The organism is Flavobacterium ardleyense (assembly GCF_033547075.1).
Lineage (GTDB): Bacteria > Bacteroidota > Bacteroidia > Flavobacteriales > Flavobacteriaceae > Flavobacterium > Flavobacterium ardleyense_A.
Genome location: NZ_CP137891.1, coordinates 922,743 through 980,413 on the forward strand (window position 1 = coordinate 922,743; position 57,671 = coordinate 980,413).

Here is a 57,671-nt window from a genome sequence, read left to right on the forward strand (position 1 = left end):
ACATTTACACCGGCGTCAATCATATCTTTAATAACCTCGATGCTACTGCAAGCGGGTCCTAGAGTTGCGACTATTTTTGTTTTTTTATTTGTTGACATTATTTAAAAAATTAAATTATTTTTAGATTTAATCTGATGTTCGTGTATCTGATAAATCGTTTCAATTCGTAGTATATTATTTAGACTGCTAATGATAGAATCTACGGATTCTTCAAAATTTTGGACTCTCAAGAAATAGTCTACTTTCTTATATTCACTTAGTAAATAAGTGGTTGTAGAAACTTCAAATAGGTCGGAAGTTATACTTAGACTATCATCAATTATGCCTAAGTCAGTGGAAGATTTATTCCGAAACAAGTCCCAAACTATATCATACTCTAAATTTTCATAGAAAAATCGCGAAAAACACAAAGAACCATTTCTAGAAGGGAGTTCAATGTCTTCTTTTTTACTTAGAAGAATTGGCAACTGTTGATTGATTAAATAAGCAAGATGGTAGTCTTCAAGTGAAGTATGAATTGCGATTAAGCTAAAGGGTATGTCGGTAGAAAAGTCTAAACTTAATTTATGAACAACCATTTGATCCAAAATTAGAGGCAAAGGTAAGGAATTTGTGAGTTAAAACGATCGAAGTGTGTGGGACTTAACTTAAACTTAATTTTATTTAGGTCCTGATGAGGTCTTCTAACTTAAGTCTTTTTCGTCATTTTTTCTTGCAAGGCGAAGTAAGCTCTCTGAGAAGCTTTTTCCTCTGCCTTCTTCTTTGACGATGCTCTCGCTTTTGCGACCACCTTATTATCGATGCTTAATTTAACGCCATAAAGTCGCTCGCCATTTATGCCGTTGTCTTCAAATACATCATAGAAAAAAGTTTTCTTTTCTTTCTGACACCATTCGATGACCAAGCTTTTATAAGAAGTTATCTTTCCTTCGAGTTTGCTAATATCTACATAGGGCTTGATCACGCGGCTTTGAATAAATTTTTCGCAATAGCTGTACCCTAGGTCAAGGTATATGGCACCTACGACTGCTTCGAAAATATTTCCGTGAATATTATCACCAAATTGGTTAAGAGCTACTTTGCTTTGTACAAAGTCTTTAAGTTTCAGATCTTTACCAAGGGTATTAAGATGTTCACGACTAACAATTTTGGATCGCATTTTCGTCAGATAACCTTCGTCTCCACTGGGAGCTTTTTCGTATAAATGTGCCGCAATTATGGCGCTCAACATTGCGTCACCTAAAAACTCCAAACGTTCGTAATTTACAGCATTTCCATTTGCATCGGTTCCGCTGGCAGACCTATGTGTAAAAGCTGCTTTGTAAAACGCCAAATTCTTTGGTTCAAAGCCAATTATTTTGGTAATAGCAGTAAAAAAAATCCCGTCTTCTTGAGAACGGGATTTTTTAAATATGTTTTTAAGTATTCTCATTCAAAAATTAGTCGATCAGTTTCTTAAATAAAACACATGCGTTATGACCACCAAACCCGAAGGTATTACTCATAGCAACATTCACTTCACGGTGTTGTGCTTTGTTTAGAGTCAAATTTAAAGAAGGATCAATATTTGGATCAACTACCTCATGATTAATTGTTGGCGGCACAATTGAATGCTTCATTGCGAGAATAGAAGCGATTGCCTCTATAGCTCCCGCTGCACCTAGTAGGTGGCCGGTCATTGATTTCGTCGAATTGATATTAATTTTCTTTGCATGATCACCAAATACAGCCGTGATAGCTTTTAATTCAGCAACATCGCCAAGTGGCGTTGATGTTCCGTGAGTATTGATATGATCTACCTGCTCGGGACTCATTCCTGCATCCTTCAGAGTATTTTTCATTACCGCAATTACACCAATTCCTTCCGGATGTGGTGCAGTAAGATGGTATGCGTCAGATGACATTCCGCCTCCGCCCATTTCGCAATAAATTTTTGCGCCGCGGGCTTTTGCATGTTCATATTCTTCAAGAACTAATGCACCAGCTCCTTCTCCAAGAACAAATCCATCTCTGGTTGCATCAAAAGGACGCGAAGCAGTTTGTGGAGAATCGTTACGCGTAGAAAGTGCATGCATAGAATTAAAACCACCCATTCCAGAAATAGTTACCGCTGCTTCAGAACCACCTGAAATAATTACATCGCACATCCCTAATCTAATGTAATTGTAAGCGTCTATTAAAGCATTTGCAGAAGAAGCACATGCTGACACTGTAGTATAGTTTGGTCCCATATACCCATTGCGCATTGAGATATGTGCCGGAGCAATATCTGCAATCATCTTGGGAATAAAGAAAGGGTTAAATTTGGGAGTACCATCACCTTTTGCGTAGTACATCACCTCATCTTGAAAAGTCTGAAGACCTCCAATACCAGCTCCCCAAATAACTCCAACCCGGTACTTGTCAATATTTTCACTCGTAATTCCAGCATCCTTAATCGCCTCGTCGCTAGCTGCTACTGCGTATTGTGCAAACTTATCGAGTCTACGGGATTCTTTGCGATCCATATAGTCTTCGATGTTGAAGTTTTTTACCTCACAAGCAAATTTTGTCTTATGCTTTTCGGTGTCGTAATATGTAATTGGAGCTGCTCCACTTTCTCCATTGATCAATGCATTCCAATATTCTTGAACTGAATTTCCAATCGGAGTTAGAGCACCTAAACCCGTTACAACAACTCGCTTTAATTCCATAAGTACCTTGTTTATTTCTGTTTTAAAGTAATAAAACCCATACAGTCTTTATGCATAAATCGACAAAAAGAATGATGGGAGTCACTTTATATATATATTGTTGCCCTAAAATTAGAGTCAATAATGTTTTTCAAAAAACAATAAAACACCTGCAGCACTAATGTTGCAGGTGTATTTATTATTATTTTTTAGCTTCTTCTATGTAAGAAATCGCTTGACCTACAGTAGCAATGTTTTCAGCTTGGTCATCTGGAATTTGGATATCAAATTCTTTTTCAAATTCCATGATAAGTTCAACTGTGTCCAAAGAGTCAGCTCCCAAATCATTTGTGAAGCTTGCTTCTGTTACAACTTCGTTTTCGTCAACGCCTAATTTATCTACGATAATCGCTTTAACTCTTGATGCAATGTCTGACATAATCTTTAATTTTAAAATTTAATTTGTTGGCAAAAATAAAAAACTTTATTTGATTAACTACCTTTCGTTAACAAATGTGTCGACTAAATTAAAAAATTATTTTCAGATTATGTCCGAAAATAATTAATTGTGATAAATATTGTTTTTTTTTGCAGGTTAAACTTAACACCTAGATGAAAAAAATTGTGATTTTTGCTTCGGGATCAGGCTCTAATGCTGAGAAAATTATGCAATACTTTGAAGGTCATCCCACTAGTGCTGTTGCGGCAGTTTTGTCCAATAAAAGTAGTGCAGGAGTGCTTGCGATCGCCCAGCAATTCCAAATTCCGACGCTAGTATTTTCTCGAGAGGATTTAAATAATGATACCGTTTTAAATTTCCTTCAAACGAACAAACCTGATTTGATTGTGTTAGCTGGCTTTTTATGGATGTTTCCGAAATCAATAATTAACGAATTCCCAGGCAAGATCGTAAATATACATCCCGCATTACTACCTGCTTATGGAGGGAAAGGGATGTATGGATTAAATGTGCACCGTGCTGTAGTTGCCGATGGTGCAAAGCAAACGGGAATTACCATTCACTACGTTGATGAACATTACGATGAAGGAGCCACGATCTTTCAAGATGCAATAACGCTTCTAGGAGATGAAACCCCAGAAGAAGTAGCGGCCAAAGTTTTAAAATTAGAGCACGCGCATTTTGCCCGGGTTATTGATGAGATTCTAAACAACTAAAATTTAAAATTTTGCACGACGTACATATTTATACTGATGGAGCCGCCAAAGGAAATCCCGGTCCGGGAGGTTATGGTGTAGTAATGGAATGGGTAGGAAAACCTTACAAAAAGGAATTTTATGAAGGGTTCAGATATACGACCAATAATAGGATGGAATTGCTTGGCGTAATTGTAGGTTTAGAAAAACTTAAAAATGTAGGGACAAAGGTTTTAGTTATTTCAGATTCGAAGTACGTAGTAGACTCAGTTATAAAAAAGTGGGTTTTTGGCTGGGAAAAGAAAAATTATGTAGGAAAAAAGAATGCTGATTTATGGCAGCGTTTTCTAAAAACTTATCGCCTTCACCAGGTTGACTTTAAATGGATAAAAGGACATAACAATCACCCACAAAATGAGCGCTGTGATGAGCTGGCTGTTTATGCTGCTTCTCAAAAAAATTTGGCAATAGATGCCTTTTATGAAAATGAAGAAAAGAAACTTTTATGAAAATATTGGTTTTATAATGCTTTGCAGTTTTGTAACTTATAAAGTATCTTTGCATCTAATTTTAAAATGATAAAATGAACAAATTACTCATTGTTGGGACAGTTGCTTTTGATGCTATCGAAACTCCATTTGGCAAGACTGATAAAATTCTTGGTGGCGCTGCAACTTACATAGGTCTGTCAGCTTCATTCTTCGATGTAGAATCTGCAATAGTTTCGGTGGTTGGAGAAGACTTTCCTGAAGAGTATGTTCAAGTTTTAAAAAATAAAAATATTGATCTTTCTGGTTTGGAGGTTGTTAAAGGAGGGAAAACCTTCTTCTGGAGTGGACGTTATCATAATGATCTGAACTCTCGCGACACTCTAGATACACAACTTAATACATTGGCAGATTTTCAGCCGAAAGTTCCTGAGAATTTCAAAAATGCCGATGTTGTTATGTTAGGAAATTTGCACCCGCTTGTGCAAAGTAGTGTATTAGATCAGATGACTGAAACGCCAAAACTTGTAGTGCTCGATACAATGAACTTCTGGATGGATTGTGCATTACCAGAATTGATGGAGGTAATTAAGAGAATAGATGTAATTACAATCAACGATGAAGAAGCACGTCAGCTTTCGGGCGAATATTCTCTAGTTAAAGCTGCTGCGAAGATTCAAGCAATGGGTCCTAAATATGTAGTAATTAAAAAAGGAGAGCACGGTGCCTTATTGTTTCATGATAAAGAGGTGTTTTTTGCACCAGCATTGCCATTAGAAGAAGTCTTTGATCCAACAGGAGCAGGAGATACATTTGCAGGAGGTTTCTCAGGATTTATAGCCCAAAGTAAAAATGTGTCTTTCGACAACCTAAAAAATGCGGTCATCTTTGGGTCTAATATGGCATCTTTCTGTGTGGAGAAATTTGGAACACAACGAATGGAAGAACTTACTAAAGATGAAGTCAGTAATAGATTACAACAATTTCGGGCATTAACGCAATTTGATATTTCTCTTCAATCATAAATATAGGTATGACCTACAGCCTCGGAAACGGGGCTTTTTTAATTCCTATTAACTAAATAATTATAAATACAAGAATACTCTTATGAGCGACGCAATAAAACATGAATGTGGAATAGCTTTTCTAAGATTGTTAAAACCATTAGAATATTATAAAGAAAAATACGGAACTGCATTTTACGGAATTCAGAAGATGTATCTTTTGATGGAGAAGCAACACAACCGCGGTCAAGATGGCGCAGGCTTAGCTAGCATTAAATTAGACGTAAATCCTGGCGAGCGATATATTAGTAGAATACGATCAAACGATGGACAAGCGATTCAAGATATTTTTAAACAGATAAATGAACGCGTTAGTGGAGAAATGGAAGCCCATCCTGAATACGCTGATGATGTAGCGCTACAGAAGAAAAACATTCCCTACGTTGCGGAAGTTTATTTAGGCCACGTGCGATATGGAACATTTGGTAAGAATAATGTAGAAAGTGTTCATCCTTTTCTTCGTCAGAATAATTGGATGCACAGAAATCTTATTGTTGCTGGAAACTTTAATATGACTAATGTTGCTGAACTTTTTAGCAGCTTAATTGAACTTGGACAACATCCAAAGGAAATGGTGGATACTGTGACAATCATGGAAAAGATTGGTCATTTCCTAGATGATGAAGTGACAGATTTATATCAAGAATGCAAAGTGAGAGGCTTATCAAAGAGGGAAGCTTCTCCGGTAATAGCCGAAAAGCTAGACGTCGCCAAAATTTTAAAACGCGCTTCCAAAGGTTGGGACGGTGGCTATGCTATGGCTGGAATGTTTGGACATGGTGATGCATTTGTTTTTCGTGACCCTGCGGGAATAAGACCAGCATATTTCTACAAAGACGATGAGATTGTCGTTGTAGCTTCGGAGAGATCGGTTATCCAAACGGTATTTAATTTAGAATTTGAGCAAATCGAAGAATTAAAGCCGGGTAATGCAATAATAGTGAAGAAAAATGGAGATGTTTCTGAGCAAGAGATTATCACTCCAACTGTCAAAAAAGCGTGTTCATTTGAAAGAATTTATTTCTCGCGCGGTAGTGATGCCGAAATATATAGAGAAAGAAAAATGTTGGGAAGATTAATTTTACCTGCTATTCTCGAAGCAATTGATAACGATACAGATAATACAGTTTTCTCTTATATTCCAAACACTGCCGAAACTTCATTTTATGGAATGGCAGAGGCTGCGCAGGATTTCTTGAATCAACGTAAGAACAAGTACATTCTCGAAAATCGTCGTAAATTAACCACCGAAAGTCTTCAGGAATTACTAGCAGTGAAAATTAGAACTGAGAAAATTGCTATCAAGGATGCTAAGTTACGAACCTTTATCACAGAAGATAAAAGTAGAGATGATTTAGTGGCTCACGTATACGATATTACTTATGGTGTGATTAAGCCAACTGACAATTTAGTTATTATTGATGATAGTATCGTTAGAGGGACCACCTTAAAGATGAGTATCATCAAAATGATGGATCGATTAAAACCTAAACGTATTGTTGTAGTTTCTTCTGCGCCTCAAATTAGATATCCAGATTGTTACGGTATTGATATGGCAAAATTGGAAGGTCTAGTAGCTTTTAGAGCTGCATTAGAACTTCTAAAAGAAAGAAATTTATATCATATCGTTGATGAGGTTTATGCCAAATGCAAAGCCCAAGAAAATTTGCCAGATATTGAAATGGTGAATCATGTTACAGAAATTTACGCAAACTTTACTGATCAAGAAGTCTCTGATAAAATTGCAGAAATGCTAAGTTCGCCAGAAGTAAATGCTGAGGTAAAAATAATTTTTCAAACTGTCGATAACCTCCATATTGCATGTCCTAAGAATTTGGGAGATTGGTATTTTACTGGCGATTACCCTACTGCGGGTGGAAATAGAGTAGTAGGTCGTGCGTTTATGAATTTCTATGAAGGAAAAGATGCTAGAGCATACTAGAGACCACTTTAATTGCCAAATGTCACTCTTAAACGATTATAATAGTAGTTTGTCTATTTTAATTGTTCTATCAATAGTGCTTTTCTATATTTGGTGAACCATAAAATTAGTAGGTTAAGTTTATGGTAGATTTGGGGCAAAAAGACGAAAGCAATTTCGTCTTTTTTTTTTGGCTTAAGCCCAAAAAAAATACCGTAACAAGTAGCTACGGTATTCTCTAGGGGTATTATATAACGCTGGATTATTTTGCAGCAGCATATCTTTTAGAAACTTCGTCCCAATTTACTACATTAAAAAATGCTTGTATATAATCTGGCCTTCTGTTTTGATAGTGTAAGTAGTAAGCATGCTCCCAAACATCCATTCCTAAGATTGGAGTTCCTTTGCAATCCATTCCTGGCATTAGAGGATTGTCTTGATTAGGAGTTCCGCAAACAGAAAGTTTTCCTCCGTTAACGCATAGCCAAGCCCATCCGCTTCCAAATTGTGTCGCACCCGCTGCAGAAAATTTCTTTTTGAATTCTTCAAATGAGCCAAATTCTGAATCGATGGCTGATTTCAATTCTCCCGTTGGCTCTCCGCCACCATTTGGTGACATGATTTCCCAAAAAAGATTGTGATTATAAAAACCACCACCATTGTTGCGGACTGCTTTATTATTCATGTCTAAGTTGGAAAGGATATCCTCGATAGATTTTCCTTCTAGATCTGTACCTTCAATGGCCGCATTGAGGTTGTTTGTATATGCTGCATGGTGCTTAGAGTGGTGGATTTCCATTGTTTTAGCATCAATATTCGGCTCTAGAGCATCGTATGCGTACGGTAATTGTGGTAATTCAAATGCCATAATATGTTTTTTTAATAGTTATAAAATATTTTATTCAAATTTAAACATTTAACTTTGGAAAGAGAAGCTATAATAGTTATTGTTTTACCAAAATTGATGTTTTATATGCATTATTCTTGCAAATAATAGCTATATCAAATTATTCTATAGTCACTTCAGTTTTGGTGTTTTACCTTCTATCAAATTATCTTAAACCCATTATTGCATTATGCAAAGACCTTCATTTTCAATATATGATGCTTCGGCTGGCTCTGGAAAGACGTACACATTAGTTAAAGAATATCTCAAAATTCTTTTCTCATCTAATAAGAATGACGCTTACAAAAATATCCTTGCAATTACATTTACAAACAAAGCTGTTCACGAGATGAAGAGCAGAATTGTTAGCAGTCTTTCTGATTTGGCTAAAGAGGAGGTCGGGCCAAAGACAAGGTCTATAATGAATGACTTGATGTGTGATGTAGGTATGACGGAACAAGAAGTTCGCGAAAAAGCAAGAGCCATTATCAAGCATATTATTCATAATTATGCTGCCTTTGATATTTCGACTATTGATAAATTTACTCATAAAGTAATTCGAACTTTTGCGTTGGATCTTGACCTGCCTGTAAATTTTGAAGTTTCGCTAGACACAAGCGGCTTGCTTACCGAAGCGGTAGATGCATTGATTGCCCAAGCAGGAGAAGATCCGGAACTTACGAGATTGTTGGTCGATTTTACCATGGAAAAAACTGACGATGATAAAAGTTGGGATGTTTCTCAAGAAATTTTTAATACTGGGAGGCTTTTGTTAAATGAAACTGATCGGAAGGAGATTTTGAATTTTGATCATGTATCGCTCTCTGATTTTTCTATAATTAAAAAAAATCTTCAGTTAGAGGTTAAGGAAATCAATGAGTATTGCTCAAAATCTGCCTCGACATTATTAAAGTTAATAGATGACAAAGGGATTGATAGAGCATCTTTTTCAGGTCAATTTTTTATAAAACATTGTGGATATATTGAAACGGATACGTTAAAATCAACTCATAAAAGATTTTACGAGCCGATTGATATTAAAGTACTAAAAAATTCTAAAGATACTGATGCGATCGAAAGTATCAAATCTGATTTGCTCGCTGGACTGTTAGATATTTATAAAAAATATCAAGAACGAGATTTTCTTAAAGCTTATCTCAAGAATATTATTCCCCTCTCACTATTGTCTACAATTAAAGTTGAATTAGACAAAGTTCAAAAAGAGCAGAATGTACTCTCAATAGCGGAATTTAATAAGTTAATTAACGACGAAATTCAGAATCAACCTGCACCATTTATTTACGAGAGAATGGGGGAGCGCTACAAGCATTTTTTTATTGATGAGTTTCAGGATACTTCCGAAATGCAGTGGCTCAACTTAATTCCGTTAATTGACAATGCTACTTCAAGCGAAGATTTGTCAGGAGAAAGAGGTTCATTAATGATTGTAGGCGATCCAAAACAATCAATTTATCGTTTTCGCGGCGGAAAAGCGGAACAATTTATAAAATTAGTAAAGAAAGAAAATCCTTTTAGCAATCCTGAAGTTGAGGTTATTGCATTAGGAAAAAATTATCGAAGTCACGAACAGGTAATAAACTTCAATAATGAGTTTTTTGCGTTTATGGCGAATCAATTTGAAAATCTCGAATACAAGGATTTGTACGAAAACCATTCGGCACAAGCTTGCAATGACAAAAATGGAGGTTTTGTAGAAATTTCGTTTATTCCAGAAATAGAGGAGGAAGAAACTGATGAAGATACCACAACAAAAACCGATTTGTACCTTGTATTAGTTTTAGAAAAAATTGATTCTTGTAAAAATCAGGGTTTTGAATATAAAGATATTGTAATTCTTACCCGAAGACGCAAAGAAGGAATTTGGCTCGCAAATTTTCTAACTGAAAAAAGTATTCCGATTCTGTCTTCAGAAACTCTAATGATTGCTAATTCTAGTGAAGTTCAGCTTTTAATTTTGGTTTTGCGATACCTTCAAAATAAAGATGATCGAGATTCCAAAGCGCGCATGCTTTATCATATTAGCGAAAGCTTCGAAACGAATTTAAAAAAACATGACTTTATAGCTGCAGGACTTTCAAGAGAGGACGAAAGTGAATTGCAGAAATGGCTGCTTGATTTTGGGATAAATCTTTCATTTGCTGACTTGCGTCAACAATCGTTGTATGATATCGTTGAGATTCTTGTTTCAAAATTAATCCAGGGAAATGAAAGCAATGCCTATATCCAATATTTTCAAGATTTAGTGTTGGAAAAAGATATTATCAGACAAACTGGAATTTCAGATTTTTTGATTTATTGGGATACCAACAGCCATACTTTGAGTATTCCTTCGCCAGAAGGCAACAATGCGGTGCGAATAATGACTATTCATAAAGCCAAAGGTTTAGAGTTTCCTGTAGTAATTTATCCATTTGCCGAAGAGGATTTTAATAAACGACCAAAAGGAAAATTTTGGATTGATGCGGATGAGGAGATTTTTGGCGCTTCAAAGGTATTATTGGACGAAAATAAAGCTCTGATGGATATGGGCGATGTTGCGGCAGAAGTGTACAATACAAAAATTCAGGAGCAAACATTAGACATTGTAAATGTGCTATATGTTGCTTTGACCAGAGCAGCGGAGCAATTGTATGTTATTTCGAACATGAACAAAAAGAGAGACGGAGCGATTTCTGAGACAAATCTTTCTGCCTATTTTGTCAACTATTTAGATAATATAGCTTTATTTAATCCCGAAGTGTATTCATATAGCTTTGGTAAACAAGAAAAAATATCGGAGCCAAGTCCAGAAACGGAGAGGAATAAAAGTATAAAACTTGTTCAATTTCCTTTGCAATCGTCGGCCATTAAGATTGCCCAACGAGAAGCGCTTATGTGGGGAAGTCTACAGCAAGACGCAATAGAGTATGGAAATACCATCCATGAAATTCTCGCATTGATCAAGATTAAAGATGATATGCCGCTCGCAATAGAAAAAAGTCTAGAAAGTGGTTTGATCACCATCGCTCAAAAAGCAACGGTGCAGCAAACCATCGAAGAAATTCTAGAAAATCAAGAACTATTGGAATTCTTTAATGCAGAACATAAAATTCTTAATGAGCATGCGATTATTCAGAAAGAGGGGACCACGGTTAAGCCAGATAGAGTTGTTTTGAAAAGGGGAAAAGAAGCAATGATATTGGATTATAAAACTGGCGTTTTTCAAGAGAGTCACCGCAGACAAGTAGAACAATATGAACAAGCTTTAGAAAAGATGGGATACACCGTTTCTAAAAAAACCTTGCTATACATTGGAAAAGATCTAAAAGTCTTAGATTTGTAAGAGTTTTAAAAAGCATTAATTAATTTAAAATAAATACTATGTACGGAGATATTAAAAATCACCTCGAAAAAGAGTTGCAGACAATAAAGGATAATGGGATTTTTAAAAAGGAACGTGTTATTGTTTCGCCACAAGGACCAGAAATCACAATTTCGACCGGTGAGAAAGTGTTAAATTTTTGTGCTAACAATTACTTAGGGTTATCATCTCATCCAGAAGTGGTGCAAGCGGCAAAGGACACTTTGGATTCTCACGGATTTGGTATGTCTTCTGTTCGTTTCATTTGTGGAACTCAAGATATTCATAAAGATTTAGAGAAAGCAATAGCAGAATTTTATGGAACCGAAGATACTATTCTTTATGCGGCAGCATTTGATGCAAATGGAGGTGTTTTTGAACCTTTGTTTACAGAAGAAGATGCTATTATTTCAGATTCTTTAAACCATGCATCTATTATTGATGGTGTGCGATTGTGTAAAGCAAAAAGATTCCGTTACGCAAATAGCGACATGGAAGATTTAGAAAAGCAATTAATTGCCGCTAATGAAGCTGGTGCACGTTTTAAAATAATCGTTACAGACGGAGTGTTTTCAATGGATGGACTAGTTGCGCCACTTGATAAAATCTGTGATTTAGCAGATAAGTATGATGCTTTGGTCATGGTTGACGAATGCCATGCGACTGGATTTATCGGTGCTACTGGAAAAGGTACTATGGAGGCGAAAGGAGTTATGGGCAGAGTAGACATAATAACAGGAACTTTAGGTAAAGCTCTTGGGGGTGCAATGGGAGGATATACTACTGCAAATAAGGAAGTAATTGAAATTCTTCGTCAAAAGTCGAGACCTTATTTGTTTTCAAATTCATTAGCTCCAGCCATCGTTGGCGCTTCTCTTAAAGTTTTTGAACTTCTAAAAAAAGATACAAAACTTAGAGATCAGCTCGAATGGAACACAAATTACTTTAAAAAAGGAATGTTAGATGCAGGATTTGATATCATTGATGGCGATTCGGCAATCGTACCTGTGATGCTTTATGATGCTCAATTGTCACAGACAATGGCGGATGCGCTACTTGAGAAAGGAATTTATGTAATTGGGTTCTTTTTTCCAGTTGTACCAAAAGACATGGCTAGAATTCGAGTACAGTTGTCTGCCGCTCATACCAAAGAACATTTGGACAAGGCAATTCAGGCATTTATTGAGGTTGGACAGGATTTAAACATCATAAAAACAGCAAAGTAATCTAAAATTTATGTTATTTTTTAACATATGACTTTGTTGTTATTATTTAAGACATTACTTTTGTCGCATAACTTTGTAACTAAAAAATAAAACCAAGTATGAAACACTTAAACAAATTTGTTGCTGCTGCATTCATTTTTGCTGGTTTGAGCTCACAAGCTCAAGACGACAATAATAAATGGGCAATAACATTCGGAGCGAATGCTGTCGACACTAGATTTAGTGCAGCATCAAGTATTGAAGATCAGTTTTCTCAGTATTTTAATGCAAAAGACAACTGGAATATTCTTCCATCTGTAACTTACCTTAACGTATCTAGATACATTGGTAGTGGTTTCTCTTTTGGAGTAACTGGATCTGTAAATAAAATTGACAAGTTCGTTAACGAACGTGTATCTCCTTCTTTGGACTACGAAGTAACAAATCCTGGTGATTTGAATTACTACGCAGTTGATGGAGTTATTAAATATAGCTTTATGGAGCTTATTGGTTCAAAATGGTTTGATCCATCTATCCATGTTGGTGGTGGTCATACTTGGTTTGGCGATGCAGCACAAGGTACTGTAAATGGAGGTTTAGGTCTTGCTTTCTGGTTCACAGAAAATGTAGGAGTTTCTTTCCAATCTACATATAAACACGGATTTGAAGATGATAGAGCTAATTTCCCTAATCATATGCAGCACTTTGCTGGTCTTACTTTCAAATTTGGTGGTAAAGATACAGACGGAGACGGAATTTATGACAAAGATGATGCTTGTCCAGATGTTCCAGGTTTAAAAGAATTTAATGGTTGTCCTGACACTGATGGAGATGGAATCCAAGATTCAGAAGATGATTGTCCACTAGAAGCAGGTACTGTAGAAATGGGTGGATGTCCTGATACTGACGGAGATGGTGTTCGTGATATTGACGATGCTTGTCCTGATGTTGCTGGATTGAAATCACTTCAAGGTTGTCCTGATGCTGATGGAGATGGAATTGCTGACAAAGATGACAAATGTCCAACTGTTGCAGGTCCTAAAGAAAACGGTGGATGTCCATGGCCAGATACTGACGGAGATGGTGTACTTGACAAAGATGACAAATGTCCAGAAGTTAAAGGTACTGTTGCAAACAACGGTTGTCCAGAAATGACTGAAGAAGCTGTAATGAAATTGAACGCTTACGCTAAAACTATCTTGTTTAACAGTGGTAAAGCAACTTTCAAAGAAGCTACTATTCCAGTAATGAAAAATATTACTGCAATCCTTAAAGAATACCCAGAATCTAGATTTATGATTAATGGTCATACTGATAGCGATGGATCTAATGCGCTTAACCAAACGCTTTCTGAAAACAGAGCAGCAGCAGTTAAAAATTACTTAATTGAAAATGGAATCGATGCTAGCAGATTAAATTCTACTGGTTACGGTGAAACTAAACCAATTGATTCTAATAAAACTGCAAAAGGTAAAGCTAACAACAGACGTGTTGAGGTATTGCTAATCAAAGAATAATTCTCTTTGTAAATAATTATAGAAACGCCCCATTTATGGGGCGTTTTTTTTTTATATTTATAATATGATATCCACTCCTTTTCTTGAGCAACTTGCTGCAAAATTATTAGTAGACAATTCTCAATATTTTGATAATCTTACAATAGTTCTTCCTAATAAAAGAGCTAGAGTTTTCTTAATTGAAGCTTTTAAAAAGCAGATAGACACAAATATTTTTGCTCCTAATATTATTAGTATTGAGGATTTTATTCAAGACATTGCTGGGATTAGATCTATTGATACTATCGAAATTCTCTTTGAATTTTTTGAAGTTTATTCGAAAATCGTACCCATTGATAAAAAGGAAAGCTTTGAACAATTTGCAAATTGGGCAAAAATTATTCTTCAAGATTTTAATGAAATCGATAGGTATTTGCTCGATCCAAATCATGTACTGTCATATCTTAAAGACATAGAAGATATCAAACATTGGTCAGTAGATGCCGATAAGCGCACGAAACTTATTGAGAGATACCTAAAGTTTTACAATCTTTTAATCGAATATTATCGAGGTTTATATTCGCATCTCAAGGAAAAAAAAGTAGGGTACCAAGGACTTATTTATAGAGAAGCTGTCGCTAATATTCCTCAGTTTTTAGAATTATCTGATAAAGATGTGAATTACGTCTTCGCAGGCTTTAATGCACTAAATGCTGCCGAAGAAGTTATAATTCAAAATTTGATCGCTGCAAATAGAGCAACGATCTTTTGGGATATTGATAAAGCTTTTGTTAACGACCGACAACACGATGCTGGACTTTTTGTCCGCCGGTTCAAAGATTCGTGGACACACTATAAATCAAATCCTTTTGAATGGATTTTTGATGATTTTTCTCAAGAGAAGAATATCAAAGTTATAGGTACTTCCAAATCTATTGGTCAAGCCAAAATCGTCGGAAGTATTTTAGAAGATATAACAGCGCAAGATATAACCACGCTTAATAGAGTTGCCGTTGTTTTAGGTGACGAAAATCTTTTGCTACCAGTTTTACATGCATTACCTGCAAAAGTAGATAGGCTCAATATCACAATGGGATACTCTGGAAAGAATAATCCAGTTCAGATATTGATATCAAAATTATTCAAAATGCACAGCAATGCGCTTTCGCGAAATGCCAAATCATACGTGTTCTACTACAAAGATGTCATTGACGTATTAACGCATCCACTAATTTCGGCTAATGCAGAAGCTGAAAGTCTGGTAAAAGATATTCGCCGTAACAACTTTACTTTTATAGCTCATCAGACAATAATCTCTATTCACGGAGAGGGAAATGACCTTTTTAAAGTGCTGTTTTCAAAATGGGATAAGGGTGCTTTAGATGTTTTGGACAATCTTTCATCGCTATTGCTTTCGCTAAAAGAGACACTGGTCGCTGATACCAATCAAGAAAAGTTGACCAAAGCTTTTATCTATTCTATTTACAAAGTTCTAAATAAAATTAGCAACTACTTTAGTGGTTACAGCAGTAGCAATACTATCGAAACTCTGACGTCTATTTATAAACAAGTTATTGATCTTGCCGAAGTTTCATTTGAAGGTGAACCATTAGAAGGATTGCAGTTGATGGGTGTGCTTGAAACGCGCGTGTTGGATTTTGATACAGTTATTATAACTTCGATGAATGAAGGTAAATTTCCAGCGGGAAAAAGTCAAAATTCTTTTATACCGTACGATGTCAAGAGAGAATTAGGTCTGCCAACATTTAAAGAGAAAGATGCCATTTATACCTACCACTTCTATCATCTATTGCAACGAGCAAAGAATGTTTATCTTATCTACAATACTGAAAGTGAAGGAATGGACGGCGGCGAAAAAAGTCGTTTTATCACGCAATTGCAGGTAGAAAAAAAGCCGTTGCATACGCTTAGTACTGAAATTTATAGTCCATATGTTCCAGAAGTAGCGGCCAAAGATTTTGTTATAGAAAAGACTGAAAGTGTAATGGAACGTTTGGCAGAAATTGCAAGTAAGGGATTTTCTCCATCGGCTTTGACAAGTTATATTCGAAACCCTATGCAATTTTACTTTCAGAAAATTCTATCTATTCGAGATTTGGAAGATGTCGAAGAAAATATTGCATTAAACACTCTAGGGACAATCATTCATGAAACTCTAGCAAATCTCTACAATCCTTTAATTGGGAAAGTCCAAACTGAAGAAGATATTCAAATATGTATTTCTAAAATTGATGATGAAGTGGCAGCACAATTTCAAGAGATTTATAAAAAAGGGGAGATTAAAAAAGGTCGTAATCTTTTAGCTTTTGAGGTGGCAAAAAGGCATATTCTAAATTTTCTAAAGTTAGAGTTAAAAGCAGTAAATGACGGCGACTCAATTAAGATCTTATTTTTGGAAAAACGATTTGAACGTGTATTAGAATCAGATTTATTGCCATGTCCAATAGTTATTGGAGGATCTGTGGACCGAATAGAACTGAGAAATGGAGTGGTTCGAATCATTGATTATAAAACCGGGAAAGTTCTCGGCACCAATTTAAGTCTCAAGAATTGGGATAATTTGGTTTTAGAAATTAAGAACGACAAAATTATCCAAGTTTTAGCTTACGCTTTTACTTTTGAACCATTTCTGCAAGGTCGGACGATGGAAGCCGGCGTTATTTCTTTCAAAAACATGAAAAGCGGATTTTTGCCCTTTAAAATAAAGGAAGATAAGATAGAGACTCAGATTGTGACTTCAACAATTTTAGAAAAATACAAAGAACAACTTGTACATTTATTGCTAGAAATTTTAAATAAAGATATTCCCTTTACCGAAAAAGAAGTTAAATCTTTTTAAAGTACTGGAGAAGTAGCTCGCATAATTCGTCGCGATTTTCTATTGGACTCATATGTCCGTCAGGAAAGCTAAAGAGCGTGGCGCTTGTTCCTTCAACCTGAGCAGCAGTATCATTAAATTTGAGTACGGTGTCTTGAATACCTAAGATTAATGAGATTGGATAAGGCGCGAAGTGCAAAAGAACCTCGCGGTCTTTCCTGATTTTCATACCTTCGAGAGTTGCAACAATTCCTTGCACAGATGTTTTTAGAGCTTGTTCTTTAACGTGTTCTATTTCTTTTTTAAGCTTCTGCCGATTATCTTCACTAAAAAGATTTGCAACCGCCATTCTAATAAAGCCTTCGTGGTTGTATTTCACTGCTTGTATCGCACGGTCGCGATTTAATTTTCGCTCATCTGTATCTGCCGAAGCCGTTGAGTTGACTAAAATCAGGGAGCGAACATTGTCTGGAAACAATTCGGCGAAAGCCAAACAAACGTAACCACCCATAGAATGTCCCAGCAATATAGATTTTCTAATTCGTAGATGTGACAAAACAGCCTGCACTACTTTTGCATTTTCTTCCATAGAATGCACATAACCTAAACTCTCTGATTCGCCGTGACCCAGCAAATCAATCGTAACTATTCTGTATTTCTTTTCGTATTGATTGACAAAATAATTCCACATTTTCTTATTTTCAAGAAATCCATGCAGGAAAACTACCGCAGTACCTTTGCCGGAATCTGTGTAGCTAATTCGGGTGTTTTTATATAAAATTGTTTCCAAAGAGATATTTTTACTATTAAAAAAGGTTTGAAAAGCGTCTAGATTATACACTCTTCAAACCTTTAATTATATTTATAGAAAATTTAGCTGTTCATCAAGTCTTCGATTTCTTCAAGCAATATCGGGATATTAGCCATAAGATTTAATGGAGCGCCACTTTCTTGAATGACTAGATTATCTTCGAGTCTAATACCAAAACCTTCGGCAGGAATATAGATTCCTGGTTCAACAGTGAAGACCATGTTTGCCTGCATTGGTTCCGTCAGAATTCCATAATCATGAGTGTCTAGGCCCATATGGTGCGAAGTTCCATGCATAAAGTACTTCTTGTAAGCTGGCCAAGCTGGATCTTCATTTTGTACATCTGCTTTGTCAAGCAATCCTAATCCTAATAATTCTGAAGTCATAATTTTCCCAACTTCTTCATGATACTGTTTCCAATCTGTACCAGGAATAAGCATTTTTTGAGCTTCTTCTTTTACACGGTTTACGGCATTGTACACATTTTTCTGACGCTCGGTATATCGTCCAGATACTGGAATGGTGCGAGACATATCGCTAGAATAATTTGCATATTCTGCAGCAACATCAAATAAGATTAAATCGCCAGCTTTACATTCTTGATTGTTCTCAATATAATGCAAAACGTTTGCATTATTTCCAGATGCTATAATAGGAGTGTACGCAAAACCTTTTGAGCGATTTCTCAAAAACTCGTGCATGAATTCAGCCTCGATTTCATACTCTGTAACTCCTGGCTTTACAAAGGGTAAAATTCTTCTGAATCCTTTTTCAGTAATATTACAAGCATGTTGAATAAGGTCTAATTCCACTTGTTCTTTTACAGAACGAAGTCGTTGCAATATTGGATTGCTTTTGGCAACTTGATGAGCTGGATATTGCTCTTTCCACCATTTTACAAATCTAGCTTCGCGTGTTTCAGTTTCGATAGTAGCTCGGTAGTGTTCATTTGTATTAATGTAAATGGTGTCGGCAAATGACATTAGTTCTTTAAGTGTTTTTGGAAAATCCTGAAGCCAAATAACAGTTTTGATTCCCGATGTTTCAAACGCTTTTTCTTTGGTTAATTTCTCACCTTCCCATATTGCAATTAATTCACTTGTCTCCTTCAAGAAAAGAATTTCGCGCTGATGTTCATAAGGTGCATCTGGAAATAATAAAAGAATACTTTCCTCCTGATCTACTCCCGAAAGGTAAAAAATGTCTCTATGTTGCGCAAATGGTAATGTACTATCGGCCGAAATTGGATAAATATCATTAGAATTAAATACCGCAATGCTATTTTTTTTCATCTCAGCGACGAACTTTTTGCGGTTTTTGATAAATAAATTTCGGTCTATTGGAGTGTATTTCATAATAATAGAATTTGTTTATGTCTATGGTAAATTTAAAGACTTTAGAGCAGACTGCCACAAGGATTAAGGTAAAATTGCATTTTGCATTAAATTACTTTTTAAATTCATTATAAATTACTGCTTTTGTTGTCCTGAACGGAGTTTATACCTTATTTTTGTATGATTTTTAAAAACTTTTTAACTTATGGCGAAATCCGCAATATTGAAGTCTTCCATTACAAAGAAGTATTGGATGGCTTTTACAGGTTTATTTCTTTGTATCTTTCTTCTAGGACACTTAGCAGGAAATTTGCAATTAATTTTTGGTGATGCATTACAATTCAATCAGTATGCACTATTTATGACTACAAATCCTGCAGTCAAAATTCTTTCTTATCTAACTTATGCTTCGCTTTTATTTCACGCGATTGATGGTATCTTATTAACAATCCAAAACAAAAAAGCTAGGCCTATAGATTATGCTCACAATAAACCGGAAGCAAATTCTCGTTGGGCGTCACGTAATATGGCAATCCTGGGAAGTTTAATCCTTATTTTTATTGTATTGCACATGAAAACATTTTGGGCAGTAATGCACTTTGATGAAAAGATTCCATTGCAAACAACAATGATTGATGTTCAGCCGGGGATGCCTGCGCAAGAATTTTACATGACCACAACAGGAAGTTATTTGCCAGTTGGTAATGTTGAAGTGCGTAATGTAACTGAATTTTATGATCCTGCTGCAAAAGTAAAAATTGCTGAGGGTTACAAAGATTTGTACAAGATTACTGTAGACTTCTTTAAGGATCCTGAGTACGGATTGCTATACACAATTCTTTATGTTTTGGCTATGGCTGTCTTAGCTTTTCACTTATTGCACGGTTTTGCAAGTGCATTCCAATCAATAGGAATCAATAGTGCAAAATACAAACCTACCATTAGAGTTGTAGGTAAACTCTTCGCGGTGATTGTGCCGTTATTATTCGCAATCATTCCTCTTTACATTCATTTCTTTCTAAAAGCATAAATATATATGGCATTAGATTCTAAAGTACCAAATACAAACGGTCCATTATCTGAGATGTGGACTAACTATAAAGATCATATCAACTTAGTGAATCCTGCAAACAAACGTAATATAGACGTGATTGTAGTAGGAACAGGATTGGCTGGAGGTTCTGCCGCAGCTACTCTTGCTGAACTAGGTTACAACGTAAAAGCATTTTGTTTCCAAGATTCGCCACGTCGTGCACACTCAATCGCTGCACAAGGTGGTATTAATGCTGCCAAAAATTATCAAGGTGATGGTGACTCAACTTACAGATTGTTTTACGATACTGTAAAAGGTGGTGATTACCGCTCAAGAGAGGCAAACGTTTACCGTCTAGCAGAAGTTTCTACTAATATTATTGACCAATGTGTGGCTCAAGGAGTTCCATTGGCTAGAGAGTATGGTGGACTTTTGGATAACCGTTCTTTTGGAGGTGCTCTTGTTTCAAGAACATTCTACGCAAAAGGTCAAACTGGACAGCAATTACTCCTAGGTGCCTATTCTGCGATGAACAGACAGATAGGTCGTGGAAAAATAAAAATGTACAACCGTCACGAGATGCTAGACTTAGTAATCGTTGATGGAAAAGCTCGCGGAATTATCGCCCGTAACCTAGTTACTGGTGAAATTGAGAGACATTCTGCTCATGCAGTTGTTGTAGGATCTGGTGGATACGGAAACGTATTTTTCCTTTCTACCAACGCAATGGGAAGTAATGCTACTGCCGCTTGGAAAATTCATAAAAAAGGTGCTTTCTTCGCAAACCCTTGTTACACACAAATTCACCCAACTTGTATTCCTGTTTCGGGAGACCATCAGTCAAAATTAACTTTGATGTCTGAATCTCTTCGTAATGATGGAAGAATTTGGGTACCTAAAAACATTGAAGATGCTATTGCTATTAGAGAAGGTCGCAAAACGGCTATCGATCTTAGCGAAGATGAAAGAGATTACTACCTAGAAAGAAGGTATCCTGCTTTTGGTAACCTTGTACCTCGTGATGTTGCATCTCGTGCAGCAAAAGAGCGTTGCGACGCTGGCTACGGAGTAAACAAAACAGGTCAAGCAGTTTTTCTTGATTTTGCAGCAGCAATTCAGAGATACGGAAAAGAGAAAGCATACGTAAAGGGAATCGAACATACTGCTACTCCAGAGCAAATTATTGAAATGGGTACTGCAGTGGTTGCTGACAAGTATGGTAACCTTTTCCAAATGTATGAGAAAATCGTTGATGAGAATCCATACAAAATGCCAATGAAAATTTTCCCAGCAGTGCACTATACAATGGGTGGAACATGGGTAGATTATAATTTGATGACTACAATTCCTGGTTGCTTCTCTATTGGAGAATCAAACTTTTCAGATCACGGAGCTAACAGATTAGGTGCTTCTGCATTAATGCAAGGTCTTGCTGATGGATATTTTGTACTTCCTTACACTATTGGAGCTTACTTAGCGCCAGATATTAAAACAGGGCCAATTCCAACAAATACTCCGGAGTTTGAAGCTGCCGAAAATAATGTAAGAACTCAATTAGAGCGTTTTGTTAATAATAAAGGATCGCACTCTGTAGATTACTTCCATAAGATTTTAGGTAAAATCATGTGGGACAAAGTAGGAATGGCGAGAAATGCGCAGGGACTAACCGAAGCAATTCAAGAAATTTCAGAACTTCGCGAACGTTTCTATAAGGAAGTTCTTGTTCCTGGTACCATGGATAGCTTTAACCAAGAGTTAGAAAAAGCAATGAGAGTTGCCGATTTCTTGGAGTTGGGTGAGCTTTTCGCAAAAGATGCTTTACACAGAAAAGAATCTTGCGGTGGACACTTTAGAGAAGAATATCAAACTCCAGAAGGTGAAGCACAGCGTGACGACGAAAATTTTGCTTATGTAGCAGCTTGGGAATATACAGGGAAACCTAGCGAGGCGATTTTACATAAGGAAGAATTGAAGTTTGAAAATATTAAACTAGTGCAACGTAGCTACAAGTAAGCAGCAATTTTTAAAAAGTCAACCCAAACAAATTGTCAGATTATGACAGATTGTTTTTAAGGTTATAAAAAATAGTACCATGAAACTCACATTAAAAATATGGCGTCAAAAAAACGCCCAAGACAAAGGAGGTTTAGTTGATTATAAACTAGACGGTATTTCTGAGGACATGTCCTTTCTAGAAATGCTTGACGTTCTTAATGACGGACTTACAAATAAAGGAGAAGATCCTGTAGCTTTTGACCACGATTGTCGCGAAGGAATTTGCGGTATGTGTTCATTGTTTATCAACGGTGAAGCTCACGGACCAGATAGAGGTGTTACAACTTGTCAGCTGCACATGCGTATGTTCAAAGATGGCGATACTATCTATATTGAGCCTTTCCGTGCAAAAGCTTTCCCAGTAATCAAAGATTTAGTTGTAGACAGAGGATCTTTTGATAGAGTGCAGCATGCAGGTGGTTTTATATCTGTTAATACATCTGGAAACACTGTAGATGCCAACACTATTCCTATCAACAAGCACGATGCTGATACAGCATTTGACAATGCAACTTGTATTGGTTGTGGAGCTTGTGTAGCGAGCTGTAAAAATGCCTCAGCGATGCTTTTCGTTGCTGCAAAAGTATCTCAGTTTGCATTGTTGCCGCAAGGTAAAGTAGAAGCAGCTGACCGTGTGAAAAATATGGTGGCTCAAATGGATGCTGAAGGTTTTGGTAACTGTACCAATACTGGAGCGTGTGAAGTAGAGTGTCCAAAAGGAATTACACTTGAAGCTATTGCTAGAATGAACAGAGAATACTTTGTTGCGAATTTCTAATACAAAGTTATCTATTATAAGAAAAGGCGTTCATTTATGAGCGCCTTTTCTTATTTTAGTAGGTACGGTAGACGCAATTTTTCAAGGTTTCATGTTTTTCATTTGGGCGAGTCCTTCGCCACAACGATTTGTGCAGGCAAGACACTTTTATCTCCTTAAGTTTCAGAAGATATTTAATTTGACTCAGGTCGGGCTTTCCACTCCCAATCTTTGTTATAGCTTTTTCTTCGCAACGCCACAACAAAGGATTTCCGCTACAAACGTAGTTTACTGAACTTCTATGAAAATAAAAATAATGTGAAGTAATCCCTCTCGCAAACCACCTCTGTTAAGAACTTTTTGCAAACTCACAAAACCTTTCCTACATTTACTCTATGCAAAATGTCAAGTCTTTACAAAGCCTTTCTATACATCTTATTCAAGTTGATCTCGCTTGGGAAAACAAAGAAGAAAATCTCAAAAATATTCAACTAGAAATTGAGAAACTTCCAGATTCTGCTGATGTGGTAATTCTACCCGAAATGTTCAGCACAGGATTTACCATGCAACCTGAATTAGTGGCGGAGGCAATGACCGGCAAAACAGTTAAATGGATGAAGGAGATAGCTTCTAAATTCGAAATCGCTCTCGTTGGAAGTATTGTCATTGAAGAAAAAGACAAGTTTTACAATAGATTGCTTTTCATAACCAAAGATGGAATTTTAGAAACCTATGACAAGCGACATTTATTTTCCTACGCCGGCGAGGACAAAGTCTATACACCAGGAATAGATCGAAAAATCATAAATTACAAAGGTTGGAATATCTGTTTGCAAATTTGCTATGATCTGCGTTTCCCAGTTTTTATTAGAAATCACGGGGAATATGATTTATTGCTATTCGTAGCCAATTGGCCAGAAAGTCGAGTGTTAGCTTGGGATACTTTGCTAAAAGCGCGTGCAATCGAAAACATCTGTTATGTAGCAGGTGTTAATAGAGTAGGAAATGACAAGCACGATTATCACCATAATGGACATTCTCAGCTAATTGATTTTCTTGGAGAATTTCTGATCGAACCTCAACAAGTAGTTGGTGCTTTTCAATTTACCATCAAGAAGCAACCTTTATTAGACATTAGAAAAAAGCTGGGATTTCTAAATGATGCTGATGCGTTTACTTTAGAATAAACGGCTGATCAACATCCCAATTTGCCCGAACATCAATTGAAGTGGGGAAGTAAATCACTTCTTCTGCCTGTCTATTTTCAAGAAAATTCCCTTCGTCCCAACGGCCGTTTTTATTAGTATCGTAAATTATTCGAAGATTATAAAGCATTGGGTCAATCAAATTAAAGTCGACAATGTTACCTTCTTCTAAATAGCTCGTTGCTATGGTTGCGCCCTTAACATCGCTTAATTCGACGATTACCGGATAGGTTTTAATATTCGAAATGGCGATTCTAAGATTTCCATAATCGGAAGTGTTTTTCGTGGAAACAGAATAAACTAATGTGTCATTTTTCCTGTTGTAGAAATCCTTTACGGCGCCCGGTAGAAACTGAATTTTATATTTCTCGAGCGGTTCTTTCTTAAATTTAACCTTCAATTCCATCAGGAATTCATCGTATTTTACAGAGAATTTCTGGGCAGTTGAGTCTTGCGATCTTACCGTGATTTTTGTGCTGTCAATAAAAGTTAAGGGCGTGGCACTTTTTAACGCAAATTCTTCACGTAGTGGCAAACTACTGCTATATCGAGGATTTAAAACTAAGGAATCACTCTTCTGTTCTTTAAGACGTATGCTAAAATCTTTGGTATAACTTCCTTTTGAAACAGTAACTCGAATCGAATCTTTGACTGACGGTGGAAACCAAACCAAAACCGAATCCTTGTCCACAACTTTTGTTACCACATTTGGAACTTCTGAATTGCCATCAAACGTTTTAATTTTTGCCATTTCAAAGTTACCTTCATAACCCAAAGTGAGTTTTGATCCATTTGTTTGCGCAGGTTTATTTGCCTTTAGCGGACGCGATTCCTTAAATAATTTTAATGTAAAAAGACTATCAGTTGGCATTGTTATAGTTTGAGAAAGAAATCCAATTTTGTCCGCTTTCGGATCGTACTTATTATTTGAATTCTTATCTTTTAAAGCAATCAACTTATATTTTCCCGGCTTTATATTTTCGATTTCAAAAATTTTGATACTATCCAAAGTGTTGGTAATATATCTCGGACGCTGCTTATAAATCAACGAATCGGTATAGTTTTCATCGAATTCATAAAGCATCACTGAGACAAATGGCTCAACATCTTTATTGTAAGCATCAAAAACTCGACCTCTCAACTTCAGAGAATCTATTATACTCCCAGTCGAGAAAACGTATTTAAATTGCTGATATGGATTGCCTTCGTTGTTGTCTTCGATACTTTTTCCGAAATTAAAACTGTAAGTTGTGTTCGCCTTTAGTGTATCGAGAATTTTAATAGTAATTGTCTTGCTCGCCGTAGTGGGTGTAATAATCGGTTGACGCTGCATTGGTGGCGAAACGATTAATTGTTTACTCAAGTTTTTGAGCTTTATGTATTCGTCAAAAACTATTTTTATCTCGTTTCCTTCAAAGTTGGTAGTGTAATTTGGAGGATAACTTTGCTTCATTACCGGCGCAATTGTATCCTTAAGTCCGCCCGAAATTGACGCTCTTTTGGCGCAGCTAGAAAGGACAACTAGTGTAAGCAGGATAGTGAATATGTGTCTGAACATTGACGTATTGATTTAAAATACAAAATAACGATTAATATTAATGTTATTGCTAAATTAATCTTTAATAATTTTGGACAAATAATTCCGTTTTGTGTCCACCTTAGTTTTATAAAATGTCAAAAATCTTGCAGCGATTCTCCTTTTTACTATTAGTCGTTTTAATGTTTAGCGCTTGCGCAAAAAAGCCGCTGCCAGAGGTTTCATTTTATTATTGGCGAACGGTTTTCTCCTTGACCGATGCGGAGCGTGATATCTTAAAAACAACTAATTCAGCTAAAATCTACCTGCGTTATTTTGATTTAATTTTGCCGAAAGGCAGCACCGAAGCAATTCCCGAAAGTCCGATTACCTTCAAGGATTCAACTTTAAATCTGAAGATCATTCCAGTGATTTATATCAAAAATGAAGTAATGCTCAACGACAAAGAAAACCTCGAAATGCTTGCTGATAAGATGCTAGATTATATTTCTCAGATCAATAAGAAGAACAAAATTAGTACCTCGGAAGTTCAAATAGACTGCGATTGGACCTTGGCTAGCAAGAATAATTTCATGAAGTTTATGGAAATTCTGAAGTCAAAAAATTTAGACACTTTATCGGCAACAATTCGGCTACATCAAATAAAGTACGCTGCAACCACGGGAATACCCAATGTAGATTATGGTGTTTTAATGTACTACAATATGGGAAAAATCGCTGCCGACGATTCGAATTCCATTTATGATCGAAAGATAGCCGCACAATATCTAGCCAAACTTTCAGAATATCCGCTTCCGCTAAAAGTGGCGCTTCCAATTTTCTCGTGGGCGGTACAAATTCGGACAAATAAAGTTGTGGGGCTTAGCGCCAAAATCACTCAAGAAGATGTAATTTCGAATGATTTTGAAAAAGTTTCAGAGAATGTTTTTAAAGTCAAAAGAAGTCATTACCTCAAGGGAAGTTTTCTGAATAAGAATGATTTATTAAAAATCGAAAAGGTAAGCTCGAAAGAATTATCAGATATGGCATCAGATTTAAAGAAGAATTTAAAAGAAACTCCTTCTGAAATTATCTTTTTTGATTTGAATGAAAATAATATAAAACAGTATGACAAATCCATTTATAAAGAGATTACTACTTCTTTTTAGTAGCGCAACATTATTGGTCTACGGAACAATTTACGCTTGTGGTGGTGGCGATTGGGATTGGTTTTTCGATTCTAATTTTGCGCCCGAAGCATTCGTAGACAAATCCTACACACCACTTTTTCTGTCTGGAGATATATTTTATGACGGAACCGAAACCGACTTTATTTCGAGATATAACGATGATATTGTAGTGGATTGGAAAGGTTTTCTGGGCAACAAAATGTCTGATCAACAATTGAAATATTTTCTTTTGGACAGCAGTTATGTGGAAGTGATGAATCTACAATCTTATTACAAATCAGGAAAGATTACTTCAGAAATCAAACGTTTGAAAAACAAACTTGATATTAAAAATCCAAAAGTAAAATCATTTATTGAGTTTTTGGCTGTTGCCAAAGAAATTGAAGCGGTATCAGTAACAAGTAATCCTTGGTCTTACGAGCCAATACAATATGCCGTTTTGAATGATGCTAAATTATTGGCAAACCTGAAAAAAATGTATCAAAATGAAAATGATAGTTTTCTGAAAAATAGGTATTGGTTTCAGTATATGAAGGGTTTATTTTACAGCAGAAATCTCTCAGAAATTGCGACCTTCTTTGATCAAACTTCGTCTACAGTTCCAAAAAATGATTTGTACTACCGCGCGATGGGCTATGTCGCTGGAATTCATTATAAAAATCAAGAATATTCAAAATCGAATTATTTGTTCAGTATCATATTTGATGAAAACATCAAAATGCGCAAGACTGCCCTATTTAATTTTCATCCACAACAAGAGGTGGAATGGAATAATACTTTGCAACTTGCAAAATCCGCCAAAGAAAAATCGGCACTTTGGGCTTTGTACGGTTATTACAATGATGAAATTTTGGCAATCCAAAAAATCGCTGAACTTGATCCAAAAAATCCAAATTTGGACTTTCTATTAACTAGGGTTATTAATAAAGTTGAATCTCAGATTGATAATTCATTGGAAAAGAAAAGCATCGTAGAATATAGAAAATCGGTTCAGAGAATTGTTGATCCAAAAACGATTCAGCTGATAAATTCAATTGCTAGTTCAAGTAAAGTTGCTTCGCCTTACTTATGGTTTTCGGCCGAAGGTTATATTATGTCGCTTACCGCAGACTTCAAAGCTGCAGATATCGCTTTCGCGAAAGCGGAAAAATACTTGCCAAATAATGATTTAGCAAAAGCACAATTGGAATTGTTGAAAGTGACAAATCGAATTAGCGCAACATCTTCAATTAAATCTGCGAACATCGATAAATTGACCGCAGATATTGATTGGCTGACCTTAAAATTGCCTGCATTAAATATCGAAAATCTTCGTTATGACAAAGCCGTAATCTGGTCAAAACAATACTTATCACGACTTTATAAAGACAATGGAAATATTGTAATGGCAGAGTTGTTTGTGCCTTCAAAAGATTTTTACACCAATCAGAACGATATCGAACTGATGAAATCTCTTTTAACGAAAGCGGAAAAATCTAAAATCCAACAAATTGCAGTCAATCAATACTACCTCAAATTAGATGATATTTTTAAATTTCAAGCCGTTACCGCACTTTACAACGACAAAGTCGCTGAAGCCATTGGTTATATCAGCCAAAGTGGAGATCTACAGCAAATAGAATTTCTCGCAAATCCTTTTAACGGATTTATCAAAGATTGCCACGATTGCGAACATCGAGCGCCTCAGAAAAAGAAGTTTACTCAATTAGATTTTTTGATTACAATGCAAACACTGCAAATTGATTTGGCAAATTCTACGAATAGCTTTAGCAATGCTTTGTTGCTTGGAAATGCCTTTTATAATATTACTTTTTACGGAAATGGCCGAACCTTTTATGAAGGAAGTGTGATGGGAGATGCTTCGTACGTTGGTGGATATGATAAGTGGGCTTTTGAGCAAATTGTAAATATGGGGATGGCTAAAAAATATTATTATTTAGCCTTAAAGAGTGCTGAAAATGATGAACAGCGAGCAAAAGCCCATTATATGCTGGCCAAATGTGAGCGAAATGAATATTACCAAACCAAGTTTAAACAAGACGATTATTACTATTCTTGGAACAATGATAAGGTGAATTTCTTAGCTTGGAATGGTTTTAAAGCTTTGAAAAACGATTATAGAAATACGAAATATTACCAAGAGGTTTTGCAGGAATGTGGGTATTTTAAAACGTATGTAAATCAGCGGTAATCTAGTGCGACATCGCCATACAAACAATACTTAGTCTTGCATTTTCTATTTGCATCAATGCCCGACCGCAAGCTTCAAGTGTTGCTCTAGTGATAATTAAATCGTTAATTAATAGAAAATATTTGAAGCGTTAACATCCTAATTCACTACAAATTTTTTGTAAACTTTTTGGCCATTAAATTCTATAGCTATAATATAGATACCGGTGGAAAACGCCGAAACATCAATTGTTTTACCATTTACAACGCCAATTTCTTTCATGTCAAAACTATAGGCTTTAATTGATTGTACTTGGATATTATCTTGCATAGAGATAAATAGTTTTTCATTTGCAGGATTGGGATAAACTATAATCTCACTTTCTAGTGCAAACTTTTCATTCGAAAGATATTCCTCCGTTGGAATATTGTTGTAATAAGCTTTATTGCCCGATACATTGGTAATGACAAGTTCGCTATCTTCCCCTAAATTGTTGATCTGAAATTGAAACGAATCTTGAAGATTATTTTGATAAAATGCAACTTGTTTGTTCATTAAATTCAGTTCAACATCAGTTAACCAATCACACATATTTAATGTTACAGCAAATTGACTATCGATGAAAGTAAAAGAATTATTTTCTACAATAATGGGACCATTAAACGCAAAACAATATTCTCCAGATAGATTATCAGCGGACGGAATTCCTCCAATCTCTGTGGGTGAAATTTGAAATAACCACTGTGCAAATCCATTATACGGCGGAATATTATGGGTGATATTATTTTCTTCAATGCTGGTTAGATACCACGGAGTTCCAAGTAGTGGTGTAGAACTATTTTGAGAATGTACACCTATGGACACTAAAATTGCTAGATATAAAAATGTGTATTTCATAATTAACTTTATAAAAATTTCAGATCGATTCGAGACGTTATTTTTTGTTAGTGCAATACGTCTTGGCGCTTGGCGAGGTTTGTGAATACAGATGCGAGATTTTTAGATTAAACACAAATTTTCCAAATTAAAAACTATCTTCAAAATAGGCCTAAAACCCCAATATCGCCAAACTGCTTTTTCTAGCTAGTGCTTTATCCAAATTATTATTAATCATCATCTTCTTTCTGATAGCCTTCATAATAGTAAGATTGTTCAATTCCTTTAAAAATAACTTCTCTATTATTTATGTCTTCGGTTAAGTTACTATTTAATAAAGTTCTTAATTCCAAGTCGTTAATTGGACTTCTTTCCATTGCTTGTAAATAAAGAGATTTATCCACATATTGCCAATTGACTACTTTTTTAAGTTTAGTTTTCAGAATCATATCTAACCAAATTCTCATTGTTCTGCCGTTACCTTCCATAAAAGGATGAGCAATATTCATTTCTACATATTTGGCAACTATTTCTTCAAAAGTATTTTCGGGCATTTGCTCAATTTTGACTAAAATTTCATTTAAGTATAAAGAATTTGCAAATCTAAATCCACCTTTTGAGATGTTCTTAGTACGTACTTCACCCGCAAAATCATATAATCCTTTAAATAAATAAAAATGTATTTGATTTAAGCCTTTAGTAGTTCCAATTTCAATTTTGTTAATATCATCTGATTCAAATAAGCGATAAGCATTTTCTAAACTCTTTTTGTCAATGTTTTTCATCATAATTCAGATTTATTCAACTATTAATTTCTTTGTCAAAAATACTTTAAATGTTTGTGAATCACTTTAAAACTGATTAGTTTTTAGAGGTTTTCTTGTGTTTTTATGCAGTTTTATATTCCGTTGCGGTTCGATTGATAGTAACTAATAAGCACAATTATAATTTTCTGGAAATTTACTTATATTTTTCAACCTTAATGCGACATCGCCATACAAACGATACTTAATTTTGCATTCTCTATTTGCATCAAAGCCCGACCGCAAGCTTCAAGTGTTGCTCCAGTTGTAATTACATCGTCAATCAACAGGAAATGTTTATTATGATGCTTTTGAGGATTTTGCACATAAAACATCGGTTTGGTGGACATCGATCTTTCCAGAAGATTTTTGAAAGTTTGAGAAGAACTATATTGGCTTCGGAAAAGGAGAGAATCATTATAGGGAATTTCTAATTTTTGCGAAAGCGATTTCCCAAAAGTCGTCACCTGATTATAACCTCTTTCTCTCAATCTCCTTTTATGTAAAGGCGTGGGAATAATTTCGTCAAGATCTTGTAATGCCATATGATTGACAAGTAAAGATCCGTACCAATTACCAATTGCTTCGCCAATATCTTGATTTCCTCGATATTTTAGATTGTGAATAAGTTGCTGAACAATTCCCTTTTTATGAAAATAAAACTGAGCTCCCACAAACTGAATGTCCAATCTACCGTAGAATTTTTGCCACAACTCATTTTTATCTAATTCGTGATGATTGGTCATAGGGAGATGGTGCCGGCAAGAAGTACAAATTACTCGTTCGCCAGTTGCCAAAGCCTCATTACATCCTGCACAAAACTCCGGAAAGAACAAATTGGCTGCGTTTTTCCACATAATGTCAAAATTTCTACAATAAATATAGACATTGTTTTGATAGGGGCGTTTTATTGCTGTATATTTTATATTTTTGCGCTATGGCAAAACAAGAGGACATTTTTAAGGGTGTGATTTCGCACGCAAAGGAGTACGGATATATTTTTCCGTCAAGCGAAATCTATGATGGTTTAAGCGCAGTGTATGATTATGCACAAAATGGCGTTGAACTAAAGAAAAATATTAGAGAATTTTGGTGGAAGTCAATGGTTCAGATGCACGACAATATTGTAGGGCTTGACTCTTCAATTTTGATGCATCCAACTACTTGGAAAGCTTCGGGCCATGTGGATGCATTTAACGATCCGCTTATCGATAATAAAGATTCGAAAAGAAGATACCGCGCTGATGTCTTGATTGAAGATTATGCTGAAAAATTGCATCAGAAAGCTGAAAAAGAAATTGAAAAAGCACGTATTCGTTTTGGCGAATTCTTTAATGAAGAAGAATTTGTGACTACAAATCCACGTGTTATGGAATATAAATCAAAGCAAAAGCAAATTATAGAACGCATGGCTCATTCGCTTGAGACAGAAAATCTAGCCGATGTAAAAGCTTTGATTGAAGAATTGGAAATTGCTTGTCCAGAATCTGGTTCAAAAAATTGGACTGACGTAAGACAATTCAATCTGATGTTTGGTACTAAGCTCGGAGCATCTGCAGAAGGCGCAATGGATTTATACCTAAGACCAGAAACGGCACAAGGGATTTTCGTAAACTTTCTAAACGTTCAGAAATCAGGTCGTATGAAGATTCCTTTCGGAATTGCTCAAACTGGAAAAGCTTTTAGAAATGAAATTGTTGCAAGACAATTCATTTTTAGAATGCGTGAGTTTGAACAAATGGAAATGCAATTTTTTGTACGTCCAGGCGAAGAAATGGAACACTATAACTATTGGAAAGAAGCTAGACTTAACTGGCACTTAACTTTAGGACTAGGAAAAGAAAATTACCGTTTCCACGATCACGAGAAATTGGCGCATTACGCAAATGCAGCCACAGATATCGAATTTAATTTCCCATTTGGATTTAAAGAATTGGAAGGAATTCACTCAAGAACTGACTTTGACCTAAAAGCGCACGAAAAATTCTCTGGTAAAAAATTACAATATTTTGATACAGAGCAAAATCAAAGTTATACTCCTTATGTAGTAGAAACTTCGGTAGGATTGGATAGATTATTCTTGGCAGTTTTTTCTAAATCATTAAAAGAAGAAACTTTAGAGGATGGCTCAACTAGAACAGTTTTGGCATTGCCAACTGTACTTGCTCCAATAAAAGTAGCGGTATTGCCTCTAATTAAAAGAGATGGACTTCCAGAAATCGCTCATAAAATTATTGCTGACTTGAAACTTGATTTCAATGTAGTGTATGATGAAAAGGATGCTGTAGGAAGACGTTACAGAAGGCAAGATGCTTTGGGAACTCCTTTCTGCGTTACTGTAGATCATCAGACAATAGAAGATAATACAGTTACAATTCGACATAGAGATTCTATGAAGCAAGATAGAGTTGCAATTTCTGATCTTTACAAAATTGTAAACGAGGAAGTTTCGATGACAAATTGGTTGAAGAAATTGATTAAATAGAATGTATATTCTGTAGTTTTAAAAGCCGAACTTTCTATAGTTTCGGCTTTTTTTACTTTAATGCAGTATTATCTAGATTTTATAATCCTAACTTTTAGATAAATCGGCAAACGCTGATGTTCTATAAATCCATCAGTCAAGGATTATTAGAATAGCTATTAGAATTAAACAGTATTTTGACTTTTGTTGACAATTCAAAAACACTATCTTGCTACACATTGCAGGATATTTTCGACATATACTAATTCAGTAATAACCGAATAGTTTCATATTCTGTGCGAGCAGTTTTTTATAAATAATAGTAAAATTAAGTAGTCTAGTAATGCAAGAAATGAACATTCTGATTGTCGACGATCATCCATTTATTATCGAAGGATATAAAAATGCTATTAATTCATATCCGGCTGAGGGAATTAATTTTAAAATTACTGCGGCTAAGGATTGTAAGTCGGGATATGATGCAATTATGAATGCCGTTGATACTCCGTTTTCTGTAGCGTTATTGGATTTTAGTATGCCTGCTTATATTGAAAAAAACATTGCAACTGGCGAAGATTTAGCTTTGTTAATCCGAAAGGAAATGCCCAATTGCAAAATTGCACTTCTCACCATGCATACAGAGTTGCTTAAAATCAGTGCAATTGTAGAGGATTTGAAACCTAACGCACTTATAATAAAAAATGACTTAACATTTGACGAACTATTAATTGCATTTGCGGCAGTAATGAATGATGAGTTTTATTACAGCACTACGGTTAAAGCAACCGTAAAGGCTGTAAAAGAAGATTATTCACTGGAAATAGATTCCTTTGATAAGCAGATTTTATTTCACTTAAGCAAAGGAACATCAGAATTGGAAATTCCGCGGTATGTTCCTTTGTTATTAGAAGCAATTCAACAAAGAATATGCAATTTAAGTGAGCTATTAGGAAGCACTCCAAATGACCATCAGTCACTAGTTTTAGCAGCAAGGAGTAGGAAATTGGTTTAACGATTTAGTCTTCTGCAATTGCATCCCAGCCTCGAGATTTGAGTTGAATCTTCGTGTTTGCTCGAGTTACAAGATGAATTCCTTCACTTTCCTGAGTCATATGACCAATGATTGTAAAATTTGGATTTCCTTTTATTTTTTCGAAATCATTAATCGAAATTGTAAAAAGTAATTCGTAATCTTCACCGCCATTTATTGCAACAGTTGTAGAGTCAAGATCAAATTCCTCACATACATTTATAAACTGAGGATCTAAGGGCAATTTGTCTTCATAAAGATTACAACCCACTTGTGATTGCTTGCACAAATGCATTATTTCTGAAGATAAACCGTCAGAAATATCAATCATCGAAGTAGGTTTTACTTCAAGGGCGTGTAATAATAAACGAACATCTTTGCGAGCTTCAGGTTTTAGCTGACGCTCAATTAGATAAGAATACGCGTCAAGATCAGGTTGTGAATTTGGATTTACCAGAAAAACTTGTTTCTCTCTTTCCAAAACTTGAAGTCCCATATAAGCTGCTCCAATATCACCTGTAACAACCAACAAATCTGTGTCTTGAGCGGTGCTTCGATAAACGACTTCATCTAAATCAACCTCACCAATTGCGGTAATGCTAATGATTAATCCTTTTTGAGATGAGGTGGTGTCACCACCAATAACATCAACATTGTATTCCTTGGCGGCATGATTAATTCCTGCAAACAAATCGTCCAACGCTTCTAATGGAAATCTATTTGAAACCGCAATCGAAACCGTTATTTGAGTTGGTTTGGCGTTCATAGCACAAATATCAGAAAGATTGACTACAACTGCTTTATAGCCCAAATGCTTCAGTGGCATATAAGCCAAATCAAAATGAACTCCCTCTATCAAAAGATCGGTTGAGATCACTATTTTTTTATCTTTAAAATCTAAAATTGCAGCATCATCACCAATTCCCTTTATCGTGGATTCATGGTTAATCGAAAAGTTTTTTGTCAGGTGATCTATAAGTGCAAATTCTCCCAATTGTGAAATACTTGTCTTCTGCGGATTTTTATCTTCAATCATATTTTGAATGTCATTTAGTAAAAAACAAAGGTACAAAGTATTGTTGCTACGACACTCATGGATTAGTAAAGGATCATTTCCAAATTAATTGTTAATTTATTTGTAACAAACTTTGTACCTTGTGTACCTATATCAAAACGATTCTCTTTAAACACTTTAATTATATGAAGTTAAGCATACAAAACCTCACCAAAATCTACAAGAACGGCACTAAAGCCCTTGATAATTTAAATCTCGAAATCGGATCTGGAATGTTTGGACTCTTAGGGCCAAATGGAGCTGGAAAATCTTCACTAATGCGTACAATTGCAACTTTGCAAAAACCTGATAGCGGAACCATTACTTTTGAAGGCATCGATGTTCTTAATAACAGTACTGCATTGCGAAAAGTTTTGGGCTATTTACCACAAGAATTTGGAGTATATCCAAATATGTCTGCCGAAGATCTTTTGCAGTATTTTGCTCGATTAAAAGGAATTTCGTCTTCATCAGAACGAAAAGATTTAATCAAAAAAGTTTTAGAAGTAACCAATCTTTACGATCAACGCGGAAAAGCAGTAAGCGGCTATTCGGGCGGGATGAAACAACGTTTCGGAATTGCACAGCTGTTGCTAAATGACCCAAAATTAATTATTGTTGATGAACCAACTGCCGGACTTGATCCTGCCGAGAGACATCGTTTCTTAAACGTTCTTAGAGAAATTGGTACAAACCACACCGTAATATTTTCGACACACATTGTAGATGATGTGAAAGATCTTTGCAACGAAATGGCAATTTTAAACGGTGGAAAAATTCTACTTCAAGGAACTCCCGAGCAAGCAGAATCACAATTAAATGGTCAGATTTGGACAAAAATGATTCCTCGTGATCACCTGGAAAAGTATGAGCACGATTTTAATGTAATCTCATCAAAATACAATCAGGATAACACGCTTAATATCAAAGTGCATAGTGTAACCGCACCAGATGAAACTTTTATTAATGCCGATCCGCAACTCGAAGATGTTTATTTTGTGGCACTAAAATCCGATTCATAGATGTTTAAAACCATATTTTCTTTCGAACTAAAAAGATGGTTTAAAAATCCGTCTCTCTATATTTATTTTGCATTGTTTTTTGCAATTTCATTCCTATTTGCCGCAGTTATTTTTGGTTTTTTCGATAGTATAACTGCTTCTGGAAGTTCAAATGCCTACGCAAATTCGCCAGTTGCACTAAATAGCTTTATCAATGGACTCAATTATTTAATCTATTTTCTACTGCCAATAGTAATCGGATCTTCGATTTACCGAGATTTCCGCTACAATATGCATACAATTTTGTTTTCGTATCCATTTAGTAAAATGGACTACATCGCAGGAAAATTTTTAAGTTCATTGCTCGTTGTAATTATTATTACTCTTTCTATAGTCCTCGGAATTATTGTGGCCTCGGTCTTGCCACTTGCCAATCAAGCCGTTGTGGCTCCCTTTGATATAATGGCCTATGTCCAAATTTATGCGATATACGTCATTCCAAATCTATTCTTCTTTGGAGTGATAGTTTTTGCGTTAGTCACGCTTACGCGAAATATATCCGTGGGGTTTATTGGGGTAATCGTTTTAATACTACTTAAGGTCGTTGTGTCAAGTTTTACAAGCAATATTGATAATAGATATCAAGTAGCACTTTGGGAACCTTTTGGCGAGGAAGCTGCAGAATATTACACTAAATATTGGACTATTGCGGAGCAAAATGTAAATATGTTGCCATTTGAAGGTGTCATTATCTATAATAGACTGCTGTGGCTAGGGATATCAATCGCGGTTTTTATGCTGGTTTACACTTTGTTTTCGTTCAGTCAAACTGGTATTATCATTAGCCGAACTAAGAAAAAAGAACGTCTAATCAAGAATAATTTCGGTGGAATTGTTCGCATAGTTTTGCCAAAAGTAAACTATGATTATTCTACCTGGCAAAATATTAAAACGACCTTTAGCCTCTCGAGGTACGACTTTAGTTATATTGTACGCAATTGGACATTTATAACTATTTCATTCGTCGGACTTTTGGTACTGATCTTAATGTCGGCCACCGCAGGAGAAATATTTGGCACAAGTACATACCCAGTCACGTGGCAAATGTTAACTTTACCGGGTACTTTCTTTAGTTTCTTCATCAATATTCTAACTTTCTTATTTGCAGGAATGTTGATTCATCGCGCAGATTTGGCTCGAATGAAACATTTGGTAGATGTAACGCCAATCCCAAATTGGGTGCTGCTTCTATCAAAGTTTATCGCGCTACTAAAAATGCAGCTATGTCTGCTATTGCTAATTGTAATTGCAGGTGTGGCAATTCAAGCCCACCACGAATATTATAATTTTGAACTTGGCCTGTACTTTTATGAGTTGTATGCATTAAAATTTATCAACTTCGTAATATGGGCTTTATTGGCACTGTTTGTACATACATTGTTCAAAAATTATTTGCTAGGATTCTTTGTGTTGCTGTTGCTTTCAATCGCGATTCAGTTTTTACCAATGATAGGAGTAGAGCAGAAAATCTTTATTTTTAATTCGGATACACGATACAGTTATTCAGATATGAACGGATTTGGCTCGTCACTTCCACTGTATTTTTTGTACAAATTTTATTGGTTACTTTTTGGATTATTTTTGTACGGCCTATCGCTTTTATTATGGAAACGCGGAGTCGGCGGAAATTCAGCAGACAATTGGTCAAACTTTAAAAGCAGGTTTAAGCCGTCTGTATATATTCCGATGGCAATCGTTTTAATAGCTTTCGTAGGATTAGGATTTACCTTTTATTATCAGGACAATGTTGTCAACACTTTCTTTAGCAGTAAAGATGTAGAAAAACAGCGTGCCGAATATGAAAAAAAGTATAAACAATACGAAAATTATGCGCAACCCCGAATTGTGAATATCAAAATTGATATGGACATTTTTCCCAAAGAGAGAAACCTTGCAGTCAATGGAACATTTGTCTTAAAGAATAAAACTGCAGAAGCAATCGATTCGCTATTTGTAAGCTATCAAGATTACGAAACAGCGATTACATTTGATAAAGCTGCCAAATTAGTTTCAAACGATACTCTATTTAGATTTAGTATTTACAAATTCGACACACCATTAGCCGCTGGAGATTCGCTAATTATGAATTTCAAGTTAAAAAATAAAAAGAATACTATTTTCACTGATAATTCGCCAGTGCTTGCCAACGGAACATTTATTAATAATGCACATTTTCCTTCGATTGGATATTCAGATCAGCAAGAGCTAACTGACAATGATGTTCGTAAAAAGTACGGACTTGGGGACAAAGAACGAATGGCAGCAACTGATGATCTAAAGGCGCGTCAAAATAATTATATCTCTGGCGACGCCGATTGGCTAGATTTTGAAACTACGGTCAGCACAGAAAAAGGTCAAATTGCCATCGCACCTGGAAATCTTGTGAAGCGATGGGAAAAAGACGGTCGAGATTATTTTCATTATAAAATGAAAGGTCAAATGCTAAATTTCTATGCTTATCAATCGGCCGACTATCAAGTAAAGACTGATACTTACAAAGGTGTTGCGATCGAAATCTATTACGATCAAAAGCATTTGTATAATGTGGATCGAATGATTAGCTCACTAAAGAAATCATTGGATTATTACACGACAAATTTTAGTCCGTACCAGCATGATCAAATTAGAATTATCGAGTTTCCTCGTACTGCCGGAAGTTTTGCGCAGGCATTTGCCAATACAATTCCATTTTCTGAAGGGATAGGATTTATTGCCAATGTAGACGAAGAGAACGACGATGCTGTAGATTACCCATTTGCGGTCACCGCACATGAGATGGCGCATCAATGGTGGGCACATCAAGTAATTGGTGCTAACGTACAGGGAGCGACCTTGCTGTCTGAGAGTTTGTCCGAATATAGTTCGCTGATGGTTTTGCAAAAGGAGTATGGAAAAGGACAGATGCGAAAATTCCTTAAGGATGCTTTGGATTCCTACTTAATGGGCAGAAGTGTTGAGGGCAAAAAAGAGAAGCCGTTAATGTACAACGAAAACCAGCAGTATATTCATTATAACAAAGGTTCTCTAGTTCTTTATGCGCTTAGCGATTATATTGGCGAGAAGAATATGAATGCCGCTTTGAGCAAGTATATTGCCGACGTCGCTTATCAGCAACCACCTTATACCAATTCTATTGAGTTTGTAAAGTATCTGAATGCTGCCACTCCAGATTCGTTAAAGTATCTAATTCCAGATATGTTTGAAACTATAACACTCTACGAAAACCGTATTAAAGATGCGAAAGTTGAAGAATTGCCTAATGGTAAATTCAAAGTGACTATTGACACCGAGAGCAGTAAATACCGCTCGGACGAGAAAGGAAAGCGTATTTACGATAATGGAAATGGAAAAACCATTTATACAAAAACGCGCAGTGGTAATGAAGATGTCAGATCTATTCCGCTGGCAGATTACATCGAAATCGGAGTTTTCTCTGAATCAAATGCAGGTTCAAGTACCAACGAAGAGCAGCTCTATTTAGAAAAGCGTAAGGTTACAAAAATCGATAATCGATACATTATTATCGTGGACAAGAAACCAACCGAAGTTGGAATTGATCCTTATAATAAGTTGATTGATGCCAATTCTGGAGATAATAGACGTAGATTGTAGAACCGTAAATCCTATTAAAAACAATAAGCCTCGAAATTAAAATTTCGAGGTTTTTTTATAATTTAAGTAATTACAGTTTATATACTGATGATTGAGACTTAAGTAAAATTCAAAACATGAAAAAATATTTATTATTAGTATATCTAGTTGCGATCTCATGCCAACAAACTATTACAACCAACAACTCAGAAAATGATGTAAAAATTGCGAAAGAAATTACAAGTGTTCTTTATAAAGATCTGATCAAATTAGATACTCTGAACATCTATAAATATTTAGATACCTCAATATCCAAGAAAGAACTATCTGAATCATTTAATGAAAAATTCAAAGATTTTGAAAATATTGAATCATTTGAAATATTAAGTACCGAAACTAAAAGTACCGTAATCGATGATTATAGCCAAACAAATTACAGAGTGACAGCTCTAGTTTTCTATGAGAAAAGCCATTTTATAGAAAAAATAAGTTTTAAGAAAATTGACAATAATATTTCGAAATTAGATGGATATTCGTACGAGCAAGTATTAAAGTAAATACTTACGATTATAAATTATTATTGTCGATGTCGCAGAATTCCTTCGACATTTCACAAAAACCGCTATCGCAGATGTCAAGCCGTACTTTAAAACGTCGATAGCGCGAATTTGTATTCCGTGCCCACAATCAAAATAATAATTTCTGAAATGTCTTAATTTACGTTGCTCATTAATAATTCCTTTCTGATCCCGTAGGGATCACATGTTTATAGAAATCAATGCGCGTTTCTTCTTCGACCCCATCGGGGTCGCACATTTCCCATAAGCTTCTCATAACATATTATCGCGAACTTACTCCGTCATTTAATCATATCCTCGGGCGTAACCTTTGTAATTTTTGACAATCCCTCAAATGCAACTTTTAATTAATACACAAAAAAAGCCCCAAAAAATTAATTTTGGGGCTTTCCTATATTTATAAAACGATATTTCTAGTCATTCAACTTCAAAACCGCCATAAATGCTTCTTGCGGAATCTCTACGTTTCCTACCTGACGCATTCTCTTTTTACCTTTTTTCTGCTTTTCAAGCAACTTACGCTTACGCGAAATATCACCACCGTAACATTTTGCCGTAACGTCCTTACGAAGTGCTTTGATCGTCTCTCTAGCAATTACTTTCACACCAATTGCTGCCTGAATCGGAATATCAAACTGCTGACGCGGAATCAATTCTTTCAATTTCTCGCACATCTTTTTACCAATTTGATGCGCATTATCAACGTGAATCAAAGACGAAAGTGCATCTACAATTGTAGCATTCAACAAAATATCAACTTTTACCAGATTCGAAGTACGCATTCCGATTGGAGTATAATCAAAAGATGCATACCCTTTAGAAACCGTTTTCAATCTATCGTAAAAGTCAAATACAATTTCTGCAAGAGGCATATCAAAAGTCAATTCAACACGCTCAGTTGTTAAGTAAGTCTGATTTGTAATTACTCCACGTTTTTCGATACATAAAGACATTACGTTTCCTACAAAATCTGCTTTTGTAATGATCGTCGCTTTAATGTAAGGCTCTTCAACATGATCAAGTCTTGAAGGCTCAGGCAAGTCAGAAGGATTATTTACTACCATTCCCACTTCTGGATCTTTCTTAGTATAAGCTAAGTACGAAACGTTGGGAACCGTAGTAATTACAGTCATATTAAATTCACGCTCAAGACGCTCCTGAATAATCTCCATGTGCAGCATTCCCAAGAATCCACAACGGAAACCAAATCCCAGAGCTGCCGAACTTTCTGGCAAAAATACCAGCGAAGCATCATTCAGCTGAAGTTTCTCCATAGAATTTCGAAGCTCCTCGTAATCCTCCGTATCTACGGGATAAATTCCCGCAAATACCATCGGTTTTACGTCCTCAAAACCAGTAATCATATTGGTAGTTGGCGTTTTCGCATCGGTAAGCGTATCACCTACTTTTACTTCACGAGCCTCCTTAATTCCAGATATTAAATAGCCAACATCACCAGCAGAAATCACACTTTTCGGAACTTGATTTAACTTTAAAGTTCCAATTTCGTCAGCGAAATATTCATTTCCAGTGGCCATAAATTTAATTTTCTGACCTTTCTTAATTTCCCCATTTTTCACTCGGAAAATAACTTCAATTCCTCGAAAAGGATTGTATACAGAGTCAAAAATTAAAGCTTGTAACGGCTCATCTTTATTTCCTTTTGGCGGGGGAATTCTTTCAATAATTGCCGCTAAAATTTCTTCTACTCCAAGTCCTGTTTTCCCCGAAGCGTGAATGATTTCATTGATATTACAACCCAAAAGGTCCACAATATCGTCGCTTACTTCTTCAGGATTCGCACTTGGCAAATCTACCTTATTCAAAATCGGAATAATCTCAAGATCATTTTCCAATGCCAAATAAAGGTTCGAAATCGTTTGCGCCTGAATACTTTGTGCAGCATCAACAATCAAAAGTGCACCTTCACAAGCGGCAATTGATCGCGAAACCTCGTAAGAAAAATCTACGTGTCCAGGAGTGTCAATCAAATTCAGGATATATTCCTGTCCTTGATAGGTATATTCCATCTGTATCGCGTGACTTTTTATGGTAATTCCTCTTTCACGCTCAAGGTCCATACTATCTAGCAATTGCGCCTTTTCTTGTCGCGCCGTCACCGTTTGAGTTGCCCCAAGCAATCGGTCAGCAAGCGTGCTTTTTCCGTGGTCAATATGCGCAATAATGCAAAAATTTCTTATATGTTTCATCTACTTTTGATATCAATTTTTTTTATTTGGGCGTGCCCTGTTGCACAACGACCTTCCTTAAATTTGAACATTAGTGTAGCAACAGGTCAGGCTTTCCACTCCCAATCTTTCTTGTAGCTTGTGCTCCGCAAAGCTACAAGAAAGGATTTCCGCTGCAATCCTTCACGCAAACGCAAAGTAACATTCAATTAAAGGTAATTTAAATAATCCGCAAAGATAGTTTTTTCGCCGTTAACTTTAAACGCTGAATTTCAATTATGGGAAGTTTGTTTTAATATAAATTTAGTTTAAGAATTTAAAGCGATGAACACTGTATATAAACTTGCTTTAACCTACTTGCTGCGTCGAGATTGCTTTAACGTCCAATGAGCAGATGGGATGAAATATCGATACCAATTTTGATATAGATGATTGAAGATTTTTCGACGAAAATTGGTGAATTATTCACTTAGAGACATACAATTATTAGAGTGAAGCTTTTTGATTGAGTGCGGGTAAATTAGATTTACTAATCTGATTAACTATATTTTTCCTTTAATTTTAAAATCAACTCGGGGGTATTTTAAAAGATTGTGTATGTAAAATTTACTTTTCATATTCTTAATGTGCCTTTCAATTTTTAAACCTTGCTCTTTACTTACGCAATAATTAGAAAAATATTCCAGTCATTAGCTTTAGCGGTGAATTTATCGGAAGCTGATTTTTTATGATATTCTAAGCGGGAATACAAATCAGAAGAATAGCCAACATAGAACCTATCTAAATGAAGTGAATGAAGTATGTAAACACAATCCATATCGCAAGTATTAATAATGGAAAGATAGGGAGGTTTTTTTAATATTTCTCAACAGAAATTTTTGTTAATTTTTAAAAACAAAAAAGTCCGATATTTCTATCGGACTTCTTCTGTGCTCCCCCTTTCCGATAGTCATCGGAACAGGCAATTAGTTCGAATCAATCCCGATCACTATCGGGGCTCTGATTAACCATATTTTTCCTTTAATTTTAAAATCATCTCGGGGTATTTTAAAAGATTCTGTATGTATATTTTGCTTTTCATATTCTTAATGTGTCTTTCAATTTGTAAACCTTGCTCTTTACTTACGCAATCAATAATTAGAAAAACAATCCAGTCATTTGCTTTAGCGGTGAATTTATCGGAAGCTGATTTTTTGTGATATTCTAATCGAGAATTCAAATCAGAAGAATAGCCAACATTGAACCTATCTAAATGAAGTGAATGAAGTATGTAAACACAATCCATATTGCAAGAATTAATAGTGGAAAGATAGAGTGGTTTTTTTAAAATTTCTCAAGAAAAATTTTTACTAATACTTAGAAACAAAAAAGTCCGATATTTCTATCGGACTTCTTTTGTGCTCCCCCTTTCCGATAGTCATCGGAACAGGCAATTAGTTCGAACCAATCCCGATCACTATCGGGGCTCTGATTAACTATAATATATTTGGAATTTCGAATTCTTCTTACGAAAAATCCCACTAATTCTTAAAAACAAAAAAGTCCGATATTTCTATCGGACTTCTTCTGTGCTCCCCCTTTCCGATAGTGATCGGAACAAGCAATGGGCTCGAATCAATCCCGATCACTATCGGGGCTCTGATTAACTATATTATATTTATATTTTCGAATTCTTCTTACGAAAAATCCCACTAATTCTTAAAAACAAAAAAGTCCGATATTTCTATCGAACTTTTTCTGTGCTCCCCCTTTCCGATAATGATCGGAACAGGCAATGGGTTCGAATCAATCCCGATCACTATCGGGGCTCTGATTAACTATAAAATATTTGGAATTTCAAATTCTTCTTACGAAAAATCCCACTAATTTTTAAAAACAAAAAAGTCCGATATTTCTATCGGACTTCTTCTGTGCTCCCCCTTTCCAATAGTGATCGGAACAGGCAATGCGTTCGAACCAATCCCGATCACTATCGGGGCTCTGATTAACTATTTTATATTAGACTTATAAATATTTCTTACGAAAAATCCCACTAATTCTTAAAAACAAAAAAGTCCGATATTTCTATCGGACTCCTTTTGTGCTCCCCCTTTCCGATAGTGATCGGAACAAGCAATGGGCTCGAATCAATCCCGATCACTATCGGGGCTCTGATTAACTATATTATATTTGGAATTTCGAATTCTTCTTACGAAAAATCCCACTAATTCTTAAAAACAAAAAAGTCCGATATTTCTATCGGACTTTTTCTGTGCTCCCCCTTTCCGATAGTGATCGGAACAGGCAATGGGTTCGAACCAATCCCGATCACTATCGGGGCTCTGATTAACTAAATTATATTTATATTTTCGAATTCTTCTTACGAAAAATCCCACTAATTCTTAAAAACAAAAAAGTCCGATATTTCTATCGGACTTTTTCTGTGCTCCCCCTTTCCGATAGTGATCGGAACAGGCAATGGGTTCGAACCAATCCCGATCACTATCGGGGCTCTGATTAACTAAATTATATTTATATTTTCGAATTCTTCTTACGAAAAATCCCACTAATTCTTAAAAACAAAAAAGTCCGATATTTCTATCGGACTTCTTCTGTGCTCCCCCTTTCCGATAGTCATCGGAACAGGCAATGGGTTCGAACCAATCCCGATCACTATCGGGGCTCTGATTAACTATAAAATATTTGGAATTTCAAATTCTTCTTGCGAAAAATCCCACTAATTTTTAAAAACAAAAAAGTCCGATATTTCTATCGGACTTTTTCTGTGCTCCCCCTCTTGGGCTCGAACCAAGGACCCTCTGATTAACAGTCAGATGCTCTAACCAACTGAGCTAAGGAGGAAGGCTGATTGCCTTTGAAAGCGGTGCAAAGATAGGATACTTTTTAGTTTCTCCAAATAAAAAATGAAGAAATTTTAAAAAAATTTTAGTTGCCTATAATTGCCTTGTAAACGTCATTACCATTGGCCAACAAAACCAAAGTTATAAGTAACAGAAACCCTGCTAATTGCGCATATTCCATGAATTTATCACTCGGTTTTCTGCGGGTAATTATTTCGTATAATAAAAACATTACATGACCTCCATCAAGTGCTGGAATTGGCAATAAGTTCATAACTCCAAGCATTATTGATAGCAAAGCGGTGATGGTCCAAAAGATTTCCCAGTTCCAAACGGGAGGGAAAATGTCGTAAATCGCTTTAAATCCTCCAACACCTTTATAAGCTCCGGTCTCTGGATTAGCAATCATTTTGAGTTGTTTTCCATATCCGAAGAGTTGATTCTTTCCTTTTTCTATTCCGAAAGGAATAGATTCTAAGATTCCGAATTCAGCACGGTTTACTTTGTATAATCCTTGTTTTTCTAAATCGGCATATTTCATTCTCGGTATATAGATTGCGCCAAGCAAGCCTTCCTGATTGATTGTCAAATTGATTTCAGTCGACTTGTTATCTCGTTTTACAACTGCCGGAACGGTTTGCCCTTTAACTGTTTTGATTTGAGTCATAACTTGGTCTACATAGGGTGTTGCAACTCCATTTATAGATAATATTTGGTCGCCAAGTTTTAATGCATTTGAATTTGGAGAATTTTCTAAAAGTCCATTGATGATAAATGGAACTCGAAGCTCTACAACCGAAACTTTTTTGCCTTGCATTAACTGATCGATAAAGTTAATAGGCATTACAATGGTTTTTTGCTCGCCTTGACGGTCAACGACGATTTCTCTTCCCATTATAATCTTTTCATTCAATTGGTGAAATTGATTGACTTCTGTCCCATCAACAGATATGATTTTATCTCCGGTATGCAAGCCCATTTTCTCGACCACCGGATTTGTAATCCATACTCCGTCATTTAAATCTTTGTTTGCGATATATAAATCACCGTATACAAACGCCATCGCAATGTAAATGATAAATGCCAATACGAAGTTTACGGTAACACCACCCAGCATAATGATAAGTCGTTGCCAAGCTGGTTTTGATCTAAATTCCCATGGTTGTGGAGGTAAAGCCATCTGCTCTTTGTCCATACTTTCGTCAATCATTCCGGCGATTTTGACGTAACCTCCGAGTGGTAACCACCCAATACCATATTCTGTATCTCCGATTTTCTTCTTGATTAAAGAAAATTTCACATCAAAAAATAAGTAGAACTTTTCGACTCTAGTCTTGAATAATTTAGCAGGAATAAAATGGCCAAGTTCGTGAAGTACAATCAGTAACGATAAACTCAGCAGAAACTGAGCTAATTTAATAAGTATTTCCATAAAGATTTTTTCGAAGTTTTAACGCACAAAAGTAAGGTTTTATGTTTGAATTTTGTGATTTAAGAAAGTCTGCGTGTATAAAAGCTTGTTAATGTTTTAAATGATTTGTCCTTAAAATAATAGTAAAAAAAAACTGCGCCGAAATAATTTCTCAGACGCAGTTTTATAAATACTATTTTTTTAAGCTGCTATTATTGTTTTACAAATTTTAAAGTTGCAGTACCTTGAGTAGTTTCAATTGTAATAAAATGAACTCCCGAAGCAAGTGCAGAAATATTCCAACTATTCTCATTCGTGCTTCGCATTACAACTTGTCCGAGCGCATTTCTAAAAGTTGCTTTTTGAATTTCCGCATTATTTTCAAGGGACGAATACAAAATATTTGCTGCAGGATTTGGGTATAATTTTACTCCTGTAATTTCATTAAACTTTTGGACATCCAAAGTTGCCGAATTGTCAGCAGAAATAATATCGCGATTTGGGTCGAATTCAATATTTGTAAGTGTAAAAGGGCAATCAACAATAAAATATTCTCCATTAAAAGTGTTGTCTAAAACAACATCTAATTGTTGCCCATTATTTCCTTTTAGACGTACTGGTACAGGCATTTCGAAAAAGTTGACGGATGGATGCGATTGGGTTTGGTTGATTCTAACCTTTACTTTTCCCAGGACATCGTTATAGGCCGAAACGGTATAGCTTGGATATCCTTGATTGTAAACCCAGTCATTAAAAAATTCGCTAAGGTCCATTCCGCTTGCAGTTTCTAGATGTGCTTGTAGCTGAGCAGTTACTGCAGTCTTATATGCGATTGCTGGATCATTAAGATAATTATTTACACCAAGAAGAAAAGCTTCCTGTCCTAGCTTTAATCGCAACATATTTACTACCATCCCACCTTTGGCATAAGTTAAGCGACTGCTAAATATTCTATCAGAATTTTGCGCTTCTTCAGGTGTTAAATATAATGCGCCACCTGGGTAATAAGTGATATAATCAATTTCGTTTTGCTTGTAGTATCTGTAGGCTGAATCTCCATCCTGATCTTCAATAACAAGTCCAGAAAGATACACTGCAAAACCTTCGTTAAGCCAGATATCTTGCCAAGTACCACATGTTACTTTATCGCCAAACCACTGATGTGCCAATTCATGTGCAATAAGTCCGCGGCTGAAGCCGCCCATGAAAGAAACGGTTGTGTGTTCCATCCCTCCTCCAAATTCAAACTCTGCGTGACCATATTTCTCTGTAGAGAATGGATATGTTTGAAATAGTGATTCGAATAAATTCATTATCGGAAGTGTTACTTCCAATTGGTCTTCTACAAAATCTACAGATTCAGGATATATATAATTTATAATTGGAAAATTATTTGGAGAGGTGCCGGCTTCTTGCTCTATAATTACATAATCAGTAACTGCGATTGCAACTAGATATGCGGGTATTGGATAGTTATGTTTAAAGTGCGTTGTTTTGCTGTTGCCATTGATAGTTTGGCTAATTTCTAATCCGTTTGATACACTCACAAATTGTGTTGGAGCAGTAATATAAACATCGATTGAATCAATTTTATCGGTTAGATCTTCTTTACATGGCCACCAATCGCTCGAACCAAATGGCTCTGAAAGTGTGTAAATTATTGGCGATCCATTATGTGTATCTCTAGTAAAAGCTTCCTGACCTTGGGGAGCATTTCCTGCATAGATAATTTCGACAGTGGCACTTGTTCCTGCAGCAACTGCAGTACCGAGGTTTATCACCAGCTCATTTGAGGTGTTTTGAGTGTATGTAAGTGGTTGGTTATTTCTTTTTACGCTGCTTACATTTAAAGCTTTCGCCAAATCAAAAGTAACGGTATTCATATTTGATAAAGCAGTAAAAGTTGATGTTACTTTTCCGCTGATATAAGGTGCGTAGACTAATGGGTTGACCGTAAATTCTAATTTTTGATAGGTCATATCGTAATTGGCGGTATTGGCATTGCTGACAATATTCATGATTTTGCTTTTTGATTTCATTTCCGATTCGGCAATTGAAGCTTCTCTGTACGGAACTTGTGCAAGGCATGATAACATCGGTAGTAAGCAGGCAAGAAGTAACTTTATTTTCATTTTATTTATTATTTGGATTACAAATATATATAAATGACAATTATACTTAGTTAATATCGAATAAATCTTAAATTTTAATGAAATAATTGTTCGAAAATTATTCTGTATAACATTCGCCTTAAGGCAAATTTTATTATAAACATTTGACTAAATTTGCAATCTTACTTAAATTTTAGAACTTATGTTACAGACCGCGTTTATCAGAGAAAACAAAGAGCAGGTAATTAAGGCTTTGGCCAAAAGACATATCGATGCTACTGCCACAGTGACAAGGATTATTGAGCTTGATGAAAAACGTAGAAGTACGCAAGTGGAGCTTGATACTGTACTAGCCGAATCTAATTTGCTTTCCAAAGATATTGGCGCAATGATGAAATCTGGCGAAAAAGCTAAAGCCGAAATATTAAAGGCCAAAACAGTTCAACTGCGTGATAGAAGTAAAGAGCTGTCGCTAATAAGCGAGGAAGTAGCAGCTGAATTACAACAAGAATTATATACTCTTCCAAATTTACCCGCAGATATTGTACCTGAAGGAAATTCGGCCGAAGAAAATCTTTCTGTTTTTGAAGCAGGAGAAATTCCAAAGCTTCATGAAGGCGCAATGCCTCACTGGGAATTAGTAAAGAAATACGATATCATTGATTTTGAACTAGGGACAAAAATTGCTGGAGCAGGATTTCCTGTCTATAAGGGGAAAGGTGCGAAATTACAACGCGCACTTATCAACTACTTTTTAGACAAAAATACCGAAGCCGGTTACAAAGAAATGCAAGTGCCTCACGTGGTAAACGAAGCTTCTGGTTACGGGACTGGACAATTGCCAGATAAAGAAGGACAGATGTACCACATTGGTATTGATGATTTATATTTAATTCCTACTGCCGAAGTTCCGGTGACAAATATCTTTCGCGATACGATCATTGCCGAAGCTGAACTTCCTGTTTTATGTACTGCATACACGCCTTGTTTCCGAAGGGAAGCGGGATCTTATGGAGCGCACGTCCGTGGGTTGAATAGGCTTCACCAATTTGATAAAGTAGAAATAGTTCGTGTCGAACATCCGGACAATTCTTACAAAGCACTTGACGGAATGGTGGAACATGTAAAAGGAATTTTGGACGAACTGAAATTGCCATACCGAATTTTACGTCTCTGTGGTGGTGATATGGGTTTCACAGCAGCTCTTACTTATGATTTTGAGGTGTTCTCGACTGCGCAAGATCGTTGGTTGGAAATTAGCTCAGTGTCTAACTTTGAAACTTTTCAGGCAAATCGTTTGAAATTAAGATTTAGAGATAAAGACGGGAAAAATCAGTTAGCACATACACTCAACGGAAGTTCATTAGCTTTGCCGCGAGTATTGGCTGGAATTCTTGAGAATTATCAGACTGCCGATGGGATTGTAATTCCAGAAGTATTAAGGCCTTACACTGGTTTTGATATTATAAATTAGCAAAGAATTAGCAGCAGCCGAGATGCTGTTGCAGAGTGAATTGGGTATATTTAGATCCTAAAATAAATCGAAATTTTATAATGAAAGCCATCTTATTCTTTTTGAGTTTGCTGTATTCTGTTGGCGTGCTTGCCCAAAGTGAGCAGCTAGCACAGCATTACTATGACAAAGGGGATTTTGAAAAGGCGAAACTTAGCTATGAGGAGCTATCCAAGCAACAGCCCTCAAACACTTTCTATTTTTTGCGACTCATAGAAACTCAGCAGCAGCTAGAACAGTACGACCTTGCAGAAGTACAGTTGTTAAATCGTTACAAAACGTACAAGCAGCCGTCTTTACTTGTAGAAATTGGTTATAATTATCAACTGAAAAAGGAAGATTCAAAAGCCAAGAAATATTATGATGAGGCAGTAGGGAGTTTGGACAAGAATCCGAATGAGGTATATAGCATTGCTGGTACTTTTGAGAAAAAGGTTCTTGTAGAATATGCCCTACGCACCTACGAACGAGCAATTGCCATTGAGCCAAAATACAATTTTAATTATAAAATGGCTTTATTGTATGGACAAAGTGGGAACGTGGACAAAATGATTTCTACTTTCCTTGATGAAGCGGCGGTGAATCAGTCGTCAATTATAGTCATACAAAACCAACTTTCGAGATTCCTGGCAGAGGATCAGCAGGATGCCTTTAGCGACAGCTTGCGAAAAGCCTTGCTAATAAGGGTGCAAAAGGAGCAAGATGTTTTTTGGAATGGTTTTTTGAGTTGGTACTATGTTCAGAAAAAGGAATTTGCAAGAGCATTCGTTCAGGAAAAAGCAATCTTCAAAAGAAATCCACAAAGTCTGTCCAATATTTTAAATCTTGCACAACTTTCAATCGAGGAAAAGGATGTGGAAACCTCTCGAAACATTTTGAATTTTATTTTGGAAAGTACTTCAGATTCAGAAATATTGATTCAAGCAAACTTGCATCTTTTAGAAATGGAAATTTCCGATGCCACTGCCGGCGATCAGAAGAAAATTGAACCGAAAATTCAAGCCGTGCTGAATCAATTTGGCGTAAGCCGAAATACTTTAAAAATTCAGTTGCTTCAAGCGCACTTCCTAGCTTTCGAATTGAATGAAATTCCACGAGCCAAAGAAATTATCGACAATGCTTTAAAGCTTCCGCTAAATACGTTTGAACAAGCAGATGTTAAGATGGAAATGGCCGATATTTTTTTGCTTCAACAGAAGTTTAATCAAGCTCTTTTATTTTATACACAAATAGAAAATGACTTAAAAAATGATCCCATGGGTCACGAAGCAAGTCTTAAAGCTGCGAAAACAAGTTACTTTAAGGGCGATTTTGATTGGGCCCAAAAACAGTTTGGAACTCTAAAAACTGCGGTATCTCAATTAATTGCCAATGATGCATTGGAATATTTTCTATTGATAAATGACAGCAATGTTGCTGATTCAACGCAAGTCGCACTAAAGCAGTATGCAAAAGGAGATTATTTGAAATATCAGAATAAAAATCAAGAAGCACTACAAGTGTTTCAACAGCTATTGTTGGATTATAAGGGTGATCAGATGGAAGCGGTAACCCATTTGCAAATCGGGGAAATTTATCGTGAATTGGGACAATACGACAAGGCATTGCTGGCTTTTCAAGAAATAATTAGCAAGCATGAAGAAAGCATTTATGTTGATGAAGCATTGTACTATTCAGCTGAAATACTCAGTAAAAGTTTAAATAAGCCTGATGAAGCAAAGGCTTTTTACGAAAAAATACTTTTTAATCATCAGGATAGTATTTACTTTACTGATTCTAGAGAAAAATACCGAATCCTTCGCGGTGATGTTACCTTATAACTTTTAAAAAATTAAGCTATGATAATTTACAATATTACTTCAAATGTTGACGAGAGTGTACATTTAGAATGGTTAGAATGGATGCAGAATGTTCACATCAGTGATTCGATTTCTACAGGAAAATTTCTTAAAGCACGTTTGCTTAAAGTATTGGTCGATGAAGAAATGGGCGGTGTGACATATGCTGTTATGTATTATGTAAGTTGCCGTGATACTTTGGATAAATATTACGAAAAGCATGCGGATAGATTAAGAAAGCAAACCGAAGCTAAATTTGGAGACAAAGTAGTTTCTTTTAGAAGTGAATTGCAGATGATCTCCGACCACTTCGCAGTATAAACTGCCTCACCCACAAAAAATTATATGGAAAAAGTTAAAGCCAAAAAACATTTAGGACAACACTTCCTAAAAGATGAGGAAGTTGCCGAAAAGATTGCAAATACCCTTGTAGGTAGCGGTTACAACGACGTTTTGGAAATTGGTCCTGGAATGGGTGTGCTTACAAAGTATCTGCTCAAGAAAGAAAAAAACGTTGAAGTTATCGAGATTGACACAGAATCGGTGGAATATCTTGGCGCTAATTATCCTCAATTAGAGAACAAGATTATCACTGGAGATTTTCTAAAATACAATGTCAATCTGCTTTTTGACGGTCGGCCCTTTGCGATAATTGGAAACTTTCCATACAATATTTCAAGTCAGATTGTTTTTCGAGCAATCGAATTTAGACATGTCATTCCAGAGTTTTCAGGGATGTTTCAGAAAGAGGTTGCCCAACGAATCTGTGAGAAAAAAGGCTCAAAAGCCTACGGAATTCTGTCGGTATTAGTACAAGCATTTTATGATGCACAGTATCTTTTTACCGTAGATGAACACGTTTTTATTCCCCCGCCTAAAGTAAAATCCGGAGTTTTAAGACTCACACGCAAGGCAGATTATACATTGCCGTGTCCTGAAAAGTTATTTTTTACTGTAGTGAAAACTGCTTTTCAGCAACGACGCAAAACCATGCGAAACAGCTTAAAAACCTTAAACCTTTCGGATACTCTCCGTGAAGACCCTATCTTTGCGCTGCGTCCAGAGCAGTTATCTGTAGAGGAATTTATTATACTAACACAAAAAATACAAGCCGATGGAGTTTAAAATCAGTAAGGAGCTCATTGATCAATTAGAAGAACTAATAAAAGGGAAACAGGACCGTCAACTGATCACTTTGCTCGATGATATGCACCCTACTGATATCGCCGAAATTCTCGACGAGCTCGATTTTAATGAAGCAACGTATATTTTTAAAGTTCTCGATAGCGAGACAACAGCAGGAATTCTTCTTGAGCTTGAAGATGATTTAAGAGAAAATATTCTAAGTAGGCTTTCGCCAAAAGAGATTGCCGAAGAACTTGATGAAATGGAAACCAACGACGCCGCCGATATTATGGCGGAGTTGTCTCAAAGCAAAAAGGAAGAAGTAATCCTTGAGCTTGTGGATGTGGAGCACGCCAAAGATATTGTAGATCTTTTACGATATGACGAAGATTCTGCAGGTGGTTTGATGCACAAAGAACTTGTAAAAGTTAATGAAAACTGGACCGTTTTGACTTGCGTCAAAGAAATGCGTATTCAAGCAGAAAACATTTCGAGAGTACATTCTATTTATGTTGTAGACGATGAAGGCCGACTCAAAGGCCGTCTCTCTCTCAAGGATTTACTTACAACGTCTACTAGAAAGCCAATTATAGATTTATACATTCGCAAGCTTAATTACGTCAAAGTTGATACCGAAGATGTTGAGGTTGCGCGAATTATGCAACGGTACGATCTTGAGGCAATTCCGGTTGTCGATGAGATGGGAATCCTTGTAGGCCGCATTACCATTGATGATATCGTAGATGTTATTAAGGACGAAGCGGATGAAGATTACCAACTTGCTGCCGGTATTTCGCAAGAAGTAGATGCCGATGACAGCATTATCACCCTGACCCGCGCTCGTCTGCCTTGGCTGGTGCTAGCGCTCCTCGGAGGATTTGTCAGCGTAAAAGTTTTAGGCCTTTTTGAAGGTGCAATGATGGAGCACGGGCATCTCTTTTTCTTTACGCCACTTATCGCCGCAATGGCCGGAAACGTAGGGGTTCAGTCATCAGCAATTATTGTTCAAGGTCTTGCCAATAATACCTTGAGTGGGTCGCTTTTTCATAGACTTATTAAGGAAGTATCGCTCAGTTTACTCAACGGTGTCATCCTTGGACTTATCCTTTTCGCTGGAAGTTATTACCTGCTCGATGTTGAAATGATAGTTGGGATAATCGTAACTATAGCGCTGATTTCGGTAATTATTATAGCATCCTTGATCGGAACTTTTGTACCTTTATTACTAGAAAAATGGGGAATTGACCCCGCATTAGCCACCGGTCCATTTATTACAACAAGTAACGATATCTGCGGAATTTTAATATATTTCTCGATAGCACAGTATATTTTACACTTTTAAGAGCTTTTTTATTTGGGCATTCCCCTTTGGGTCGGGCTTTCCGCTGTATCTTTTATTGTTTAAAAAAACAATAAAAGGATGCCGCTGCAATCCCTAATGCGCTCTCCGTTTTTGTTCAGCTAAAGATTTAATAATCCTATAATAGTACAAATCATGACCGCCAAAGACATCAAAATACTTCATATTGATAGCAACCATCCCATAATGTTGCAAGAATTAAACGATTTGGGATTCACAAACGAAATTGATTTTACTTCCAGCAAAGAAGAAGTCGAGCAGATAATTCATAACTACCAAGGAATCGTTATTCGAAGTCGATTTAAAATCGACAAAACATTTCTCGACAAAGCAGTCAATCTTCAATTTATTGCTCGAGTAGGAGCAGGATTAGAAAGTATCGATTGCGATTATGCCAACAGTAAAGACATCAGTTTGATTGCAGCTCCAGAAGGTAATTCTAATGCCGTGGGCGAACATAGTTTGGCAATGTTACTATCACTCTTCAATAATCTTAATCGGGCGGACAGCGAAGTAAAAGCGGGTCATTGGAATCGCGAAAGCAATCGCGGACACGAACTCGATGGCAAAACTGTTGGATTGATAGGCTACGGAAATATGGGAAAATCTTTTGCTAAGAAACTCAGAGGTTTTGATGTGAAAGTGATTTGTTATGATATTAAGGAAGATGTTGGAGACGAAAATGCCACTCAAGTTTCGTTGGCTGATTTCCAAAAAGAAGCAGATGTTGTGAGTCTTCATGTTCCCGCTACTGAATTAACCGAAAAGATGGTGAATGCCGATTTTATCAATGCCTTTGCCAAACCATTTTGGCTGATCAACACCGCTCGCGGCACTTCGGTAGTTACCGCAGATATAGCCGAAGCCTTGCAAATTGGCAAAATCCTCGGTGCTGGGCTTGATGTTTTGGAATACGAACAACTATCATTCGAAAATCTATTTGCAGATAATGCATCTACACCCGCACTTCAATATCTACTTAAATCAGAAAAGGTGTTACTGACTCCTCATATCGCTGGCTGGACGGTAGAAAGCAAGGAAAGATTGTCAAAAGTTATTGTAGAAAAAATCTCCGCCAAATATGCAATGCTGCTGATGCAACAATAGATTTAATTAAAACTCACTGTCATGGCTAACAGCTAAATAGATTTTAAATAGGAATATTTATCAAAAAATTCGAGGGGTGTTGCACTTTCAAGTTAATGCAGAGAAAATTTATTTTAAAATGAAGATAGTTTTAGGCTTTCCATTAAAATTTGCTATTTTTAATCAAAATTATTTAAACCCTCACAAAATGGAAAATACTAGAAACGAGACTTGGAATACTCCTCAACAGCCAATGCGTCCCGAAAGTAAGAGAATTGTTGCTGGCATATTGGCAATACTCATCGGGTCTTTGGGGGTTCACAAATTTATACTCGGCTACACCAGAGAGGGACTTTTACAAATATTGCTAACGGTTATTACCTGTGGAATTGGCTCTATAGTTTCATTTATAGAAGGAATTGTCTACTTAACCAAGTCGGACGAAGAGTTTTATCAAACTTATCAGGTGAATAAAAGACCTTGGTTTTAAGATTTTACCAAGTAAAATCCAAAATATAAAAAGCAGCTTCTCTGTAATACGTCAGAAGCTGCTATCCTTTATTCTTCTCTTATTTAGATTATTTCAATCATTTCGCTTTTTAGATTTCCTCTTAATGCGCTTCCTCATTTTCCTTCAGTTTTCTTTCTAACTCTGCCTGAAATTCTTCCATTACAGGTTTCATCGTGCTTTCTGGGATGTCTGAGATTTTGATATACATCAAGCCATCAACGGCATTGTTGAACAAAGGATCCACATTAAAAGCCACTACTTTTGCATTCTGTTTGATGTATTTCTTAATCAGTACCGGAAGTCGCAAGTTGCCAGGTTCAAGTTCGTCAATAATTTTGTCAAACTTCATTAAATCAGATTCAGCTTCATTGAAAACAAAATCCTTGTCCGCATCTTTGAGCTGCACTTTGTATTCCTTTTTCGGATAGATATATTGTGCAATATATGGATCATAATAGTGTGACTTCATAAATTCAATCATCAGCGACTTTGAAAAATCCGAAAACTGATTGCTAATGCTTACACCACCAATTAAGTATTTGTGTTCTGGATATCGGAGAGTTGTGTGCACGATTCCTTTCCATAGCAAGAATAAGGGCATCGGTTTTAATTGGTATGCTTTGGCAATAAATGCACGACCCATCTCAATTGACTGTGACATCATTTCGAATAATTCAGGTTCAAATCGAAAAAGCTCCTGAAGATAAAATCCTTGAATTCCATACTTTGGAAAAATTTCGGCGCCAAGGCCCATTCTATAAGCTCCAGCTAATTGTTCGCGTTCATTATCCCATAAAAATAAGTGATGATAGTATTTATCGTACTTATCAATATCAATAGATTTATTTGTGCCCTCACCAACCTCACGAAAGGTAATTTCGCGCAAGCGCCCTATCTCATGGAGAATATTCGGAATTTTATTAGCCTCGGTGAAGAAAACTTCATAATTTTTACTTTGCAGTAATCTTGAATCGTTTTCGCGCAGTGCGGCAATTTCTCTTAATATTTTTTCCTTCTTTGCAGGCGTAACAATTTCTTTAGGTGATCGCGACAATTTTAAATTTGGTGCATG

At 36.0% G+C, this 57,671-nt stretch carries 45 protein-coding genes and 1 tRNA gene (2 of these 46 cut by a window edge); 26 read left to right on the forward strand and 20 right to left on the reverse strand.

From position 1 onward, the window contains the following. The 5 genes from pyk to SBO79_RS04015 all read right to left on the reverse strand — a co-directional run. On the reverse strand, positions 1-98 hold the 5' portion of the coding sequence (pyk, locus tag SBO79_RS03995) for a pyruvate kinase (protein WP_318641972.1). The gene continues 1,336 nt to the left of window position 1, outside the view; only the first 98 of its 1,434 coding nucleotides appear in the window; the start codon lies at positions 96-98; its stop codon lies beyond the left edge, outside the window. Positions 99-101: 3 nt separating this feature from the next. After that, positions 102-599, reverse strand: coding sequence for an IPExxxVDY family protein (locus tag SBO79_RS04000; protein ID WP_318641974.1), 498 nt, complete (start codon positions 597-599; stop codon positions 102-104). Between the two features lie 89 nt (positions 600-688). Further along, entirely contained in the window at positions 689-1,432 is a 744-nt protein-coding gene (gene rnc / locus SBO79_RS04005) for a ribonuclease III (RefSeq protein WP_318641976.1), read from the reverse strand. A gap of 7 nt (positions 1,433-1,439) precedes the next feature. After that, positions 1,440-2,693, reverse strand: coding sequence for a beta-ketoacyl-ACP synthase II (gene fabF, locus SBO79_RS04010; RefSeq protein WP_318641978.1), 1,254 nt, complete (start codon positions 2,691-2,693; stop codon positions 1,440-1,442). A 181-nt stretch (positions 2,694-2,874) separates the two neighbouring features. Then, positions 2,875-3,111 (reverse strand): acyl carrier protein, encoded by a 237-nt coding sequence (locus tag SBO79_RS04015; protein ID WP_007137004.1) that lies wholly within the window; start codon positions 3,109-3,111, stop codon positions 2,875-2,877. A gap of 173 nt (positions 3,112-3,284) precedes the next feature. Here SBO79_RS04015 and purN point away from each other — a divergent pair, with 173 nt between their 5' ends. The 4 genes from purN to SBO79_RS04035 all read left to right on the forward strand — a co-directional run bounded on the left by purN (position 3,285) and on the right by SBO79_RS04035 (position 7,321). Beyond that, positions 3,285-3,848, forward strand: a complete 564-nt coding sequence (gene purN / locus SBO79_RS04020; protein WP_318642192.1) for a phosphoribosylglycinamide formyltransferase — start codon at positions 3,285-3,287, stop codon at positions 3,846-3,848. An 8-nt stretch (positions 3,849-3,856) separates the two neighbouring features. After that, the gene (rnhA, locus tag SBO79_RS04025; protein WP_318643427.1) at positions 3,857-4,336 is read left to right on the forward strand and encodes a ribonuclease HI; all 480 of its coding nucleotides are present in this window, start codon (positions 3,857-3,859) and stop codon (positions 4,334-4,336) included. 74 nt (positions 4,337-4,410) lie between these two features. After that, the gene (locus SBO79_RS04030; protein WP_318642194.1) at positions 4,411-5,340 is read left to right on the forward strand and encodes a PfkB family carbohydrate kinase; all 930 of its coding nucleotides are present in this window, start codon (positions 4,411-4,413) and stop codon (positions 5,338-5,340) included. A gap of 82 nt (positions 5,341-5,422) precedes the next feature. Beyond that, positions 5,423-7,321, forward strand: a complete 1,899-nt coding sequence (locus SBO79_RS04035; RefSeq protein WP_318642196.1) for an amidophosphoribosyltransferase — start codon at positions 5,423-5,425, stop codon at positions 7,319-7,321. Between the two features lie 241 nt (positions 7,322-7,562). Here SBO79_RS04035 and SBO79_RS04040 read toward each other — a convergent pair whose 3' ends face one another. Beyond that, positions 7,563-8,168: a superoxide dismutase gene (locus SBO79_RS04040; RefSeq protein ID WP_318642198.1), complete on the reverse strand. Its 606-nt coding sequence runs from the start codon at positions 8,166-8,168 to the stop codon at positions 7,563-7,565. A 208-nt stretch (positions 8,169-8,376) separates the two neighbouring features. Between SBO79_RS04040 and SBO79_RS04045 the strand changes: the two genes are divergently transcribed. From SBO79_RS04045 to SBO79_RS04060, 4 genes are all read left to right on the forward strand, one after another. After that, a complete protein-coding gene (locus SBO79_RS04045) occupies positions 8,377-11,529 on the forward strand; it encodes a UvrD-helicase domain-containing protein (RefSeq protein WP_318642200.1) in 3,153 nt (1,050 codons plus the stop codon). 38 nt (positions 11,530-11,567) lie between these two features. Next, positions 11,568-12,773: a glycine C-acetyltransferase gene (kbl, locus tag SBO79_RS04050; RefSeq protein WP_318642202.1), complete on the forward strand. Its 1,206-nt coding sequence runs from the start codon at positions 11,568-11,570 to the stop codon at positions 12,771-12,773. Positions 12,774-12,871: 98 nt separating this feature from the next. Then, complete coding sequence (locus SBO79_RS04055) at positions 12,872-14,269, forward strand: OmpA family protein (protein WP_318642204.1); 1,398 nt, start codon at positions 12,872-12,874, stop codon at positions 14,267-14,269. A 64-nt stretch (positions 14,270-14,333) separates the two neighbouring features. Then, positions 14,334-17,108, forward strand: a complete 2,775-nt coding sequence (locus tag SBO79_RS04060) for a PD-(D/E)XK nuclease family protein (RefSeq protein WP_318642206.1) — start codon at positions 14,334-14,336, stop codon at positions 17,106-17,108. Here SBO79_RS04060 and SBO79_RS04065 read toward each other — a convergent pair. Further along, positions 17,095-17,877, reverse strand: a complete 783-nt coding sequence (locus SBO79_RS04065) for an alpha/beta fold hydrolase (protein WP_318642208.1) — start codon at positions 17,875-17,877, stop codon at positions 17,095-17,097. The genes SBO79_RS04060 and SBO79_RS04065 overlap by 14 nt on opposite strands. Positions 17,878-17,960: 83 nt before the next feature. Continuing rightward, on the reverse strand, positions 17,961-19,253 hold the full coding sequence (locus tag SBO79_RS04070) for an aminopeptidase P family protein (protein WP_318642210.1): 1,293 nt from the start codon (positions 19,251-19,253) through the stop codon (positions 17,961-17,963). Positions 19,254-19,437: 184 nt separating this feature from the next. Here SBO79_RS04070 and SBO79_RS04075 point away from each other — a divergent pair, with 184 nt between their 5' ends. The 4 genes from SBO79_RS04075 (at position 19,438) to SBO79_RS04090 (ending at position 24,264) form a co-directional block, all read left to right on the forward strand. After that, complete coding sequence (locus SBO79_RS04075; protein WP_318642212.1) at positions 19,438-20,262, forward strand: succinate dehydrogenase cytochrome b subunit; 825 nt, start codon at positions 19,438-19,440, stop codon at positions 20,260-20,262. Positions 20,263-20,268: 6 nt separating this feature from the next. Then, positions 20,269-22,278 carry a fumarate reductase/succinate dehydrogenase flavoprotein subunit gene (locus tag SBO79_RS04080; protein ID WP_318642214.1) on the forward strand — a complete coding sequence of 670 codons (2,010 nt, stop codon included), beginning with the start codon at positions 20,269-20,271 and terminating at the stop codon, positions 22,276-22,278. Between the two features lie 79 nt (positions 22,279-22,357). Then, entirely contained in the window at positions 22,358-23,098 is a 741-nt protein-coding gene (locus SBO79_RS04085) for a succinate dehydrogenase/fumarate reductase iron-sulfur subunit (RefSeq protein WP_318642217.1), read from the forward strand. 374 nt (positions 23,099-23,472) lie between these two features. Further along, entirely contained in the window at positions 23,473-24,264 is a 792-nt protein-coding gene (locus SBO79_RS04090; protein WP_318642219.1) for a nitrilase family protein, read from the forward strand. Here SBO79_RS04090 and SBO79_RS04095 read toward each other — a convergent pair. Beyond that, complete coding sequence (locus SBO79_RS04095) at positions 24,251-25,840, reverse strand: Ig-like domain-containing domain (protein ID WP_318642221.1); 1,590 nt, start codon at positions 25,838-25,840, stop codon at positions 24,251-24,253. The two genes, SBO79_RS04090 and SBO79_RS04095, sit on opposite strands and share 14 nt — an antisense overlap. Before the next feature lie 113 nt (positions 25,841-25,953). Between SBO79_RS04095 and SBO79_RS04100 the strand changes: the two genes are divergently transcribed. Then, positions 25,954-26,967, forward strand: a complete 1,014-nt coding sequence (locus SBO79_RS04100) for a hypothetical protein (protein ID WP_318642223.1) — start codon at positions 25,954-25,956, stop codon at positions 26,965-26,967. After that, positions 26,927-29,179: a hypothetical protein gene (locus SBO79_RS04105; RefSeq protein WP_318642225.1), complete on the forward strand. Its 2,253-nt coding sequence runs from the start codon at positions 26,927-26,929 to the stop codon at positions 29,177-29,179. The genes SBO79_RS04100 and SBO79_RS04105 overlap by 41 nt, the downstream gene beginning before the upstream one ends. A 138-nt stretch (positions 29,180-29,317) precedes the next feature. Here SBO79_RS04105 and SBO79_RS04110 read toward each other — a convergent pair whose 3' ends face one another. From SBO79_RS04110 to SBO79_RS04120, 3 genes are all read right to left on the reverse strand, one after another. After that, positions 29,318-30,055: a T9SS type A sorting domain-containing protein gene (locus tag SBO79_RS04110; protein WP_318642227.1), complete on the reverse strand. Its 738-nt coding sequence runs from the start codon at positions 30,053-30,055 to the stop codon at positions 29,318-29,320. 209 nt (positions 30,056-30,264) lie between these two features. Continuing rightward, a complete protein-coding gene (fic, locus tag SBO79_RS04115) occupies positions 30,265-30,822 on the reverse strand; it encodes a protein adenylyltransferase Fic (RefSeq protein WP_318642229.1) in 558 nt (185 codons plus the stop codon). 191 nt (positions 30,823-31,013) lie between these two features. Continuing rightward, positions 31,014-31,694: a ComF family protein gene (locus SBO79_RS04120; RefSeq protein WP_318642231.1), complete on the reverse strand. Its 681-nt coding sequence runs from the start codon at positions 31,692-31,694 to the stop codon at positions 31,014-31,016. Positions 31,695-31,774: 80 nt separating this feature from the next. On the opposite strand from SBO79_RS04120, the gene SBO79_RS04125 reads away from it, so the two are divergent. Both SBO79_RS04125 and SBO79_RS04130 read left to right on the forward strand, forming a co-directional pair. Further along, complete coding sequence (locus tag SBO79_RS04125) at positions 31,775-33,322, forward strand: glycine--tRNA ligase (RefSeq protein WP_318642233.1); 1,548 nt, start codon at positions 31,775-31,777, stop codon at positions 33,320-33,322. A gap of 322 nt (positions 33,323-33,644) precedes the next feature. Then, complete coding sequence (locus tag SBO79_RS04130) at positions 33,645-34,313, forward strand: response regulator (RefSeq protein WP_318642235.1); 669 nt, start codon at positions 33,645-33,647, stop codon at positions 34,311-34,313. Between the two features lie 4 nt (positions 34,314-34,317). Here the strand turns inward: SBO79_RS04130 and thiL are convergent, their stop codons facing one another. After that, positions 34,318-35,367 carry a thiamine-phosphate kinase gene (gene thiL, locus SBO79_RS04135; protein ID WP_318642237.1) on the reverse strand — a complete coding sequence of 350 codons (1,050 nt, stop codon included), beginning with the start codon at positions 35,365-35,367 and terminating at the stop codon, positions 34,318-34,320. Between the two features lie 164 nt (positions 35,368-35,531). Between thiL and SBO79_RS04140 the strand changes: the two genes are divergently transcribed. From SBO79_RS04140 to SBO79_RS04150, 3 genes are all read left to right on the forward strand, one after another. Next, on the forward strand, positions 35,532-36,407 hold the full coding sequence (locus SBO79_RS04140) for an ABC transporter ATP-binding protein (protein ID WP_318642239.1): 876 nt from the start codon (positions 35,532-35,534) through the stop codon (positions 36,405-36,407). Continuing rightward, positions 36,408-40,058, forward strand: coding sequence for an ABC transporter permease/M1 family aminopeptidase (locus SBO79_RS04145; protein ID WP_318642241.1), 3,651 nt, complete (start codon positions 36,408-36,410; stop codon positions 40,056-40,058). Positions 40,059-40,174: 116 nt separating this feature from the next. Further along, positions 40,175-40,594 carry a hypothetical protein gene (locus SBO79_RS04150; protein ID WP_318642243.1) on the forward strand — a complete coding sequence of 140 codons (420 nt, stop codon included), beginning with the start codon at positions 40,175-40,177 and terminating at the stop codon, positions 40,592-40,594. Between the two features lie 434 nt (positions 40,595-41,028). Here the strand turns inward: SBO79_RS04150 and lepA are convergent, their stop codons facing one another. The 6 genes from lepA to SBO79_RS04180 all read right to left on the reverse strand — a co-directional run bounded on the left by lepA (position 41,029) and on the right by SBO79_RS04180 (position 49,187). Then, a complete protein-coding gene (lepA, locus tag SBO79_RS04155) occupies positions 41,029-42,825 on the reverse strand; it encodes a translation elongation factor 4 (protein ID WP_318642245.1) in 1,797 nt (598 codons plus the stop codon). Between the two features lie 637 nt (positions 42,826-43,462). Continuing rightward, positions 43,463-43,621 carry a GIY-YIG nuclease family protein gene (locus SBO79_RS04160; protein ID WP_318642247.1) on the reverse strand — a complete coding sequence of 53 codons (159 nt, stop codon included), beginning with the start codon at positions 43,619-43,621 and terminating at the stop codon, positions 43,463-43,465. A 186-nt stretch (positions 43,622-43,807) separates the two neighbouring features. After that, complete coding sequence (locus tag SBO79_RS04165) at positions 43,808-44,089, reverse strand: GIY-YIG nuclease family protein (protein ID WP_318642249.1); 282 nt, start codon at positions 44,087-44,089, stop codon at positions 43,808-43,810. A 1,482-nt stretch (positions 44,090-45,571) separates the two neighbouring features. Beyond that, positions 45,572-45,645 (reverse strand) — tRNA-Asn (locus SBO79_RS04170). A gap of 84 nt (positions 45,646-45,729) precedes the next feature. Further along, positions 45,730-47,076, reverse strand: coding sequence for an RIP metalloprotease RseP (gene rseP, locus SBO79_RS04175; protein WP_318642251.1), 1,347 nt, complete (start codon positions 47,074-47,076; stop codon positions 45,730-45,732). A gap of 191 nt (positions 47,077-47,267) precedes the next feature. After that, positions 47,268-49,187: a M1 family metallopeptidase gene (locus SBO79_RS04180; RefSeq protein ID WP_318642253.1), complete on the reverse strand. Its 1,920-nt coding sequence runs from the start codon at positions 49,185-49,187 to the stop codon at positions 47,268-47,270. Between the two features lie 181 nt (positions 49,188-49,368). Here SBO79_RS04180 and serS point away from each other — a divergent pair, with 181 nt between their 5' ends. The 7 genes from serS to SBO79_RS04215 all read left to right on the forward strand — a co-directional run bounded on the left by serS (position 49,369) and on the right by SBO79_RS04215 (position 56,578). Next, positions 49,369-50,640 (forward strand): serine--tRNA ligase, encoded by a 1,272-nt coding sequence (gene serS, locus SBO79_RS04185; protein WP_318642254.1) that lies wholly within the window; start codon positions 49,369-49,371, stop codon positions 50,638-50,640. An 80-nt stretch (positions 50,641-50,720) separates the two neighbouring features. After that, on the forward strand, positions 50,721-52,499 hold the full coding sequence (locus SBO79_RS04190) for a tetratricopeptide repeat protein (protein WP_318642256.1): 1,779 nt from the start codon (positions 50,721-50,723) through the stop codon (positions 52,497-52,499). 18 nt (positions 52,500-52,517) lie between these two features. Beyond that, positions 52,518-52,838: a DUF4286 family protein gene (locus SBO79_RS04195; RefSeq protein WP_318642258.1), complete on the forward strand. Its 321-nt coding sequence runs from the start codon at positions 52,518-52,520 to the stop codon at positions 52,836-52,838. A gap of 24 nt (positions 52,839-52,862) precedes the next feature. Then, positions 52,863-53,642, forward strand: a complete 780-nt coding sequence (gene rsmA, locus SBO79_RS04200; RefSeq protein WP_318642260.1) for a 16S rRNA (adenine(1518)-N(6)/adenine(1519)-N(6))-dimethyltransferase RsmA — start codon at positions 52,863-52,865, stop codon at positions 53,640-53,642. Further along, the gene (mgtE, locus tag SBO79_RS04205) at positions 53,632-54,984 is read left to right on the forward strand and encodes a magnesium transporter (protein WP_318642262.1); all 1,353 of its coding nucleotides are present in this window, start codon (positions 53,632-53,634) and stop codon (positions 54,982-54,984) included. Before rsmA ends, mgtE begins: the two co-directional genes overlap by 11 nt. A gap of 153 nt (positions 54,985-55,137) precedes the next feature. Next, on the forward strand, positions 55,138-56,109 hold the full coding sequence (locus tag SBO79_RS04210) for a 2-hydroxyacid dehydrogenase (RefSeq protein ID WP_318642264.1): 972 nt from the start codon (positions 55,138-55,140) through the stop codon (positions 56,107-56,109). A 118-nt stretch (positions 56,110-56,227) separates the two neighbouring features. Next, complete coding sequence (locus tag SBO79_RS04215) at positions 56,228-56,578, forward strand: TM2 domain-containing protein (protein WP_406600248.1); 351 nt, start codon at positions 56,228-56,230, stop codon at positions 56,576-56,578. 121 nt (positions 56,579-56,699) lie between these two features. Here the strand turns inward: SBO79_RS04215 and SBO79_RS04220 are convergent, their stop codons facing one another. Continuing rightward, positions 56,700-57,671, reverse strand: partial view of a GNAT family N-acyltransferase gene (locus tag SBO79_RS04220; protein WP_318642267.1) — the 3' portion only. It continues 837 nt past the right edge of the window; 972 of the gene's 1,809 nt are visible here — the last part of the coding sequence; the start codon falls outside the window, past its right edge — the gene reads right to left on this strand; the stop codon is at positions 56,700-56,702.

Excerpts from the sequence above, each read along its gene's own strand:
- SBO79_RS04015 (WP_007137004.1), bottom strand. The coding sequence starts at position 3,111 with ATGTCAGACATTGCATCAAGAGTTAAAGCGATTATCGTAGATAAATTA.
- SBO79_RS04125 (WP_318642233.1), top strand. The coding sequence starts at position 31,775 with ATGGCAAAACAAGAGGACATTTTTAAGGGTGTGATTTCGCACGCAAAG.
- SBO79_RS04085 (WP_318642217.1), top strand. The coding sequence starts at position 22,358 with ATGAAACTCACATTAAAAATATGGCGTCAAAAAAACGCCCAAGACAAA.
- mgtE (WP_318642262.1), top strand. The coding sequence starts at position 53,632 with ATGGAGTTTAAAATCAGTAAGGAGCTCATTGATCAATTAGAAGAACTA.
- SBO79_RS04070 (WP_318642210.1), bottom strand. The coding sequence starts at position 19,253 with ATGAAATACACTCCAATAGACCGAAATTTATTTATCAAAAACCGCAAA.
- SBO79_RS04045 (WP_318642200.1), top strand. The coding sequence starts at position 8,377 with ATGCAAAGACCTTCATTTTCAATATATGATGCTTCGGCTGGCTCTGGA.
- rnc (WP_318641976.1), bottom strand. The coding sequence starts at position 1,432 with ATGAGAATACTTAAAAACATATTTAAAAAATCCCGTTCTCAAGAAGAC.
- SBO79_RS04075 (WP_318642212.1), top strand. The coding sequence starts at position 19,438 with ATGGCGAAATCCGCAATATTGAAGTCTTCCATTACAAAGAAGTATTGG.
- SBO79_RS04190 (WP_318642256.1), top strand. The coding sequence starts at position 50,721 with ATGAAAGCCATCTTATTCTTTTTGAGTTTGCTGTATTCTGTTGGCGTG.
- rsmA (WP_318642260.1), top strand. The coding sequence starts at position 52,863 with ATGGAAAAAGTTAAAGCCAAAAAACATTTAGGACAACACTTCCTAAAA.
- SBO79_RS04140 (WP_318642239.1), top strand. The coding sequence starts at position 35,532 with ATGAAGTTAAGCATACAAAACCTCACCAAAATCTACAAGAACGGCACT.
- SBO79_RS04040 (WP_318642198.1), bottom strand. The coding sequence starts at position 8,168 with ATGGCATTTGAATTACCACAATTACCGTACGCATACGATGCTCTAGAG.
- SBO79_RS04060 (WP_318642206.1), top strand. The coding sequence starts at position 14,334 with ATGATATCCACTCCTTTTCTTGAGCAACTTGCTGCAAAATTATTAGTA.
- SBO79_RS04150 (WP_318642243.1), top strand. The coding sequence starts at position 40,175 with ATGAAAAAATATTTATTATTAGTATATCTAGTTGCGATCTCATGCCAA.
- rseP (WP_318642251.1), bottom strand. The coding sequence starts at position 47,076 with ATGGAAATACTTATTAAATTAGCTCAGTTTCTGCTGAGTTTATCGTTA.
- SBO79_RS04180 (WP_318642253.1), bottom strand. The coding sequence starts at position 49,187 with ATGAAAATAAAGTTACTTCTTGCCTGCTTACTACCGATGTTATCATGC.
- SBO79_RS04195 (WP_318642258.1), top strand. The coding sequence starts at position 52,518 with ATGATAATTTACAATATTACTTCAAATGTTGACGAGAGTGTACATTTA.
- SBO79_RS04090 (WP_318642219.1), top strand. The coding sequence starts at position 23,473 with ATGCAAAATGTCAAGTCTTTACAAAGCCTTTCTATACATCTTATTCAA.
- SBO79_RS04210 (WP_318642264.1), top strand. The coding sequence starts at position 55,138 with ATGACCGCCAAAGACATCAAAATACTTCATATTGATAGCAACCATCCC.
- SBO79_RS04215 (WP_406600248.1), top strand. The coding sequence starts at position 56,228 with ATGAAGATAGTTTTAGGCTTTCCATTAAAATTTGCTATTTTTAATCAA.
- SBO79_RS04165 (WP_318642249.1), bottom strand. The coding sequence starts at position 44,089 with ATGGATTGTGTTTACATACTTCATTCACTTCATTTAGATAGGTTCAAT.
- SBO79_RS04095 (WP_318642221.1), bottom strand. The coding sequence starts at position 25,840 with ATGTTCAGACACATATTCACTATCCTGCTTACACTAGTTGTCCTTTCT.
- thiL (WP_318642237.1), bottom strand. The coding sequence starts at position 35,367 with ATGATTGAAGATAAAAATCCGCAGAAGACAAGTATTTCACAATTGGGA.
- SBO79_RS04110 (WP_318642227.1), bottom strand. The coding sequence starts at position 30,055 with ATGAAATACACATTTTTATATCTAGCAATTTTAGTGTCCATAGGTGTA.
- fic (WP_318642229.1), bottom strand. The coding sequence starts at position 30,822 with ATGATGAAAAACATTGACAAAAAGAGTTTAGAAAATGCTTATCGCTTA.
- serS (WP_318642254.1), top strand. The coding sequence starts at position 49,369 with ATGTTACAGACCGCGTTTATCAGAGAAAACAAAGAGCAGGTAATTAAG.
- SBO79_RS04035 (WP_318642196.1), top strand. The coding sequence starts at position 5,423 with ATGAGCGACGCAATAAAACATGAATGTGGAATAGCTTTTCTAAGATTG.
- SBO79_RS04145 (WP_318642241.1), top strand. The coding sequence starts at position 36,408 with ATGTTTAAAACCATATTTTCTTTCGAACTAAAAAGATGGTTTAAAAAT.
- SBO79_RS04130 (WP_318642235.1), top strand. The coding sequence starts at position 33,645 with ATGCAAGAAATGAACATTCTGATTGTCGACGATCATCCATTTATTATC.
- SBO79_RS04105 (WP_318642225.1), top strand. The coding sequence starts at position 26,927 with ATGACAAATCCATTTATAAAGAGATTACTACTTCTTTTTAGTAGCGCA.
- fabF (WP_318641978.1), bottom strand. The coding sequence starts at position 2,693 with ATGGAATTAAAGCGAGTTGTTGTAACGGGTTTAGGTGCTCTAACTCCG.
- kbl (WP_318642202.1), top strand. The coding sequence starts at position 11,568 with ATGTACGGAGATATTAAAAATCACCTCGAAAAAGAGTTGCAGACAATA.
- purN (WP_318642192.1), top strand. The coding sequence starts at position 3,285 with ATGAAAAAAATTGTGATTTTTGCTTCGGGATCAGGCTCTAATGCTGAG.
- lepA (WP_318642245.1), bottom strand. The coding sequence starts at position 42,825 with ATGAAACATATAAGAAATTTTTGCATTATTGCGCATATTGACCACGGA.
- SBO79_RS04030 (WP_318642194.1), top strand. The coding sequence starts at position 4,411 with ATGAACAAATTACTCATTGTTGGGACAGTTGCTTTTGATGCTATCGAA.
- SBO79_RS04055 (WP_318642204.1), top strand. The coding sequence starts at position 12,872 with ATGAAACACTTAAACAAATTTGTTGCTGCTGCATTCATTTTTGCTGGT.
- SBO79_RS04080 (WP_318642214.1), top strand. The coding sequence starts at position 20,269 with ATGGCATTAGATTCTAAAGTACCAAATACAAACGGTCCATTATCTGAG.
- SBO79_RS04160 (WP_318642247.1), bottom strand. The coding sequence starts at position 43,621 with ATGGATTGTGTTTACATACTTCATTCACTTCATTTAGATAGGTTCTAT.
- SBO79_RS04120 (WP_318642231.1), bottom strand. The coding sequence starts at position 31,694 with ATGTGGAAAAACGCAGCCAATTTGTTCTTTCCGGAGTTTTGTGCAGGA.
- SBO79_RS04100 (WP_318642223.1), top strand. The coding sequence starts at position 25,954 with ATGTCAAAAATCTTGCAGCGATTCTCCTTTTTACTATTAGTCGTTTTA.